Below are 57,671 nucleotides of genomic sequence, written 5' to 3'. Positions count from 1 at the left end.
GCGGCTGTCCTTGAAGCCGGTGCCCTCGGTGGCCTTCATGTAGGCGAAGTCGATGCCCGCGGCCTTCACCGAGCCCCAGTTGATCGCCCCCTGCCAGTGGGAGACGTCGATGCCCTGGACGCCGCTGGTGTCCATCGGCGTCACGCCGCCCGCCGTCGCGGAGGCGGGGCCCTGCTCGATACGGGTGCCCGCCCCCATCCACGCGTGGCCCTGCCGGACCGGCTCGTCGGGCGCGGGCGGCGCGGCGGCGGCCGGGCCCGCGCCGGTCAGGACCAGCGCGGCGGCGGCGCCGAGGGCGCCGGCTGCGGTCAGGGCCCTCCTGGATCTCTTGAGTCGGCGGGACGGAGAACGGTACGCGGACATGGCCACCTCCGGGCACGTGGATGGGAGAGAGCCATGGCCATCCGATAATCGGATGGCCATGAACATGTCACGAGTAACGCACGGACCGGGAGAGGCGTAAAGAGGCCCTTCGGTCTAGACCTGTGCCGCCGCCCCCCACCTGCGAAAACATCCCGGAAGGGCGAGAATTTTCATTCCTGAAGGCCGACCTCCCCGCAGCCGCCGCCCTTCCGTTGACCACATTATTCAAACTTGACTAGACTGGGGACATGGCCGAGACGACGATCCCGATGCTTCCCTGCCGGTCCTCTCTGATCGAGTCCGTCCTCGACTTCTACACCGCCCTGGGTTTCGCGACGACGTACCTCCAGAAGAGCCCGTACGCGTACGCCGTGGTCGAACGGGGCGCGATCGAGCTCCAGTTCTACGGCATGAAGGGTTACGAACCCGCCTCCTCCCACTCCGGGTGCTACGTCCTCACCGATGACGTGGACGGTCTGCACGCGGCGTTCCGGGCGGGGCTCAAGGCGGCCCGCGGGCGGGTTCCGACGCGGGGGCTGCCGCGCATCGGGCCGCTCAAGGACATGACGTACGGCGTGCGGCAATTCCTGATCACCGACCCGACCGGGAACACGATCCGGATCGGGCAGCCGGTCGGCGAGGACCACAGCCACCGGCCCGCCCCTAAGGAGACGTTCGCCCGCGCGCTGCACATGGCGGACCTCTTCGCGGACTCCAAGCAGGACCTGCCGGGCGCCGCGAAGATCATCGACCGGGCGCTGGGGCTCACGGACGAGTCCCCCACCCCCGCGCAGAAGTTGCGGCTGCTCGTCCTGCGCGGGGACATCGCCCAGCGGATGGGCGAGGTGGAGCGGGCGGCAGGGCTGCTGGAAGCGGCGGCACGGGTCGACCTCGACGCGGAGGGGCGAGAGGCGGCGAACGACGCGCTGGCCCGGCTGGCGGAGCTGCGGGGCTGAGGCGGCGCCCCGGGGCCGGGGCGGGGGCCGGACCCGGCGGCCTGCCCGCGCGGAGCCTCAGACCGACGGCGTCAGCTTCTTCGCCGTACTGCAGTGCTCGGTCCGCTCGTGCCGCCGCAGTTGCACGGCCGTCAGGACGAACAGCGCCGTGAACGCCAGCAGGAAGATCCCCGCGATCTCGGCCTGCCGACCGCCCGCGTCCCGGTCCGCCTGGAGGACGAGAACCAGCAGGGAGATGAGCATCCCGCCGAGGTAGACCGGCCGGATCCGCCGCAACTGCCGTACGGCACGGGGTGCGAGAGCTACACGCTTCGAGGTGGCCATGTGCGCCGGGTACCCCGGGTGCGGCCGACCACTCACCCGGCCGGGGACCGCCGGCGACCCGCCTGCCGGGGCCCTCGGACCCCCGTGGGCGCCGTTCGCCCTGCCCCCCCGGCCCCCGTGGTCACCGTCCGCCGCGCCCCCAGGCCCCCGTGGTCACCGTCCGCCGTCGTCGCCGGTCGTCCAGGCCGTCCGGTCCCGGTCGCCCCGGCCGTCGTCCGCCCCCGCCGCCCCGCGCGTAATTCGGTGGCCGGTCGCGCGGCGCCCTTGTTACGGTGCTCGCTCCCGGCTGCGGGCCCGACCGCGGGCGACGTCTGGGCGTGAGCCCTGGAAAGCAGTTGATGTATGCCCCGGCCAGTGATTCCGAGCCTCCCTCGTCGCGCCTGTGGCGCCGGGGCGACCGGGCCTGACCGTCCGCGGCCGCCGTACGCGACCGACTGCTGACACCTCACGACCGGCTGACATCGCGCAGCCGTCCGGCCCCGCTCCACGCACACCGCTGACGCGAGGGGCGCTCGGTACTTCCCTGCTGCTTCGTTCCCCACCTTCGGCAAGGAGTATCCGGGTGTCACACGACAACCCCCAGCACCGCTCAGCCCTGCCCTCCCCGTCCCCCATCTCCTCCCTGTCCACCTTCACCTGCGTCCGCTGCGGACTCACCGTCGCCGCGTACGCGCCCGACGGCGGCCGGCGCAACCACTGCCCCAGCTGCCTGCACTCCCAGCACCTCGTCGACCACGTCGAGGGCGGCCGCTCCGACTGCGAGGGCCGGATGGCCCCGATCTCGATCGCGGTGCTGCGGACCGGCGACTGGATGGTCGTCCACCGCTGCACCCGGTGCGACGAGCTGACCTCGAACCCGGTCTGCGGGGACGACAACCAGCTGATCCTGATGCGGATGGCCGTACGCCCGCTGGCCCAGCCGCCGTTTCCGCTCGAAGCCTTCGGTGACCTGTGAACCGGGCGGGCGGAACCGGGAACGGGCCCCTCGGCGCCACCGGGACGGGCGGACGCACTCCGGCCGGGAGGTCCCGATGACGCGGCGCAGACCCCGGCGGTCCTCGGAGCGCCGTCCGCAGCGGCCCAAGGACGTGCTGCACGGCCCCGAGGGCGCGCGCGGCGACGCGTTCCGGTGCGTCGGGTGCCGGCTCGACGTGCCGCTCGCGGCCCCGGGCACCGCCCACCGCAACCACTGCCCGTCCTGCCTGGTCAGTCTGCACGTGGACGGCCGGGTGCCCGGCGACCGGGCGGCGGGGTGCCGGGGGCGGATGGCGGCGTTGAGCCTGTCCGTGCGGCAGGACGGCGAGTGGATGCTCATCCACCACTGCCTCGCGTGCGGACGGCTCAGCGCCAACCGCATCGCGGGCGACGACAACGCGCTGGCGCTCATCCGCCTGGCGCTGCGGCCGCTCGCGGACGCGGGCGTCCCCGCGCGGGCGATGCTCGCGCTGTGACGCGGGGGCCGTCCGGCGACCACCGGACGGCCCTCGGCACGGAGGGCCAGGGCTCCCCGCGACCGCCGGCACGGAAGTACCAGGGCTCCCCGCGACCGCCGGGCGGCGTCCGGTGCGGAGGTCCAGGTCCACCGGCGGTCGCCGGGCGGCGGCGAGCGCGGAGCAGAGGGCCGCCCGGCGGCTTCGGGGCGGACAGGGCGGACAGGGCGGACAGGGCGGACAGCGGAATGGGGCCCGGCCTCGCGGCCGGACCCCCCTCGCGTTCCCCTCCCGTCGGGCCTTCCCGTTCCCCCCGGACCCCTCCCCGGAAGTCCCGACGCCCTGTGTGACCCGGGGGGGTACCCAAAGGTTGCAGCCCTTTGCGATCTCTTTACCTTCAGGTGGGGGCGGGGCTCTCAGCAGGCATGTCGCGCATAGCGGTCCGCCACTTCCGCGAGGACTTCCGCCCCGTCGCGGGCCCACAGCGCCTCGTTGAAGATCTCCACCTCGATCGGGCCGTCGAAGCCCGCGGCCTCCACCGCCCGCCGGAACGCACGGAAGTCCACGCATCCATCGCCCAGTTGGCCGCGCCCCAGCAGAACGCCCGCCGGGAGCGGGGTGATCCAGTCGGCCAACTGGAAGGAGTGGATGCGGCCGCCCGCCCCCGCCCGGGCGATCTCGGCCGGGGCCCGGTCGTCCCACCACAGGTGGTAGGTGTCCACCACCACACCGACCTGCTCGGCCGGGAAGCGCTCAGCCAGGTCCAGCGCCTGGCCGAGGGTGGAGACCACGCAGCGGTCGGACGCGTACATCGGGTGCAGGGGTTCGATCGCCAGGCGCACACCGCGCTCGGCGGCGTACGGGGCCAGCTCCCCCAGGGCGTCGGCCACCCGCTCGCGGGCCCCGTGCAGATCGCGGCTGCCGGGCGGGAGGCCGCCGGAGACCAGGACCAGGGTGTCGGTGGACAGGGCCGCCGCCTCGTCGATCGCCGCCCGGTTGTCGTCCAGCGCGCGGGCGCGTTCGGCGGGGTCGAGAGCGGTGAGGAAACCGCCCCGGCAGAGGCTGGTGACGGTGAGCCCGGCGGCCGACAGGAGCCGTGCCGCGCGCTCGACGCCGTACGCCTGCACGGGGGCGCGCCACAGGCCCACCCGGCCGACGCCCGCCTTGACGCAGCCCTCGGCCAGCTCCTCCAACGACCACTGCTTGATGGTTTCCTGGTTGATGCTCAGGCGCGTGAGGTCGTGGGTCATCGGGTGCCTCCGTGGACCGCGAGCAGGGCGCGCATGCGGTGCGCCGCCAGCTCCGGGTCGGGGAACAGGCCGAGTCCGTCGGCCAGTTCGTACGCCTTCGCCAGGTGCGGCAGCGAGCGGGCCGACTGGAGCCCGCCCACCATCGTGAAGTGGTCCTGGTGCCCGGCGAGCCAGGCCAGGAACACCACGCCCGTCTTGTAGAAGCGGGTGGGGCGCTGGAAGAGGTGGCGGGACAGTTCGACCGTGGGGTCCAGCAGGGCCCGGAAGCCCTCGGCGTCCCCCGTGTCCAGCACCCGTACCGCGTGGGCGGCCAGCGGGCCCAGCGGGTCGAAGATGCCCAGCAGGGCGTGGCTGAAGCCGCGTTGGTCACCCCCGATCAGCTCGGGGTAGTGGAAGTCGTCGCCCGTGTAGCAGCGCACCCCGCCCGGCAGGCGGCGGCGGACGTCGATCTCGCGGGCCGCGTCCAGAAGGGAGATCTTGACGCCGTCGACCTTGTCCGGGTGTTCGGCGATCACCTTGAGGAAGGTGTCGGTGGCCTCGTCGAGGTCGGCGCTTCCCCAGTAGCCCTCCAGGGCCGGGTCGAACATCGGGCCCAGCCAGTGCAGGATCACCGGTTCGGACGTCTGGCGCAGGAGACGGGCGTACGTCGCGAGGTAGTCCTCCGGGCCCTGTGCGGCGCGGGCCAGGGCGCGCGAGGCCATGAGGATCGGCTGGACGCCGTGCTCCTCGGCCAGCGCCAACTGCTCCTCGTACGCGGCGGTGACCTCCGCGAGGGTGGCCGCGCCGCCCTCGGGCAGCTGGTCGGTGCCGACGCCGCAGGCGATCCGGCCGCCCACCGCCTTCGCCTCGGCGGCGGAGCGGCGGATCAGTTCGGCCGCGCCCGCCCAGTCCAGGCCCATGCCGCGCTGGGCGGTGTCCATGGCCTCCGCGACGCCCAGCCCGTGGGCCCACAGGTGGCGGCGGAAGGCGAGTGTGGACTCCCAGTCGACGGCGGCGGGGTCGCCCGGGGCGGTGTCCGCGTAAGGGTCGGCGACCACGTGTGCGGCCGAGAAGACGGTACGGGAGGTGGGCGCGGACGCCCCCGGGGCCAGGTCGAGCGGGGTGGTGCGGGGCGTGTAGGGGCCCTGCGGGAGGTGGAGGGTGGTCGTCGTCACGGCAGCGGCTCCCCGTCGGGGCGCCACGCGCTCGGGCAGTACGTCACAGGGTCAGCTCCGGGAGGTCGAAGCGGCGGCCCTCGGCGGAGGACTTCAGCCCCAGTTCGGCCAGTTGGACGCCCCGGGCGCCGGCCAGCAGGTCCCAGGTGTACGGCTCGTCCAGGACCACGTGGCGCAGGAACAGCTCCCACTGCGCCTTGAAGCCGTTGTCGAACTCCTGGTTGTCCGGGACCTCCTGCCACTGGTCGCGGAAGGACTCGGTGACCGGGAGGTCCGGGTTCCAGACGGGCTTGGGGGTCGCCGAGCGGTGCTGGACACGGCAGTTGCGCAGCCCGGCGACCGCCGAGCCGTGGACGCCGTCGACCTGGAACTCGACCAGCTCGTCGCGGTTGACCCGTACCGCCCAGGAGGAGTTGATCTGGGCGACGGCCCCGCTCGCCAGCTGGAAGATGCCGTACGCGGCGTCGTCGGCGGTCGCCTCGTACGGCTCGCCCCGCTCGTCCCAGCGCCGCGGAACGTGCGTCCGCACGTGGGCGGTGACGGAGGCGACCGGGCCGAACAGCTCGTGCAGCACGTACTCCCAGTGCGGGAACATGTCCACGACGATGCCGCCGCCGTCCTCCGCGCGGTAGTTCCAGGAGGGGCGCTGGGCTTCCTGCCAGTCGCCCTCGAAGACCCAGTAGCCGAACTCCCCGCGCACGGACAGGATCTCGCCGAAGAAGCCGCCGTCGATGAGGCGCTTGAGCTTGCGCAGGCCCGGCAGGAAGATCTTGTCCTGGACCACGCCGTTCTTGACGCCGGCGTCCCGGGCGAGCCGGGCCAGGTCGAGCGCCCCCTCCAGGTCCGTGGCGGTCGGCTTCTCGGTGTAGACGTGCTTGCCCGCCGCGATCGCCTTCTTGACCGCCTCCACCCGGGCCGACGTGACCTGGGCGTCGAAGTAGATCTCGACCGTGTCGTCCGCCAGGACCGCGTCCAGGTCGGTGGACCACTCCGTCAGGCCGTGGCGCCCGGCCAGCTCCTCCAGGGCGTGGGCCCTGCGGCCGACGAGCACGGGCTCGGGCCACACCACCTCGCCGCCGCCGAGATCGAGGCCGCCCTGTTCGCGGATGGCGAGGATCGAGCGCACCAGGTGCTGCCGGTATCCCATGCGTCCCGTGACGCCGTTCATGGCGATGCGCACTGTCCTGCGTGTCACGAAAGTCCTTCCCTACAGCCGTAGCAAGCGCTTTCTATCGGGGGTGACGCTAGCCTGCCGCAAGCGGCCGGACAAGAGGGGGCCGCACGGCATCTCCACGGAGGACAGCGATGACAGTCACCCTGGCGGATGTGGCGGCGCGCGCCCGGGTGTCGCCCGCCACCGTCTCCCGCGTACTGAACGGCAACTACCCGGTGGCGGCCTCGACGCGGGAGCGGGTCCTGCGCGCGGTGGACGACCTCGACTACGTGCTCAACGGGCCCGCCAGCTCCCTCGCGGCGGCCACCTCGGACCTGGTCGGCATCCTGGTCAACGACATCGCCGACCCGTTCTTCGGGATCATGGCGGGGGCGGCGCAGACGCAGATCGGCAGGCCCGGGGACGGTTCGGGGCGGGCGGGCGGCGAGAAGCTGGCCGTCATCTGCAACACCGGGGGCTCCCCGGAGCGCGAACTCACCTATCTCACCCTCCTCCAGCGCCAGCGCGCCGCCGCCGTCGTCCTCACCGGGGGCGCGGTCGAGGACCCGGGGCACCAGGCGGCGATCGCCGCGAAGCTGGCGAAGCTGGCGGACGCGGGCACCCGGATCGTCTTCTGCGGGCGGCCCCCGCTGCCCGAGGGGGACGCGCTCGTCGCCGCGCTCGTCTTCGACAACCGGGGCGGGGGCCGACGGCTCACCGAGCACCTGCTCTCGCTCGGCCACCGCAGGATCGGCTACGTCGCCGGGCCCCCGGAGCGGACCACCACCCGGCACCGCCTGGAGGGCCACCGGGAGGCACTGCGCGCCGCCGGGCCGGCGGAGGGCGGCGAGAAGGGCGAGGGGGCCGGTGGCCAGGGGCACGGCGGCACGGGGGCCGGTGACGACGACCGGCTCATCGTGCACGGCCCTTACGACCGGCGCTCCGGCTACGAGGCCACCCTCGAACTCCTGCGCAGGGCCCCGGACGTGACGGCGATCGTGGCCGCCAACGACACCGTGGCGCTGGGCGCGTGCGCGGCCGTACGGGACCAGGGGATGCGCATCCCGCAGGACATCTCGGTCGCGGGCTTCGACGACCTGCCGTTCTCGGTGGACGCGGTGCCCGCCCTCACGACGGTCCGGCTGCCCCTCTTCGAGGCGGGGGCCCGGGCCGGGCGGCTCGCGATGGGCAAGGAGAACCCTCCGCCGGGCGGCATCGCCGCCATCGCCGCCGAGCTGATGATCCGGGGGTCCACGGCGGCGCCGAGGGGATGAGCCGGGCCGGGAGCGGCGCTCGGGACGGGCGGCTCCCGGGGCGCGGACCGTCCCGCCGGTCGAGCCCGCCGCTCCTGGTGCGCGCCGCCGCCGTACCAGGCGGCCCCGGACGACCACCGGGGTCCGGCCACGGCTCGCTGCGCCCTGCGCACCCGCCCGCCCGCCCATCTGCCTGCCTGTCTGCCTGCCTGTGGAGAGGAGTGCGCACCCCCTCTGACCTCGGCGATTACCCCGGAGGTAATCGACCCCCGCCCCGCCGGACAGGCATGTTGTCCCCACGAGCGGCGACGGGCCGCATCGGACGGAACGAGACGAGGTACGGAATGTTCGCGTGTCGGCGGGGTGTGGTGGGAGCCGTGGTGCTCGCGGTCGTCACGGGGGTGGCGACCTCGGCGACGGCGCTTCCGGGCGGGGAGAAGGCCGCCGCACACGGCGGTTGCCCGGACGTGCACGCCCAGGTCGAACTACTGGAAGGCCGGATCACCCCGAACGCCTGCGCGTTCATGCGGCGGCAGATCGCCTTCGGCGTACTGCCGACCGCCACCCCTCCGGCTGTCGGGGACCTGAACCACCCCCGCGTGAGGGCCTACCTCGACATCTTCGACGAGGACGCCACCCTCTGGGAGGCGGGCAGCGCCCCGCAGCACGGCCGCACCGTGATCGGCACCTCGATCACCGGCTCCCTGAGGCTGGTCCCCGACCTGCGGTACCGGGGCACGAACGTGGTGGCCGACGGGGCCGTCGCGATGTTCGGCCAGTGGAACGAGGCCACGGTGAAGGGCCACAAGGTGGCCTACCCGCAGATCGCGCGCAATGTCCTCGGGGACGACGGCAAGTCGCTCCAGGCCCGCCGCTACTACGACCGCTACGTCCTGTTCCGGGACACGGTCCCGGAGCTGGCGCCCGAGGGGCTGTTCGACGGGATCGCGGACTTCGGCCCGGCTCCCTCCCGGGGCCCGGCGCCCGGGCGGCTGAGGGCCGCGGAGATACCGGACCGCCTCGCGGCGTGGAACGGGGAGGACACGGACGCCCTGCTCGGCCGCATGGGCAACGCACGGCTGTCGGGGCCGGGGCTGGACGCTCCGCTGAGGACGGAAGCCGGCAAGCGGGCCTACCTCCAGCGGTTCTTCGGCACGGCGGACGTCCGCTTCCAGGCCGGCCAAGCCGCCTTCGGCAGGACCACGACCTACGTGGAGTGGCACGGCACGGTTTCCGGAGCGAAGGGCGAGGACATCCCGTTCGGGATCGTGGAGCGCTTCGGCCCGGACGGTGAGTGGGAGCTGGCCTTCGACACCCTCCCGCTGGTCGCCGACCGGGGGGAGATCGACGCGCTCTTCCGGAAGCTGGCCCAGCCCTGAGGTCTCTCGTCGAGCTGCCGCCGTCGCCCGGCAGGCGGCGGCAGCTCGACGGAAGCCCCTACCCCAGCAGACCGAGCACCCGCCCGAGTGCGTCCGCCACGGGCTGGGCCACCGGTCCCAGGCTGTTCGCGATCTGGCTGAGCCGGGCCAGGGTGAGACAGCGTTCGGTCATGGCCTCGCGGTCCAGGGCGAGCACGGGCAGGGTCTCCTCGACCGTGCGGGCCTGGTCCGGAGTGAGGTGGCTGGTGAGCGCGTTGAGTCGCGCGGTCAACTCTGCTACGGCGGCACGGAGTTCCGGGTCCTGGACGGTGCCGACGAAACCGTGGTTGATACCGATGTTCTGCGCGCCGTTCTGGTGGAAGACCGGCCCGTTGTAGGTCGAGTGGTGCGTCGGTTCGCTCACAGTCTGATCCCCGTGTTCTGGGCGCCGTTCTGATGGAAGACGGGGCCGTTGTAGTTGTTCAACTCGTTCACGTACGCGGTGAATTCGGCCTCCGGGTGATTGATCGCGTGGACGATCTGTCCGGCGATCGTCCGCAGCTCCTCCACGCTCGGCAGCGTCACCACCGCCAGGGAGCCGCCTGCCGTCTCGACCGCCAGGATCGGCTTCGCCGGTTCCACCAGCTCTTTCACGAAGTAGCCGATCAGACCGACCAGGAAGACGACGAACACCGGATTCGCGCTCTCCGCGGCCTCCGCCTCGTTCTCGGTGGCCGCCATGACCACCACGTAGGCGACCGCGGTGAACGCCAGCCACTTGAGGGAGCGGAGAAAGGTCGCACCCCGGTCCGGCTTGAGCTTGGTGGCCTCGACCCGGGTGAGGTTGTTCAGGGGGAAGGCCGCCGGGCCGATCCAGAGCATCCGGCGGTTGACCGAGACTTCCAGGACCCCTCCGGGGCGCGGAGGTCTCGGCATCGGCGGCTCCTGCTGCGGATGCCCGGCCGGAGCGTTCGGTGGGGGTGAGGTCGGCGGTGGTGGTGGCGAGGCCGGCGGCCCAGCCAGTCGGCCGGACGGCGGCTTGGGTCTCTGTTGCCCGGAACTGTCCGTTGCGGTCATACGGCTCCCCCGTACGCTCTCGCGCTCGCCCCGCACGCGCGGGAGCCCCATTAAGCAGCAATCCGACGGCGCACGGCAGGGGAGAAACGGCCATTCCTCGCAACCCCCGGCGGGCGGCCGGCATCGGCGGCCGGGGCGCCGCCCCGGGTCGAGGGGCGAAAGGGCAGAGGGGCGAAAGATGGGGGTGACGCCCCCATGCGCCCGTAGCCTCTCCCCCGCCACGATGGACGCGGGCCGCCCGACCGGGGCGGCCGGGGACGGGGAGGTGCTGAGCGGTGGCGGAGAAGGACCTGATCGACAGAGGCACAAGCCGTCGTCCCGCCGTCCCGTCCCCCGCGGCCCCGCCCGCCCGGCCTTCCCTCCCGGCCCTCTCCCCCTTCGAGGACCGGGCCGGAGCGCCCTGGTGGCTGCCCGGCGTCGTCGGGGGCCGGTCCTCCGGCGAGCCCGCCTGGGCGGCCTTCGTCCGCGAGGCCGTCGCCGCCGCTCCACGCGACGTGGTGGTCGCCGACCGCCCCTACCCCGGCCTGAGCGGCTTCGGACCGATCGTCGCACCGTTCGTCGAGGCGGCGGCGGACCGGCTCCGGGCCGCATTCACGGCCTCCGGGCCCCTGGCGGCCGACTCCGGGACGGCCGGACCCGTGACGGCCGGGGCGCCGGCGTGCGGAGCTTCCTCGGACGGAGCGGCTGCGGACGGCCCCGGGAACGGCGGGCGCGCCGCCCGGGGGACCGCCCGGGGCGGACTTTCCGCGAACGGCTCCGCGGTGGACGCGTCCTCGCTCGTACTCGCCGACTTCAGGCGGCAGTTGACGCGGCGGCTCTCCCGGATCGCGGCGCGCACGCTGGTCACCGAGCTGCACGAGGCGCGGCGGCGGGGGCGGTTGAGCGGCGAGGGGCCCGAGGAGCGCTTCCGGGACTTCGTCCGGCTGACCGCCCGCCGCGACGGCCTCCGTCCGCTCGTCACCGCCTACCCCGTGCTGGCCCGCCTCCTGGCCACGGCCTGCCTCAACACCGGGGACGCCTTCGCGGAGATGGTCGCCCGGCTCGCCGCCGACCGCCATCTCCTCGGCCCGGCAGGGGTGTTCGGGGACCGCGGCGGCTCTCCCGGCGGTGCGCTCGGCGCGGACGCCGGGCCCGGGGCGCTCATCGGCGTCGAGGCGGGGGCGGGCGACAGCCACCGCGGGGGCCGGACGGTGATGCTGCTGCGGTTCGCCGGTGGCGGGCGGCTGGTCTACAAGCCGCGACCGCTCGCGGCGCACCGGCACTTCAACACCCTGGCCGGCTGGTTCGGTTCGCTGGACGGCGCCCCGGACCTGCGGGTGCCGCGCGTGCTGGACCGGGGGGAGTACGGCTGGGCCGAGTTCGTCGAGGAGCGGCCCTGCGCCTCGGCCGCGGAGACCCGGCAGTTCTACTGGCGCCAGGGCGCTCTGCTGGCCCTGCTGCACGCGCTGGACGGTACGGACCTGCACCACGAGAACCTGATCGCCTGCGGCCCGCACCCGGTCCTGGTCGATGTGGAGACCCTGTTCCACCCGCCTCTCGGGTCCGCACGCTCCCCCGACCCGGCCGCCCGCGCCCTGCACGACTCGGTCCACCGGGTGGGGCTGCTGCCGCAGCTGCTGGTCGGGGAGACGACCGCGCTCGACATGTCGGCCATCGGCGGGGGCGGCGCCGCCTCGTCGCCCATCGCGACCGCCGACTGGGCCGACGCCGGGACCGACCGGATGCGGCTGGTGCGGCGGGCGGGCCGTTTCGCGGAGTCCGCCAACCGGCCCCGGCTGGGCGGCGTGGCCGCCGACCCGTCCGCGTACACCGACGCCCTCTGCGGCGGCTTCAGCGCCGGGTACACCGCGATCGGCGAGCACCGCGAAGAACTCCTCGGCGCGGAGGGGCTGCTGACCCTGTTTGCCCGGGACGAGGTGCGGGTCGTGCCCCGGCCGACCTGGACGTACACGACGCTGCTGGACGAGTCGACCCACCCCGACCTGATGCGGGACGCGGCCGAACGGCACCAGGTGCTGTCGCTGCTGCGCACCCCTCTCCTGGGCACGCCCGGCCTGCCCGGCGTGGAGGACGAGGAGATCGCGGAGCTGTGGTGCGGCGACGTACCGGTGTTCGCCACCCGGCCCGGCGGTACGGAGCTGTGGAGCGGCACCGGTCGTACGGTTCCGCTCCCCGCCGGCTCCGACGGCTCCTCCGGGCTCGCGCGGGTCGAGGCGAAGGTGCGCGCGATGGACACCGTGGACCGGCAGGACCAGGAGCGGATCATCCGGGCCGCCATGGTCAGCACCTCGCCCGAGCCCGCGCACCGGGCGGGGGCGGGCGGCCGGAAGCGGAGCGCGGAGCGGGCGCCGGAGCCCGAGCAACTGCTGTCCGCCGCACGGTCGGTGGGCGACCAGCTGGTCTCCCTCGCCTACCGGCACGGGAGCCGCACCAACTGGATCGGGCTGGAACTGCTCGGGGAACGCTACTGGCGGCTCACGCCGATGGCGGCGGACCTGGCGGCCGGCTACACCGGGCCCGCGCTCTTCCTGGCCCAACTCGCCGCGCTCACCGGCGTGTCCCGGTACGCGGAGGCCGCCCGTGAGGCGCTGGACCCGGTCCCGGGCCTGCTGGACGCCCTCCACGGGCGGGACGACGAACTCGGCCCCCTGGGGACCGGCGCCTTCGCGGGCCTCGGCGGCATCGCGTACGCGCTGACCGAGGTGGGCACGCTGCTGGGCGACCGGGGGGTGCTGGACCTGGTCGGCCCCGCCGTACGGCTGTGCTGTGCGGCGGGCGCGGCGGAGAGCGGGTACGGGGTGCGCGGCGGTGCGGCGGGCGGGCTGGCCGCGATGCTGGCGGTGCACCGTGCGACCGGCCGCCCGGAGGCGTGGCGGGGCGCCGTGCGGTGCGCCGACCGGCTCGTCGCCGCCCCGCCCGCGGAAACCGGGGGCTTCGCGGACGGGGCGGCGGGCATCGGCTGGGCGCTGCTGCGTTTCGCCGGGGCCGGCGGCGAGGCCCGCTTCCGGGCGGCCGGGCTCCGGGCCCTGCACGGGGCGACCGGCTCGGCGACCGCCGAACCGGTCCACGGACCCGCCTGGTGCGACGGGGCGGCCGGGATCGCGCTGGCGATCGCGGACAGTCCGCACGCCCTGGAGGACCCCGCCCTGTCCGGCTGGCTGGCGGACCGCGCCCACGCCTCGGCGGACCTCGGCCCGCTCGCCGACGACAGCCTGTGCCACGGCGAGTCGGGGCTCCTCGAACTCCTCGGCCACCGGGCCGCGCCCACCGGGCGCTCCGCGTGGATGCGCCGGGCCGGAGCGCTGCTGGCCTCGGCGGACCGGGCGGGCCCGCAGTGCGGGACGCCCGGTCGCGTACCGCACCCGGGGCTGCTCACCGGGCTCTCGGGGGTCGGCCACGGGCTGTTGCGGGCCGGGTTCCCCGACCGGATCGGCTCCGCCCTGCTCCTGCGCCCCTCCCGGGCCCCCTGAACCGCGGCCCCCGCCCACCGGGGCCCCGGCGTACGGCGGTTTCCGCACGCCGCCACCCCACCGAAGCAGACCACGCTCCAGCGTCCGACGACCACCCACCACCAGAAGATGAGGCAGAGATGAAGCACTTCGGCGAAGCGGCCCTGCAGGCGTCCGGCGACATCGCGCACGAGGGCTCCCCCGAGCACCCGGCCGGCCAGATCTCCTTGGGCGCCACCGGGGGCCTCGGTGCGCGCAGCAGACTCCTCAGCGCTTCGGAGGGCGAGAGCGGGTACAGCCACGACCTGCCCTGGACCACCATGACCGCCCCGTGGTGAACGAATCCGGCCAACTCGACGGCAATTGAGCCGGATTGGCACGCTGCCGTGGGAGTTGTCGCTCCAGTAGCCTGCGGCCATGCGAGCCACTTCGCCGGTCATCGTCGGGCGGGACGAGGAGATCGGACTCCTGAGCAGCGCCCTGGACGCCGTGCAACGGCGTTCGGGGCGCGCGCTGTTCCTCCTCGGGGACGCGGGAATCGGCAAGTCCCGGCTGGCGGGCGAGTGCGCCTACCGGGCCTACGGGTTCGGGATGCCGGTGCTGCGCGGCCGGGCCACCTCCACCGGCCTCGTCGTCCCCTTCCGCCCGCTGGCCGAGGCGCTGGCGTCCCGGTTCCGGGCGGCCGGCACCCCGACCGATCCCGAGTTGGCGCCGTACCATCCGGCGCTGGCGAGGCTGGTCCCGGAGTGGCGGCGGGACGGCGCCCCCGGCTATCCGGAGACGGTCGTGGAGCTGGCCGAGGCGCTGCTGCGGCTGCTGTCCGTCCTGGGCAGGGAGGCGGGCTGCGCGATCCTGCTGGAGGACCTGCACGACTGCGACACGGAGACCATCGCGGTCGTCGAGTACGTCATCGACAACCTGGCGGAGCTGCCGATCCTGCTCCTGGGCACCCTGCGTCCCGAACCGGGCGCCGCCCTGGACCTCGTACGCTCCGCCGAGCGCCGACAGGCCGCGACGGTACGGGAGATGGGGCCGCTGCGGGACGCGCAGACGCGGGTGCTGACCGGCGCGTGCCTGGAGGCGCGGCCCGAGGAGATCCCCGAGCAGGTCCACCGCAGACTGGCCGAACGCGCCGGGGGCAACCCGTACTTGCTGGAGGTGCTGCTCGCGGACCTGCTCGACACCGGCCGGCTCCGGCGGACCGGCGAGGGGTGGACGGCGGTGGAGCAGGAGGGCGGTTCGGTCCCCTCGGACATCGTGCGCAGCTGGGCCCGCAGGCTGGAGCGGCTGGACGAACCGGTGCGGGACCTCTTGCTGGCGTCGGCCACGCTGGGCAGCCAGTTCTCGGTGTCCGTGCTCCAGACCGTCACCGGGTTCGAGGACCGGGTCCTGTTCACGCATCTGCGGTCGGCGGTGGAGGCCGGCGTCATCGCCCCCGACGGCGCGGCCCCCGACCGCTACACCTTCCGGCACTCGCTCACCGCCGAGGCCCTGATCTCCTCGCTCGCCCCGGCCGAGCGCGCCTCCCTGGCCCGCCGCGCCGCCGAGGCCATCGAGCACTCCGGGCAGCCGCTGGACGAGGACGGGCGGCAGCTCGTCGCCGCCCTGCAACTGGCGGCCGGCAACCGGGCGGGGGCGGCCCGCCAGTTCGCGGAGGCGGGGAGACGGATGCTCGCTTCGGGGGCGCACGGCTCCGCCGTGGTGCTGCTGGAGCGGGCGCACCCGCTGGCCGCCGAGACCGACCGGGCCGCCGTCGCCGAGTCGCTGGCGGTCGCCCGTGCCGAGGGCGGCGACCTGGACGGCGCGCTGGCGCTGGCGGACGCGCTGCCGCCGGTTCCGGCGCGTTCCGAGGCCGCCGCCCGGCGCGGCCGCATCCATATCGAGCTGGCCTGGGCGGCGGTCATGGCCGAGCGCACCGCCGACGCCGCACGCCAGGCGGGGACGGCCCGCGACCTGCTCGGCCCCTCCCCCCTGCCCGGCCCGCAGGCGGCGCTCGCCGTGGTCGAGGGGCACCTGGCGCTGCTCCCGGGGCACGGGCGGCCGGACCGCGGGCCGGCGGAGGCCGGACGGGCCGTCCAGCGGGCCGCGGAGACCGCCGAGGCCGAAGGGCTGCCCCAGGTCGCCTGCCAGGGCTGGCAGTTGCTGGCGCTCCTGCGGCGCGAGGAGGGGTTCGACGCCGCCGACGCCGCGCTGGAGCACATGCTGTCGATCTCCACCGAACACGCCCTGCCGGTCTGGCGGGTGGAGGCGCTGGTGCGGTTGGGGGCGAACGCCTTCATGCGGACCGGAGACGCCTCGCGCCTGCTGTCCGCGCGGGCGGCGGCCACCGATCTGGGCGCGCTGCGGCTGACCCGCACGGTCGACGGGCTGCTCGCGATGAACGCGGTGATGTGCGCGCGGTGGGAGGAGGCGCAGGAGATCCTCGACCGTTCGACGGAGGCGAGCGCCCGGGTCGGCGATCTGTCCACCCACCGCTACCTGCTGCTGGCCGGGGCGACGATGGCCGCGCACCGGGGACGGCGGCGGGAGATGGACCGGGCGCTGGCCGCGTTCCGGCGGGCCGGGGGCGAGCGGTCGCTGCTGGTGCCGCTCCGCGCGGGGCTGTGCCGGGGGTTCGGGGCGCTTTTGGAGGAGGACCGGGAGCGGGCGGCGGCGAGCCTGGACGAGGTGCTGGCCTGGGAGGCGGACCACCCGAGCTACTACTACCTGAGCGGGCGGTACGGGCTGCGCCCGCTGCTGCGGGTGCTGGCGGGGACGGCGGACCGGGCGGAGCTGGAGGAGGCGCGGTCGGCGCCGGGGGGCTGTCTCGCCTGGAACCGGCAGTTCCTGGAGCTGGCCGACGCGGTGCTGCTGGGCCGGGAGGGCGACGCGGCGGGGGCGGCCCGGCTGATGGCGGCCTTCGACGCGCTCTCCGCGCCCTTCCCGGTCGCCCGCCATCTGGGCCTGCGGCTGGCGGCGGACCCGGCACGGGCGGACGGGTGGGGCGAGCCGGTGGCGTGGCTGCGGGTGGCCGAGGAGTTCTTCTACGGGGCCGGGGTGCAGCCGGTCGCCTCCGCCTGCCGGGCCGCGCTGCGGCAGGCCGGGGAGAGCGTGGGCCAGCACCGGGGCGGCTGGGACCGGATTCCCTCCCCGCTGCGGACCAGCGGGGTGACGCCGCGCGAGTACGAGGTGTTCGTGCTGCTGCCCGAACGGCCCGGCAACCAGCAGATCGCCCGGCGGCTGTCCATCTCACCCCGCACGGTGGAGAAGCACATGGCCAGCCTGCTGAACAAGACGGGGCGGGCGGACCGGGCGGCGCTGTGCGAGTTCGCCGCCGAGTGCGCGGTCGAACCGGCCTGAGCGGCGGCGGAGTCGAACAGGTCTGAGCGGCGGTGCGGTCGGACCGGCCTGAGCGGCGGCGGGGCCGGACGCGGGGGCGTGCGGGGCCCGAGGACCGTCGGCCGGGTTGGGGGCGGGCCGCCTCCGGGCACGGGGCGCCGGGGCCGGAGCGGGGCACGCGCGGGCGGCCGGTGCGGGGCCCGGGGCGGCGGTATGGGGGCGCCGGGCGGTTTCGGTCGGGTGTGCGGGCGGAAAATGCGGGTGGCGCCCCGATGTGCGGGGGCCGGGCCCCGCCGCACGATCGGGGCGTGCGTACGGCCCAGACCGCCGCCCGACCCCCACTCCGGAGGCCCGCCGATGTCCCGACCTCCCGTCCGTACCGCTCCCGCCGGTGCGGTGCACTTCTCCCTCCTCGGCCCGCTCACCGCTCGGCTCGACGGCCGTGAGCTGCCGCTCGGCCCGCGCAAGCAGCGGCTCGTCCTCGCCACGCTGCTGGCCCGCCCCAACACCCCCGTACCGGTGGACGTGTTGACCGACGTCGTATGGCCGGACGATCCGCCCCGCACCGCCCGGAAGAACCTCCAGGTGTACGTCAGCGCCGCCCGCACCCTCCTCGGCCCGGCCGGGGACGGGGGCCGGGAGCGGGTGGTGCACGGGTGCGGGGGCTACCTCCTGCGCATCGCGGAGGGCGAGTTGGACACCCTGCGCTTCGGGTCGCTGGCCCGGGCGGGGCGGGCGGCGGCCGAACGGGGCGATCTGCCGGGGGCGGCCCGGCTGCTGCGGGAGGCCCTCGACCTGTGGGAGGGCCCGCCGCTCAATGATCTGCGGGACTCGGCCGGGGTGGCCGAGGAGGCGGACCGGCTGGAGGCCCGCTGCCTGACCGTGTACGAGGACTGGGCGGAGGCCGAGATCGAGCTGGGCCGGGCGGCCGTCGCGGTGGACGGGTTACGGGACCTCGTGGAGCGCCATCCGCTGCGGGAGCGGCTGCGGGCCGCCTGGATGAACTCCCTGCACCAGTCGGGCCGGCAGGCCGAGGCGCTGGCGGTGTTCGACGACTACCGGCAGTTGATGGCGCGGGAGTTGGGCCTGGAGCCGAGTCCGGCGATGGCGGCGCTCTACCGCTCGATGCTCGGCCGCGGGCGGGAGCCCCGGCGGCCCGCCGCCGCCCGGGAGCAGGCGGGGCCGGTGGCGCTGCCCGCCGGGACCGGGGCGTTCGCGGGCCGCCGCGACGAACTGCGCGACCTGCTGGACGTCCTGGGCGGCGGCGAGGAGCGGGTGGTGGTCGTCTCGGGCCCCGCCGGGGCGGGCAAGTCGGCGCTGGCGGCCCGGGCGGCGCACCTGCTGGCCGACCGCTTCCCGGACGGCCGGGTCCAGGTCCGGGTGCGCCGGGAGGACGGTACGGCACGCAGCCGGGCGGAGGTCCTGGCGGAGCTGGGGCGGCTGTGCGGGGTGGCGGGGCCGGCCCCGGGGACGGAGCAGCCGTCCGGGGCCGCCGCCGGTGACGTGCTCGCGGACGCCTGGCAGAGGTGGCAGGCCCGCCGCCGTGCGCTGGTCGTCCTGGACGACGTCCCCGACGAGGCGTCCGTACGGGGGCTGCTGCCCCGGTCCGGGGCGTGTTCGGTCCTGGTCACCGCCCGGGGGCAGCTGCCCGGCCTCGCCCCGGTCCACCGGATCGCGCTGCCCGCGCTGGCGGACGGGGAGGCGCTGGAGCTGCTGGGGAAGCTGATCGGGGCCGGCCGGCTGCGGACGGACCCGGGGGCGGCGCTGCGGATCGTGCGGGCCTGCGGGGGGCTGCCGCTGGCGGTCGAGGTGAGCGGGATGAGGCTGGCGGTGCTGCGCCACCTGCCGCTGGCCGAGTACGCGGACCGGCTCGACGACCCCTCGGGCGCGCTGGACGAACTGGTCGCCGGGGACGTCTCCGTACGGCGGCGGATCGCGTCCGGGTGGCAGGACCTGTCGGAGGGCGACCGGCGGGTGCTGGCGCGGCTGGCGGGGCTCGTGGCGGACGGGGGCTTCACCCTCGACCGGGCCACGGCGGCGCTGGGCTGCGGGGAGCGGGCGGCGATCCGGGCCGTCGAGTCGCTGATCGATGCCGGGGCGGTGACCTCCCCCGCCGGTGAGGTCACCGCCCATGCCGCCTTGTACGAAGTTCCGCGTCTGCTGGGCCTGTTCGCCCGGGAGCAGGAGGGCCGGGAGGGATCAGGGGCGGCGGACCGCGCCGGCGCGGCGGAGGCCGCCGCCCCCGTGGCGGGCGCCGGCCCGGGCCGGGGTCCGGCTTCGGGGGCGGCCCTCATCCCAGGGTGAGCAGCGTCAGCAGATCGTCCGCCCGGCGGCCGTCGTCCCCCGGGGCGACGGCCGCCCCCGCCTCCGCCCCTGTGCGTCCGCCGCCGCCCGGCCCGCCGTCCGCGCCCGCCAGGAAGTGCAGGGCCAGGAGCAGCCCCGCCGCCCCCGTGGCCAGGTCGGCGGAGCAGCGGCGCAGTCGGGCGCCCGGGACCAGGAGGCGGTCCCCGTCGGCGACCAGGTGCCAGGACAGATTGCGTACCGAGGCGCGCACCTCGGGCCCGGCGGGCCGGCCGGCCTCCTCCAACTGCCGTGCGGTGGCGACGAGTCCGGCCCGCCCGGTGAAAAGGCCCGGCTCGCGCACGAATTCGTTGCCGCAGCCCCTGCGCACCCCGGGCAGCAGGGCGGCGAGTGCGGGCGCCTCCTCCCGGGCCAGGTAGGCGCGCGCGACGAGGGCGAGGCCGCCGCTGCCCTGGTCGAGGTAGAGGAGGTGGCGGCGGCCGTCCTTGACCTGGACGGTGCCGTCGTCCATCGTCACGCAGTGCCCGGAGTCCCGGTACAGGGCGGTGCGGGCGGCGCGCAACAACCACTCCTCGCCGGTCAGCGCGTGCAGGTCGAGGTGGAGCAGGGCGACGCCGCTGAGTCCGCGCAGCAGTCCGGCGGACGGCGGGACGGCCAATCCGCCCGGCACGGTTTCGCCGCGCACCAGGCAGTCGAGCTGCCAGGCGGTGCGCAGGGCGGTGTCCACCAGCTCCTGGTCCGGCGCCCCGGGCCCGGCCGCGGCCAGGCGGAGAGCGGCCAGTGCGGTGCCCGCGCGCCCGGTCAGCAGGTCGGCCGAGGGCGAGGGACGGCCGGCTTCGAGGGCCCGTGCGAACAGTTCGCGCCCCTCGTCGGGGCGGCCGAGCAGGGCCAGCGTCACGGCCGTGCCGGGCAGTCCGTCGTACAGGCCACCCGGGGAGGCGGGGTCGCGGCGGCGGGCGGCGGCGGCCAGCCAGTCGGTCCACCCCGCCGGGACAGGCGCCCCGACGCGGTGGAGGGCGTAGAGGACTCCGGCGGCCCCGTGCGCCAGGTCGCCGCCGCCGGTGGCGAAGCCGTTCGGGTCGCCGGGGAAGAGCCGGTCGCGGCGCTCCGGTGTGGCGCCCGCGTGGATGCCCGCGATCAGCCGGGTCCGCAGTGCGGCCCAGTCCGGGGCGGGTCCGCCGAGGAGGGCCGCGATCTCGCCCTCCCGGTCGGCGGCGCGCCCGGCGGTCCGCAGCAGGGCGGGCCGGGCCGGGCCGGCGTCGGGTGCCAGTCCGTAGCGCCCCCGGGCCCATGCCTCCAGCGACACCGCCTTGGCCCGGTCGTGGGAGGCCATCTCGGTCAGCGGCATCAGCATGGTGAGCCAGGTCGCCCACAGGGCGTAGGCGTCGGCCTCGGCGCCCGGCGTGCCGGGCGGCGCCTGGAGACCGGGCGCTCCCGCCAACGGGGTGCGTTCGTCGTCGAGTTCGGCGGCGTACTCGAAGTCGACGAGCGCGAGGCGCCCGTCCGGCCGCAGGATGATGTTGGAGGGGTGCAGGTCGCCGAAGCGCATCCCCCGGCCGTGGATCTCCCGCACCGCCTCCGAGAGTTGGGCGGTGACGTGGTCCACCCAGCGCACGTACGGGGCGAGTTCGTCCGCCGTACGGGCTCCGCGCACCAGGGCGAAGCGGGCCACGATCTCTTCGAGCAGCGTGGCGCCCTCCACGTACTCGGTCGCCAGGAACCGGTGCTCCCACACGGTCCGTACGCCGTACACCTCCGGTACGCAGTCGAGCCCGGCGAGCGCCGTCAGCGCCCGGTGCTCGCGCTCCAGCCGGGTCACGGCGTCGTCGCCCACGGCGTCGAGTCCGCAGTGCGGGCGGGCCTCGCGCAGCACCACCCGGTGGCCGGTCTCCCGGTGCCGGGCGAGGTAGATGCCGCCCGCGTTGGAGAACTGGAGGGCCTCGGTGACGGTGTACGGGAAGGAGTCGTCGCGGGCGGCGGCGCGGGCGGCGAGGTGGGGCCGCAGCAGCTCGGGCACCCGCACCCAGGCGGGCGTACGGAACACCACCCCGCGCTCGTCGGGCACGAGCTCGCCGGAGGGGTGGCGCAGGGCGGGCACGCGCTCGCCCCGGGCGTCCCGGCACCAGCGGTCGACGAAGGAGCCGTACCGTACGTAGACGGGGGCGTCGCCGATGCGCAGGTCGCTCAGGATGTACGGTCCCCGGCGGCCGGCCAGGACCCCGGTCAGCTCGTCGAGCAGGCGGGCCAGGGCCGCCTCGTCCGGCGGGTAGAGGGTGAGGAACTTCCCCGCGCTGCCCCGGGACATGTACTTCCCCGACATCAGCAGGAGCGCCTGCTCGCTGCGGAGGAACTTGAACGGCACCCGCTGCCGGAGGCAGATCCGCGCGGTGTCGCGGAGGGTGGCCGCCGCCTCACCGGGGACGGTGGAGACGTGGATCTTCCACCCCTGTTCGGCCGGTTCGCCGTCCTCGGGCAGCAGGGACGTCCACAGCCCCCCGGCCACGCGCCGCCATCCGGCGGGCGGTTCGGCCGTGTCGAGGGGGTAGCGGGTTTCCTGGTCGGGAAGGCGGGCCGGGGTGTCGTAGTACCGGCGGTCGGCGAGGCAGTAGAGCTGGGTCTCCTGGATACCGGGCACGGCGTTCCTCCTCAGGGTGCGACGCCGGGACCGGCGGCTTCGTGGGCGGGGCGGGCCGGGGCGTTCGCCAGGGGCGGGGACGTCGCCGGCGGCGCGCCGGGGGCCGCCGGGGCCACCCCGTACGGGCCGGGCGCGCCGAGCGGCTCCCGGGCCTCGTGGACCCTGTGGGCCCTGTGGACCCCCTCGGCCTCGTGGACCTCGTCGGCCTCGTGGGCCTCGTGGACCTCGGGAGCCTCCGGCGCCGCGGGCGGCGGGACCGCGCCCGTCCGGACGGAGGGGGCGAGCGTCATGACCGCCGCCGAGACGGCCAGCACCGCGCCGACCACGCCGAAGGCGTTGCGCGGGCCGAGCGCGGTCAGCAGCGCGCCGCCCGCGAGCGGGCCGAACGGCTGGACGATCGAGGACAGGAAGGAGGCCGCGCTCTGCACCCGGCCGACCCGGTCCTCGGGGGTGACGACGAGCAGGGTCGACAGGAAGCCGATGCTGGCGACCGTCGAGAGGCACATGCACACCGCGCACAGCAGCCCCGCCATCAGCGGGCTGCTGAGCCAGGCCAGCGCCCCGGCCGTCACCACGCAGCTCCAGCAGGTGACGACCAGCAGGGGCCGGATGCGGCGGTCCGGGGAGAGCCGGGGCGCCAGGAGCGCCCCGGCGAGCGCCCCGGCGGAGACGCAGGTGATGACGAAGCCGCCGCCGAGCCCCGACCGGCCGCCCTCGGAGAAGACGGCGAGCGCCGTGAAGGTGAGGGCGCCGAAGGCGAAGTTCATGCCGAGGCCGAAGACCAGCAGAACCGTCCGCAGGTAGGGAAGTCGCCAGAGGAAGCTGAGCCCCGCGGTGAGTTCGGCGCGGCTGAGGACCGAGCCCGCCTTCTTGCGGGCGGACGAGCGGGTACGGACGAGGGCCACGCAGACGGTCGACAGGAACAGCCCCAGGAACTGGGCGGCGAAGGGCAGCACGTCGTGGAGGCCGAAGAGCGCGCCGCCGACGAGCGGGCCGACCAGCCGGACCGTGGCGGTACGCGCCTGGAGCCGGGCGGTCGCCGTGCCCATCTGGTCCGGCGGCACGACCGCGCGCAGCAGCCCGAAGGCGGCGGGGGCGTAGACGCTGTTGAGGACGGCCCCGGCGGTGGCGACCAGCAGGACGAGCGCCATGGGGGCGTGGCCGTTCCACACCGCGACGGTCAGCGCGGTGACCGCGAGCAGGCTCCCCACGTCGCACAGCCGCATCAGCCGTCGGCGTTCGACCCGGTCGGCCATGACCCCGCCGGGCAGCATCGTGATCAGCACGGCGCAGATGGACACGGTCCCCACCGTGCCGGCCTGCACGGGGGAGCCGGTCTCCTTGAGGATGAGCAGGGGCAGCGCGAGGGCCCCCATCTGGCTGCCCAGAACGGCGAACAGGCCGCTCATCCAGAGCAGCCGGAAGTCCCGGTTGGAGCGGAGAGGCGTGGCCATCGGCAGGCTCCCTGAGGTGGGCGGGTGGGCGGGCGGGCGGCATGACGTGCGGCAGGTCGAGCGGGGGTTCGGCGGTACGGAGGGGGCGCGGCGGCCCGGCGGGGCCGGGCGGTTCGGCGGCGAGGCGGGCGCGGCGGGGTCCGCACGCGACGGGGCGGCAGGGGCGCGGAAGCGCGGCGGCCCGGACGGTGCGCGGAACCGCGGCCGGGGGGTGCGGTGCGCGGAAGCGCGGCGGGGCGGCCCCCGCCGGTCGCGGAGCCGCCCCGTACCGCCTGGCCGCCGGCCGGGCGCCGCGGGAGCGAGGTGTCGGCCTCGCCCGGCCGTGGCGCCCGGCCCGGAGGGTCAGCGCTGCGCTTGGACGACGCTCAGCACGCTGATGCAGTTGCCGTCGGTCTGCTCGCCGCCCTGCACGGACGTCTCCTGGAGGTCCAGGACGGAGTGCGCCTCGACCTCGGGGGTCTCCTCGCCGGTGGGCTGGGTGTTCTCGGACATGGTGGTCTCCATCCACTCGTCACTGCGGGAAGGCCGGAAATTGGCCGGCGTCGCGGGAGGACCGCAGGCTCGTCGCCCTCCGCGGCGGAACCGGGACCGGAGCCCCGGGGAACACGGCCCCGGGTCCGGTGTGCGAGGCCCGTCGCGCGGGACGGACCGGGGGAGGTCAGTTCTCGACGACGCTCAGCACGCTGATGCAGTTGCCGGGGGGCGCGATGATGTCGCGGTCGCCGTGGACGGACGTCTCCTGGAGGTCCAGGACGGAGTGCGCCTCGACCTCGGGGGTCTCGTTGGTCTCGTCGCCGGCCGGCTTCGTGTTCTCGGACATGGTGGTCTCCATCCACTCGTCACTGCGGGACCCGGGACCGCGGAGGGCGGAGCCCTCCGGTGCCCGGTGCGGCGGGCCTGGTGCCTGCCGTTGCGGAGAACGTTAGGAAGCCGGGCCTGGCGATCGCTTCGCCGCCGGTATGGCAGCGGTATCGGACCAGCTCCCGGTGGTGGGGGCCGGTCCGGCGCGGCCGGGCGGGGCGCCGGGAACCCGCCCCGACCTGGGCCCATACCGCTGCCGAAGCGCCGTCGGACCGTCCTCGAACCGGTGGCGCCCAGCCTGGGTACGCGCCCGACGCGCCCCGGCCCCGAAGGAGGCGGCCCGCATGGAACTCGCCGAACTCGTCGCACGGCGGCCCTTCCCGGCCGGCGGTCTGCTGATCGGCCTCACCCGGCGCTGCCCGCTGAGCTGCGGGCACTGCTCGACCGGGTCCGGCCCGCTCACCCGCCAGGAGCCGGACCCCGGTCAACTGGAGCGGTTCGTCTCCTCGTTCACCGGGGAGAACCGGCCGGACGTGGTCATGCTCACGGGCGGGGAGCCGCTGCTCCTGCCCGCGCTGGCGGAGCGGCTGAGCACGCTGGCCCGGCGCACCGGCTCCCGTACGGCGCTGCTCAGCGGCATGTTCTTCGCCCGCGACGGCGGCCCCCGGAGCGGGGCGGCCCCGCGCGGCGGTACGGCCGGGGGCGGCCCCCGCGGGCGGGGCGGGGCGGCGATTCCGCCCGCCATCCTGCGCGCGATCCGCTCCGTCGACCACTTCTCCGCCTCCCTCGACGTCCACCACGAACGCGAGGTGTCGCGCGCCGAGGTCTTCCGCGCCCTGCACCTCGTCCGGGAGGAGGGGGTGGCCGTGAGCCTCCACCTCACCGGGACGGGCGGCTCCGACCCGTATCTCGCCGGCCTCACCCGCGCCGTGCGGGAGGAGTTCGGGGGCGAGGTGCCGTGCCTGGTCAACGAGGTGCGGCCGTTCGGCCGGGCCGCCTCCTGGGCGCGCGCGGCCCGCACCGGGCCGGACCCCGCCGAGGCGTCCCCGTGCTCGATGGCCGCCTGGCCGGTGGTCGCCTTCGACGGCCGGGTGGTCGCCTGCTGCAACCAGGACACCGTCGACCGCAGGCCCGTACCGCCCCACCTGGACCTCGGCCACATCGCGGAGGACGACTGGGGGACGGTACGCCGCCGGGCCCTGGAGTCCCCGATGCTGCGCATGCTCCGCACGGTCGGGCCCGCGCATCTGGCCGCCCGGTACGGCTCCGGCCCCCGGCCGGGCTCCTACTGCGACGGCTGCCGGGCGCTCGGCGGCGACGGGGCCGCGGCGGCCGGGGCCCGTGCGGTGGCGAGCGGGGCGGCCGGGGCGCTGCTGGACCTGACGGCGGCGCTGCGCGGCTCCCGGGAGGGGGCGCGGGGCGTGGTCCGCCGCCACGGCTGCGCGGCGTACGCGCCCCTGGTCGTCGCGGGTCCGCCAGGTCCGCCGGGCACGGACGCCCCGGACGGCACGGGCACGGACGCCCCGGACGGCACAGGCACGGAGGCCGCCCGATGAGCGCCCCGGCCGGCGGCGGCGCGAGGACCACCGGCGCGCGCTCCGCCGCCCCGGGGGCCTCCGCCCGGCTGCGGACCAAACTCCTGCTGCTGGAACCGGAGTTCCGGGGGGCGACGGCCCACATGTGGCGCGCCGACGACCTCGCGGCGCGCTACCGGGCGTACCTGTGCGCCATGCACGCCGTCATCCGCGCCTCCGTCCCGCTGATGGGGCTGGCGCTCGACCGCGCCCGGTCCCGGGCCTTCTCGGGCGACCCGCTCGCGGGGCCGCTCGCCGCCTATCTGGAGGAGCACATCCGGGAGGAGGAGGGGCACGACGCGTGGCTGCTGGAGGACCTGCGGGCGGCGGGCGGCGCCCCTGAGGACGCGCTCGGCCCGTTGCCCTCCCCGCTGATCGCCTCGCTCGTCGGCTCCCAGTACTACTGGATCGAGCACCACCACCCGGTCGCCCTCCTCGGCTACATCGCGGTGCTGGAGGGGTACGCGCCCGCCCCGGGCCTGACCGCCCGGGTCGCCCGGTTCACCGGGCTGCCCGCCGCCGCCCTGCGGACGGTGCGGGAGCACGCGGCGCTCGACTCGGAGCACCTGGACGAGCTGTACGCGCTGCTGGACCGGCTGCCGCTCGGCCGGGACCGGGAAGCGGCCGTGGCCGTCAGCGCCCTGCACTCCCTCGACGCGCTCACCCGGCTGTTCGTCCGGCTCGGGCGCTCCGCGCCGACGCCGTCGCCGCGGGGAGCCGGACCCGTCCCACCGATGGGAGTCACACCATGACCGGACCACCCGAGAGCGGCGGACCTCCGCCGCTGCCCGCCGCGTTGTACGAGGCGGGGTTCCCCGTGGACCTGCTGACCGAGGAGCAGCGCGAGGTGCTGAGCGAGCTGACGCCGGATGAGCTGGCGCTGCTGCTGGACGTGAAGAGGAGGCTGGACGCCGTGGGACCGGAGGTTCAGGCGCACGGCGAGATCGCCGGCGGCGCCCTGTTCTGACCGGGGAAGGACGGCCGGTGGCCGGTGACCGGCCCACCGGCCACCGGCCCCGGCGCCCGGCCCGCGGATCAGCGGTACGGGTCCGGCGCGGGCGCCCCGGCTCGTACCGCTGCCGCCCGCCCCGCTGCGACGCGCGCCTCCGCGAGCCGCCCGCCACCCCTGACCGCACGGCCTCCGGGAGAGAAGGACCCGCCATGAACTGCCCCTCGTGCCAGCAGGACCTGCCGCCCACGGCCCGGTTCTGCTCGTCCTGCGGGACACCGTGCGCACCCGCCGGGGCCGCCGCGCCGACCGGGCCCGCCGGGACGCCCGTCGCGGGGCAGGCCCCCGTCGCGCCGCCTTCCGGGGACGAACGCAAGCCGGTGACCGTGCTGTTCTGCGATCTCGTCGGCTCCACCGCCCTGTCCGGGGTGCTCGACCCGGAGACGTTGCGAGCCGTGACCCTGCGGTACTTCGAAGCGATGAGCGCGGAGATCGTGGCGCGCGGCGGCACCCCGGAGAAGTTCATCGGGGACGCGGTGATGGCCGTGTTCGGCGTCCCCGTGGTCCGGGACGACGACGCCCGCCGGGCGCTGGCGGCGGCGCTCGGGATGCGGCGGGCGCTGGCCCGGCTGAACGAGGAGCTGGACGCCACCCTCGGGATCGAGCTGGCCACCCGGATCGGCGTCAACACCGGCCAGGTGGTGGCGGGTTCGGACCGGACCGCACGGCAGGCCCTGGTCTCGGGGGAGACCGTCAACATCGCCGCCCGGCTGGAGCAGAACGCGGGCCGGGGGGAGATCCTGATCGGGCCGGAGACCCTGCTCGCCGCCGGGCCGACGGTGAGCGCCGAGCCCACCGGGCCGCTGCGGCTGAAGGGCAAGCGGGACAGCGTGGAGGCGTACCGGCTGCTCGCCCTGGGCGCGGACGACCCCGAGCTGCTGCGCCGCTTCGACGTCCCCTTCATCGGGCGCACGCGCGAACGGCAGGCCCTGGACGCCGCGCTGGAGGCCGCCGTGCGCGAGGGCGCGGCCGGGCCGCTGCGGGTCGCCGGGGAGGCGGGCATCGGCAAGACCCGGCTGGTACGGGAGTGGCTGGCGGAGCGGTCGGCGGCCGGCGCACTGGCGTACGGCGCGGGACGGTGCCGCAGTTACGGGGACCACGGCACCCTCGCCCCGCTGGCCGACGCGGTGCGTTCGCTGATGGCGGCGACCGCCGCCGCCCCCTCCTGTGCCGCGGCCGCCCCCGGCGCGGCGGGGAACACGGCGGCCGACGCCGCGGAGGGGCTGGCGGTGGACGACGCGATGGCCCTGCTGTCCGGGGGCCTGCTGCGCGACGGCACGCCGAACGCGCCCTTCGAGGACATGTGCGCTGCCCTGGCCGCGGTCCTGGGCCGGGCGGCCCGCCACCGCCCGGTCGTGCTGGTGCTGGACGACTGGCACGCGGCGGCCCCGCTGCTGGTCCGCACGGTGCGCCGGTTGACGGACGGCACGGGGTGCGCCGGGGTGCTGGTGCTCTGCGCCGGACGCCCGGACGGGCCGGACGGGGACGACGGCCTCCCGGCCGGTGCGCGCCGGCTCCAGCTCACCGGGCTGGCGCACGGGGAGGCGGCCCGGCTCGCCGCCGCTCTCACCGGTCCGCAGGGCGGTCCGGGCCCGCTGGACGGCCGGCCCCCGGGGCGGGCCGGGGACCGGCCCCCGTATGACGAACGGCTCCTGGCGCGAGCCGGGGGCAACCCGCTCTATCTGGAACAGCTCCTGGTCGGCGACCGTACGGACCGGACGGGCGGGGCGGGAGAGGAGGACCTGCCGCCCACGCTCCAGGCGCTCCTGGGCGCGCGTATCGGGGCGCTGGCCCGGCCCGAGCGGGAAGTGGTGGACCTGGCGGCGGTGATCGGACGGGAGTTCACCGCTCGGGAGCTGGCCCGGCTGGAGCAGTCCGTACGGAGCGGGGAGGGCGGCCCGGCCGGTCCCGCCGGAGCGGCCGGAGCCGCCGGCCCGGCCGCCGATCGGCGTCGGCGCGTGGAGCGGGCGTTGGAGGTGCTGGGCGGCCGCCGGCTGGTCGAGTCGGGTCCTCGGGGGGACGGGGCGGAGGCCGTGTACCGGTTCAGCAGCGGTCTGGTGCACGAGGTCGCGTACGCCTCCCTCTCCAAACGGGCCAAGGCGGAACGCCACGCGTGGGCCGCCGAGTTGCCGAGTGTGCTGCGCAGCGGCGACGGCGCGGTCGGCGGCCACCTGGAGCGCGCCTACCGCTACCGCGCCGAGCTGGGCCTGCTGGACGACCGGGCGCGCGGGCTGCGCGACCGGGCCGCCGCCGCGCTGGGCCGGGCCGGGGCGCAGGCCGCCGCCCGGTCCGACCTGCACTGGGCCCACGGCCTGTTGGAGCGGGCGGTGGACCTGTGCCCGGCGGACCCGGCGGCGACACGGCGGCTGGGCGAGGTGCGGGTGGCGCTCGGCCGGACCGCCGAGGGGGCCGAACTGCTGCGGGCCGTACGGGACTCGGCGGCCGACGAGGTGGAGGCCGCGCACGCCCGGCTGGCGCTAGCGGTGCTGGACCCGGGCGGCCCGGGGCCGGGACCCGCCGCCGTGGCCCGTACCGTGCTCCCGGTGTTCGAGGCGGCCGGGGACTCGGTGGGCCGGGCCCGGGCCCACGTGCGGCTCGCCCAGCAGTTCCAGCGGTCCGGGCGGCACGAGGAGGCGGAGCGGGACCAGGCGCGGGCCCTGGAACACGCGGTGCTGGCCGGGGCGGAACCGGAGCGGGCCGGGGCGCTCGGCGCGATCGGCATCTCCCTGTGGCGCGGCCCGGTCCCGGTGCCCACCGCGGTGATCCGCTGCCGGACGCTGCTGGCGGCGCACGGCGCGGGCCGGCCCACGGTCCGGGTCACGCTCAACTGCCCGCTGGCGGTGCTGTACGCGCTCCAGGAGCGGACCGATGACGCGCACGGCTGCCTGGCCGAGGCGGAACGGCTCGCCGGGAAGCTGGGGTTCGCGGAGGCGGAGGTCTTCCTCCCGGTGTTCCGGGCGACGGTGGAGGCGCTGCGCGGCGACCACGCCACCGCGCTGGAGCTGCTCGACCGGGCGGACGCGGCGGCCCGGCGCACCGGGGCCGCCGGGATGCGGACGGCGGTGGCCCTGGACGCGGCCCGGCTGGAGCTGGACGAGGGCCGGGAGGGGAGGGCCGCGGCCCGGCTGGCGGAGGTCGGGGACACATCGGGATTGAGCCGTGCCGACGCGGTGGACCTGGCGGGCCTGCGGGCCCGGCTGGCCGTTCGGGAGAGGCCCGGGGAGGCGGCCCGCCACGCGGAGCAGGCGGTACGGGCCTCGCTGCTCACCGATTCCCCGCTGGTGCAGGCGGCGGCCGAGCTGGACCGGGCCCACACGCTCGCCGCCCTGGGGCGGCTGCCGGAGGCCGAGGCGTCCGCCCGGGCGGCCGAGGCGCACTACACCGGCAAGGGGCATCTGCCGGGGGCGCGCCGGGCCGCCGCGTTCCTCGCGCACCCGGCCGGACCGATGGCCACGACGAGGAGAGGAGCCGGCCGATGACGACCACGGAACCGGATCGGACACCGGCGGGACCGGGCCCGACGCGGACGGGCCCGGAGGGGGCTCCCACCGCTCCGGGCACTCCGGGCACTCCGGGCGCTCCGGGCGCGACCCGTACCGCCCCGGGACGGGGCCTGACCTGGAGTCTGCGCGGGCGGGGGCCGGAGGACGTACCGGTGCTGGCGGACGCCGGGCCGCCGCTCGGCCGCCCCGCCGGCCCCGCCACCGGACGCGGCGTCCGCGTCTGCGTGGTGGACTCGGGCGTGGAGCGGGACCATCCGCTGGTCGGCCCCCTGGCCGGGTCGTGGGTGGTCGTCAAGGACGGGGAGAGCGGTGCGATCACCGTCGAGCCGACCACCACCGGGGACACCTGCGGACACGGCACCGCGTGCGCGGGCATCGTCCGGCGGACCGCCCCGGAGTGCGAGATCCACAGTGTGCGGGTGCTCGGGGAGCGGTTCTCCGGCACCGGCGACGTCCTGATGGCCGGGCTGCGCTGGGCGGTGGAGCAGCGCTTCGACATCGTCAACCTCAGCCTGTCCACGACCCGCACCCGCTTCGCCCAGGAGCTGCACGACCTGGCCGACAGCGCCTACTTCGCCCGTACGGTGATCGTCGCCTCCGCCCACAACACCCCGGTGGAGAGCTTCCCGTGGCGGTTCGCCTCGGTGATCTCGGTGGGCAGCCACCAGGAGGACGACCCCGGCCTCCACCTGTACAACCCCGACCCGCCGGTGGAGTTCTTCGGGCCGGGCCAGAACGTGTCCGTGCCCTGGCTCGGCGGCCGGACGATCCGCACCACGGGGAACAGCTTCGCCACGCCGTATGTCGCCGGGCTGTGCGCCCGTGTCCTGTCCGCGTACCCGCGGATGACGGCCTTCCAGCTCAAGAACGCCCTCTACCTCTCCGCGGCCAATGTGCGCCACGCGCCGCGCCCCACCCCTGCGGCAGGAGATGTCCGTGATGACTCCGAGAACTGAATCCGCCTCCGCCTCCCCCCTCTCCCCCACCGCCCCGGTCGCGGACGCCCCGCGCAACGAGCTGCTCCAGTCGGTCGTCGACGTGGCCCGCGCCATCTTCGGGGCCGAGGCCAGCTCCGTCTTCCTGCTGGACGAGGAGGCGGACGAGCTGGTCTTCCAGGCCGTCTCCGGGCAGGGCGAGGAGTTCCTCGTGGGCCGCCGGTTCCCGGCGGGGCGCGGGATCGCCGGCTGGGTGGCGACATCGGGCGAGCCGATGGTGGTGGACGACCTGAGCGACGACCCGTCCTTCGATCGCTCGCTGGCGGAGTCGACCGCGTACGTACCGAACTCCCTGATGGCGGCCCCGCTCATCAGCGACGCCCGCGTCCTGGGGGTCCTGGAGGTGCTGGACCCCTCCCCGCAGGCCCGGTCGGGGGTGCGGGAGCTGGACCTGCTCGCGATGTTCGCCCGGCAGGCCGCCGCCGCGCTGCGGGTGCTCACCCCGCAGCGGGTGCGGGAGGCCGAGGAGCGCGCGGTGTTCGGCGGACCCGCGCTGGAGGGGGCGCGGCGGGAGGACGCGCTGCGGCTGCTGGGTAGCCTGGAGCGGCTGCTGCGCGGCGCCGGCTGAGCCGGTCCGCGTACGGCGTCGCGCGGACCGGGTCGCGCACGGGAGCCGCCGCTCGCGCGCCGGGCCGCGTCGCCCGCCCCCGGGAGTAGCCATCGGACCGGCGGGGCAGGAGCGGGGCGTCGGCACAAGGGAAGGACACGCACGATGAAGCTCGCTTTCTCCACGCTCGGGGTGCCGGGGACGCCGGTCGCCGAGGTCGCCCGGCTCGCCGCCGGGAACGGCTACCAGGGAGTGGAGTTGCGCGTCCACCCCGAGGACCCCGTCCACCTGGGGCTCTCCTCCCTGGAACGGGCCGACGTGGTGGAGACGTTCAAGGCCGCCGGAGTGGAGATCGTGGCCCTCGCCGGGTACGTCCAGGTGGCCGCCGAGGGGGACGACGAACCGGTCCTCGCGGAGTTGTCCGCCCTGCTGGAGCTCGCCCGGGACCTGGGCGCCTCCTCCGTCCGGGTCTTCCCCGGCGGCGGCGACCAGGACCGGGAGGAGGCCGACGCCACGGCCGCCCGACGGCTCGGCGCGGCCGCCCCGGCCGCCGCCGACATGGGCGTGAGCATCCTGCTGGAGACCCATGACACCCACCGCGGGGGCCTGGACGTCGCCCGGGTCGTCGCCCTGGTCGGGCATCCCCGGGTCGGCGCGATCTGGGACGTGCTGCACACCTGGCTGGCCGGTGAGGAGCCGGTCGCCAGCCACGCGGTGCTCGCCCCGCACCTGGGGTACGTCCAGGTGAAGGACGTGGCGTCGGCGGACGACCTCACTCCGCTGCCGCTCGGCGCCGGGGTGCTGCCGCTGAGGGAGTGCCTGGACGGGCTGGACCCGCAGACGTGGGTGTGCTGGGAGTACGAGAAGCGCTGGCACCCGGGGGCGGCGGAGCTGCCGGGGCTGCTGGGCGCGGGACGGGAGCACCTGCTGCGGATCGGGGCGCCGAAGCAGTAACGGCCGTCGGGCGTGCGGGGAAGGGCGCGGCGGGTTCGGGGACGGAGAGGTGCGGGGCGGGCACGCGCGGCGGGGCCGGCGACCGAGGAGCACAGGGCGGGGTCGGGGACGGAGAGGTGCGGGGCGGCCGGGCGCCGCTCCGGGCTCCGGGCCCCGGGCCCGCCCACTCTTTCGGCTGCGCGCCGCTTCGGTGTCGGCCCGCCCTCTTGACCGGTAGTTACTTTCCAGATAAGCGTACTTCTTTGAAAGTTTCTTTCACCCCGGGAAGGAGCTCACGTGCCCCACCGCACCTCAAGACGCACCCTCCTCACCGCCACCGCCGCCGTCACGGCCGCCGCGGCCACCGGCGGCCTCGCCGCCCCCGCCCTCGCCTCCGCGCACTCCGCCAACGCCTCCACCGACCGCCGGCTGCGACGGATCATCGCCGGGATGAGCCTGGAGGAGAAGGTCGGCCAGCTGTTCGTGATGCGGGTCTACGGGCACTCCGCCACCGAGCCCGACCAGGCCGACATCGACGCGAACCTCAAAGAGATCGGGGTCCGCACGGCCGCCGAACTGATCTCCACGTACCACGTCGGCGGCATCATCTACTTCACCTGGGCCCACAACACCCGCGACCCGCACCAGATCGCGGACCTCTCCAACGGCCTCCAGCGCGCCGCGCTCGCCGGGCCCTCCCGCGTCCCGCTGCTCGTCTCCACCGACCAGGAGCACGGCATCGTCTGCCGGGTCGGCGAACCCGCCACGCTGCTGCCGGGCGCGATGGCCCTCGGTGCGGGCGGCTCACGCTCCGACACCCGGCGGGCGGCCTGGATCGCGGGCGCGGAACTGGCCGCGCTCGGCATCAACCAGAACTACGCGCCCGACGCCGACGTCAACGTCAACCCGGCCAACCCGGTCATCGGCGTACGGTCCTTCGGCTCCGACCCCGACGCGGTGGCCGACCTGGTCGCGGCGCAGGTGAAGGGCTACCAGGGCGCGGGCGTCGCGGCGACCGCCAAGCACTTCCCCGGCCACGGCGACACCAGCACCGACAGCCACACCGGGCTGCCCGTCATCCACCACACCCGCGCCCAGTGGGAGGAGTTGGACGCCCCGCCGTTCCGCGCCGCGATCCGGGCCCGGATCGACTCGATCATGACCGCGCACATCGTGGTCCCCGCCCTCGACCCGTCCGGCGACCCGGCCACGCTCTCCCGGCCGATCCTCACCGGCATCCTCCGCGAGGAGCTGGGCTACGACGGGGTGGTGGTCACCGACTCCCTCGGCATGGAGGGGGTGCGCACGAAGTACGGCGACGACCGGGTGCCGGTCCTCGCGCTGCTGGCGGGCGTGGACCAGCTGCTGAACCCGCCGAAGCTCTCCGTCGCCTGGAACGCGGTGGTGGAGGCGGTCCGGAGCGGTGAGATCAGCGAGGCCCGGATTGACGAATCGGTCCTGCGCATCCTGCGGCTCAAGAGCGGGCTGGGCCTGTTCGGCGACCCGTTCGTCAGCCGCCGGGGCGTCGACCGCACGGTCGGCAGCCGCGCCCACCGGGCCGCCGCCGACCGGATCGCCGAGCGCACGACGACCCTGCTCGACAACCCCGGATCGCTGCTGCCGCTCTCCCGCCGCACCCACCGCGACCTGCTGGTGGTGGGGGCCGATCCGGCCTCCCCCTCCGGCACGACCGGCCCGCCGACCAGCACCCTGGCCACCGCGTTCACCGAACTGGGCTTCACCGCACGGGCGTTGTCCACCGGCACGGCTCCCAGCCAGGCGAAGATCGACGAGGCGGTGGCCGCCGCCCGGGGCCGGTCCGCGGTCATCGTGGCCACGTACAACGTCACGGCGGCGAGTTCGCAGCGCCGGCTGGTGACCGCGCTCGTGGCGACCGGCGTCCCGGTGGTCGCGGTCGCCGTCCGCAACCCGTACGACATCGCCCACCTCACCGGCGCCGGAGTCGCGGCGAGCCTCGCCGCCTACTCCTGGACCGACGTCGAACTGCGCGCCGCGGCCCGGGTGATCGCGGGCCGCGCCGAGCCGGAGGGCACCCTCCCGGTCCCGGTGCAACGCGCGGACGACCCGACGCAGGTGCTGTATCCGGTGGGCCACGGGCTGTCGTACTAGCCCTACGGCGAAGGAACGACCCCGGCGCCCGGCGGGTGGCGCAAAGCACCCCGCGCATCTGGCGTGGCCCCGCTCCGGCGGGCCGCGCCAGGTGTACGTCTGGAGAGACGTATCGGGGGTCACTTCATGGACGATCACGTTTCCCCGGGGTTCCGGAGCCCGTCGCCGGTTCCGGCCCTCCCGCAGGTCCGCCTGCCGGTCCTCCCTCAGCCTCTCCCGCCGGGTCCCCCGCGGGTCCTCCCGCACTCTCTCCCGCGGTTCCTCCTGCTGCCGGTCCTGCTGGTGGCCGCCCTGCTCCTGACGGCCTGCCAGGGTCCGGACGGCACGGCCGCCGACGACCGGGGACGGCCCTCCCCCGGCCCGCCCGGCCCCTCCCCGTACGGGGTGGTGTTCCTCGGGCCGGGCGACTGCAGCTCGCGCGGCCCGGAGATCCGGGAGGTGTTCTGCCGCAGCGAGAAGGCCGTGGCCACCGTGCTCGCCCGGCACCTCGGCACCCCGTCGTCGGGACCGCCCTGCCCGGACCCCACCGACTTCGTGCTGCACGTGTCCGAGACGGGGGCGGGGGCCCGTTCCCGGCTCACCACCGGTTACGCCTGCATGCGCCATCTGGAGCCGCCGCATCCGGGCGACCCGGGACGGGGCGGCGGCCCGCTCACCGTGGTCGGGGACTGCGTCACGGCCTCCGGCGGGGGCGAGGTCACGGAGACCGCCTGCGCGGACACGGGCGGACGCGCCCCGCGCTACCGGGTGGAGTCGGCGGTGGTGCGGCGGGCGCAGTGCCCGGACGAGACCGACCTGTACGTCTCCCTGCGCGGGCCGAAACCGGTGGGGTGCGCCCGCCGGTCCACCGCATGGTGACGGCGGGCCGGCGGGCCCGGCCCACGCGGTGCGGCCCACGGCGCACAGGGCGGCCCCGGTGGGCGGCCCGCCAGGGGCCACCCGCCGGGGCCGTCCACGCGGACGGGCCCGGATGCCGCGGACGCCCGCGGAAGCGCACGGGCGGTACGGGCGCTACGGGCGCTACGGGCGCAGCGTGGCCTCGTCGCGCTCGACCTCGCCGTTGCGCCGGTCCAGCCTGGTGTCGAACTTCGCCAGCGGCTTCGCCTTCGCCGGGTCCGCCTCGACGGCCGCCGGGGCGACGCCCGCCCACCGCAGGATCGCGGCGGTGGCCTTCGCCCGCTGGGCCTCGGGGAGGCCGGAGACCTTCGCGCCGTGGTTGCCGCCGGGGACGGTGTAGACCGCGCTGTCCCGCGCGCCGTGGCCGAGGCGGAACGGCTCCGCGCTCCACGGGTCGTTCTCGCCGTTGACGTACATCATCTGCCGGGCGTTGCGCTTGACCCAGCGGTCGATGTCCCGCATCGCGCCCCGGTCGAACGTCATCGGGATGGAGCGGGGCACGAAGTTGCGCGGCGGCTGGTAGCCGTAACGGCTCAGCTTGGCGAGCCAGGGCTGCTTGATGTCCGGCGACCCGAGCTGCGTACCGGCCTGGTAGTAGTACGGGGTGTACCTCTCCAGGGCCTGGTCGACGTAGGCGGAGAAGCCGGAGACGGCGTCGACGGAGTTCCAGATGTCGTCGTCCGTGGCCTTCTTCGCGTCCGCCGGGATGTCCGCGCAGTCGGCGAGCAGGCTGTACTGCCAGAACGCCCACCCGTAGTCCATGACCGTGGCCTCGTAGGCGCGGTCGAGGGAGCCGACGGTGTTGAAGGTCCAGCCCTGCTCCGCGACCAGCTCCTTGTACTTCTTCTGGAGCGGTTCCCGGCGGATCAGCGCCTCGCGCTGCACTCCGGCCAGCTTGTCGCGGCACTCCTGGGTGCCGACGTTGCGGAAGAACCGGTCGTACGCCGAGTCCTCGTTGTCGACGACGTCGTTGGGCGCGACGTAGGCGACGACGCCGTCCATGTCCTTCGGGTAGAAGCGCTCGAAGTACGTGGCGGTCATGCCGCCCTTGGATCCGCCGGTGGCCAGCCACTTCTTGTCGTAGATCTTCTTCAGCGCCGTGAACACCCGGTGCTGGTCGCTGGCGGCCTGCCAGATGTCCAGCTTGGTCCAGTCGGCCGGGGCCGGACGCGACGGGGTGAAGAAGCGGTACTCCAGGGAGACCTGGTTGCCGTCGACGATCTGCGTCGGCTCGCTGCGGCTGGGGTTGGTGGAGACGTTGTAGCCGCTGGTGAAGAAGACCGTCGGGCGGCTCACGTCCTTGTGCAGCAGGGTCAGGCGCTGCTGGAACGTGCCCTTGGACGGGCGCTTGTGGTCGACCGGCTGGGTGTACTCGAGGACGAAGTAGCGGTAGCCCGCGTAAGGCTTCTCCTCGATCAGGCTCATACCCGGGATCGCCAGGATGCGGTCCTTGATGTCCTCGTTGCTCGCTTCGCTGCCGGCGACAGCGCCGCTGCTCCGCTGCGCGGCCGGTTCCGCGGCGGTGGCCGCACCGGCCGAGGCCCCCGCGGCTCCGACCGTGCCTATGAGCACGGCGAGCGAGAGAACCCCTGTGAGCGACTTGCGCATGCACCCTCCCCTTGGTTCACAACATTCGCCGTGAACTTATCGGGGCAACACACGCCACGCCAGACCCGGTTGCCCGGGTCAGTGGAGAAGATCGACCGGGTGGCGGACGAATGGGGCGGATTCGGCTGAGCCTGCCGATCCGGCCGGTTCAGCAGAGGACCCACCCGGTGGAGGCGGACTTCTTGCCGATCGCACCGGTGGCCCGGACGCAGCGGTTCAGCGCGCTGACCGTGACGGGCCCGGCCATCCTCGTGTACGAGCCCTTGTCGGTGACGGGGTGTCCGCCGCGTGCCTGGAGGGTGACGCTCATCGTCCGCCGCTTGCCGGGCTTCTTCGCGACGGTCACCGCGCACGCCTGGGAGCGGCTCTTGTAGACGCGCAGCTCCCCGGTGGAGAACTCGACGGTCTTCGCGGGGCGGCCGGAGCAGCCGGCGGCGGCGTGCGCGGGGCCGGGGGCGGCGAGGAGGGGAACGAATCCGGCGAGGAGGGGGAGGACGAGGAGGCGGACGACCAGCCGCCGCTCCCGGAACGCGGCCGACGACCGTCCGGCGACCCTGCCCGAACCGGCGGCCGTCCCCGGTCCGTCCGGCCCGGACACGGCCGTTCCCGGTCCGCCCCGTCGTGCCGGCCCCGACGGTCCCGCAGCCCTGTCGAACACCTCTGCCCCCACCTGACGTCTGTACGCACTCGTGCGTCTCTGGCTACGACGCAGGAGACCGGTGGGAGGTTGCACGGCCGCACCGGACCGGGTCGGAGCGGGCCCGGACGGCCCGGCCGTCATCGGACGACGGCCGCCGGCTCGTCCTCCCCTATGAAGGTGCGCCACAGCCGGGCGTACCGTCCGCCCCGGGCCAACAGCTCCTCGTGCGTGCCGTCCTCCGCGACGCGGCCGCGGTCCATGACCACGACGCGGTCGGCGCGGGCGGCGGTGGTCAGCCGGTGGGCGACGACCAGCGTGGTGCGGCGGCCCGCGAGCCGGTCGGTGGCCTGGTTGACCAGGGCCTCGGTGGCGAGGTCCAGGGCGGCGGTGGCCTCGTCCAGGAGCAGGATGTCCGGGTCGACCAGTTCGGCGCGGGCCAGCGCGACGAGCTGGCGCTGACCGGCGGAGAGGTTGCGGCCGCGCTCGGCGACCTCGTGGAGGTAGCCGCCCTCCAGCGTGGCGATCATCTCGTGCGCGCCGACCGCGCGGGCCGCGGCCTCGACCTGGGCGTCGGTGGCGTCGGGCCGCCCGTAGGCGATGGCGTCGCGCACCGTGCCGGAGAAGAGGTACGCCTCCTGCGGGACGACCCCGAGGCGGTGGCGGTAGGCGGTCGTGTCGAGGGTGCGCAGATCGGCCCCGTCGACGGTGACCCGGCCGCTGGTGGGGTCGTAGTACCGGGCGACCAGCTTGACCAGGGTCGACTTCCCGGCGCCCGTCTCCCCCACGAACGCCACCGTCTGACCGGCCGGGATGCGCAGGTCCACACCGGTCAGGGCCTCCTCGTCGGAGCCGTACGCGAAGGACACGCCCTCGAACGCGATCTCGCCGCGCAGGGAGGGCACGGGGCGCGGCTCGTCCGGGTCGGCGGTCGAGGTGGGCTCGCGCAGCAGCTCCTGGATGCGGCCGAGCGAGACGGTCGCCTGCTGGTAGCCGTCGAAGACCTGGGAGAGCTGCTGGACGGGGGCGAAGAACAGGTCGATGTAGAGGAGGTAGGCGACCAGCGCGCCCGTGGTCAGCGTGCCCGCCTCGATCCGGCCCGCCCCGACGATCATGACGGCGGCAGCGGCGACGGAGGCCAGGAGCTGGACGAACGGGAAGTAGACGGAGATCAGCCACTGGCCGCGCACCCGCGCCTGGCGGTAGCTGTCGCTGCGCTCGGCGAAGCGGGCGGCCCCGTCGTGCTCGCGGCCGAACGCCTGGACGATACGGAGGCCGGCGACGGACTCCTGGAGGTCGGCGTTGACGGCGCTGATCCGGGTCCGGGCCAGCTCGTACGCCTGGACGCTGCTGCGCCGGAAGAAGACGGTGCCGACGATCAGTACGGGCAGGGTGGCGAAGACGACCAGGGCGAGCTGGACGTCCAGGACGAGCAGGGCGGCCATGATCCCGAAGAAGGTGACCACGGAGACGAACGCGGTGACGAGTCCGGTCTGGAGGAACGTGGAGAGCGCGTCCACGTCCGTCGTCATCCGGGTCATGATCCGGCCGGTCAGCTCGCGCTCGTAGTAGTCGAGGCCGAGCCGCTGGAGCTGGGCGAAGATCTTGAGCCGGAGCGCGTAGAGCATGCGCTCGCCGGTCCGGCCGGTCATCCGGATCTCGCCGGTCTGGGCCGCCCACTGGACGAGCACGACGACGAGCGCGATCGCGGAGGCCGCCCACACCGCGCCGAGCGAGAGCTGGGTGACGCCCTCGTCGATGCCGTGCCGGATGAGGACCGGCAGCAGCAGTCCCATGCCCGCGTCCACGGCGACCAGTCCGAAGCTGAGGAGCAGGGCCGCCCCGAAGCCGTGCAGCAGCCGGCGCAGCCCGTACGACTCCTCCGGGCGCACGGCGGCGGCCTCGTCGACCTCGGGGGCGTCGGTGGCCGGGGGCAGCGCCTCGACCTGGGCGAGCAGTTCGGGCGTCGCGGGCATCCCGGCGACGGTGGTGTCCCGCTCCTCCTCCTCGCGGATCCACAGGTCGGGGGTGATGCCGCGCTCCGCGTCGAACTCCGCGTCCAGCTCCTCCTGGAGGGCGCGGTCGTCGTCGGGTTCCGGCGCGGTCCGCGGCGGCCGGTGGCCGGGCGAGGCGCCGCCCAGCTCGTCGGGGTCGGTGAGCAGCCGGCGGTAGAGGGGCGAGGTGCGCTCCAGCTCCTCGTGGGTGCCGAGCGCGGCGAGCTTCCCGCCGTCCAGGACGGCGATGCGGTCCGCGAGCTGGAGGGTGGAGCGGCGGTGGGCGATGAGCAGGGTGGTGCGGCCCGCCATCACCTGCTTGAGGGCCTCGTGGATCTCGTGCTCGACGCGGGCGTCGACGGCGGAGGTCGCGTCGTCGAGGAGGAGGAGCCGGGGGTCGGTGAGGATGGCGCGGGCGAGGGCGACGCGCTGGCGCTGGCCGCCGGAGAGGGTGAGGCCGTGCTCACCGACGGTGGTGTCGTACCCGGCGGGCAGGTCGGAGATGAAGCCGTGGGCCTGGGCGGCGCGGGCGGCCTGCTCGATCTGCTCCTGGGTGGCGTCGGGGACGCCGTAGGCGATGTTGGCGCGGACGGTGTCGGAGAAGAGGAAGCTGTCCTCCGGGACGAGTCCGATCGCGGAGCGCAGGGACGCCTGGGTCAGCTCGCGGACGTCGTGGCCGCCGACGAGGACGGCGCCGTGGGACACGTCGTAGAAGCGGGGCACCAGGAGGGAGAGGGTGGACTTGCCGCTGCCGGACGCGCCGACGACGGCGACGGTCTCGCCGGGTTCGACGGTGAGCGAGAACCCGTCGAGGACGGGGCGTTCGGAGGCTTCGCCTCCGAGGTCCGTGCCGGCGGCGTCGTCGGAGCGGGGCGGAGCGTAGCCGAAGCGGACGTCGTCGAACTCGATCCCGGCCGGGGCGTCGGCGGGCAGCTCCTTCGTGCCGTCCGCCATGGAGGGCTCGGTGTCGATCAGCTCCAGGACGCGTTCCACACCGGCGCGGGCCTGCTGGCCGACGGTGAGGACCATGGCGAGCATCCGGACCGGGCCGACCAGCTGGGCGAGGTAGGTGGAGAAGGCGACGAACGTGCCGAGGGTGATCTCGCCCCGGGTGGCCAGCCAGCCGCCGAGGGCGAGCATGGCGACCTGGCCGAGCGCGGGCACGGCCTGGAGGGCGGGCGTGTAGCGGGAGTTCAGCCGGATGGTGCGCAGCCGCCCCGCGAAGAGGCGGCGGCCGACCTCGCGGAGCTTGCCGGTCTCCTGGTCCTCCTGACCGAAGCCCTTGACCACCCGGACCCCGGAGACGGCCCCGTCGACGACTCCGGCGACGGCGGCGGCCTGGCTCTGGGCGTACCAGGTGGCGGGGAAGAGGCGGGTGCGGGAGCGGCGGGCGATGTACCAGAGGGCGGGGGCGACGGCGAGGGCGACGAGGGTCAGCGGGAGGGAGAGCCACGCCATGATCACCAGGGAGATCAGGAAGAGCAGCACGTTCCCGATGGTCATCGGGAGCATGAACAGCAGCCCCTGGATCAGCTGGAGGTCGCTGGTGGCGCGGCCGACGACCTGCCCGGTGGACAGTTCGTCCTGGCGCTTCCCGTCGAGCCGGGTGATCGTCGCGTACATGTCCGTACGCAGGTCGTGCTGGACGTCCAGGGCGAGCCGGCCGCCGTAGTACCGGCGGATGTAGGTGGCCGCGTAGACGAGGACGGCCGCCCCGACGAGCAGTCCGGTCCAGAGGGCGAGGGAGCGGGTGCGGTCGGTGACCACGTCGTCGATGATCACCTTGGTGATGAGCGGGACGAGGGCCATGACGGCCATGCCGGCGAGCGACGAGCCGAGGGCGAGCACGACGTTGCGCCGGTACCGCCACGCGTACCCGGTCAGCCGCCGGCCCCACCCCTGTCGCTCTGCGTCCGTCACGCGTTGCCTCCTGTCCGGCCTGCTCCGCGGCCTGTCCGCTGGTCCGGCGGGCCCGGTTGGTCCCACCCGGCCCGCCGGAAGGCACCAACACCCCCCGCCCGGGATTTCATCCCGCCGTAACAAACGGGACGGTGCACGGGGCCGGCGACCGGTGGTGGGCACGGGGCGCGCGGAGCCGGGCGCCCGGGTCCGGTTCGCGTTCCCGGCGGGGTGGGTAGTGATGCGCGACGGCACCGGTGCCTCCTCGTCGGAGGGCACCCGAAGGGGGCAGGAACCATGGCGAACGACCGGCTCACCGAGGCTTACCGCTGCGGACAGCTCTTCGCGGCACTCGCCGCGCTGGAGCGCCTCAGCGAGGGCGCTCACCACTCCCTGGGGAGGCCGGGGACGAGGCGGCAGCTGTCCACCGAACCGCGCAAGCACCTCACCGTGCACCTGTGGCAGGCCGGCCGGTACTTGCTCGGAGCCGCCAACCGGGGCGAGGGGCGGGCCGCCGGGGTGATCTTCCGGCAGCTGCCGGACCTGCTGCCGCTCCGCCGGGAGCTGCCCGGGGAGATCCGGGACGCGGCGGAGCGGGCCCGGTTCCAGGAGGGCGTCACCGCGCAGGAGGCCGCGATCGGGAAGGCGCTCGCGGACGTGTGAGCGGGCGGGCCCGGGGCGCCCCGGGCCCGCCCGTCCCGCCTACAGGTGCGTCGGCTCGAACATCCGCAGCAGCGCCGGCAGCACGACGACGGACGGCCCCGGGGCCGCCAGGGCCCTGCCGAGGTCGGCGGCGAGCGACTCGGGGGCGGTCCGGACGGCCGGGACGCCGAAGGACTCGGCGAGCGCGACGAAGTCCGGGCGGATCAGCTCGGTGCCGGTGGTCTCGCCGAAGGCGTCCGTCATGTACTCGCGCAGGATGCCGTAGCCGCCGTCGTCGACGATCAGCCAGGTCAGCGGCAGATCGTACTGGCGGGCGGTGGCGAGCTCCGCGAAGGAGTACATCGCGCCGCCGTCGCCGGAGACCGCGAGCACGGGCTGCGTGGGGTCGGCGACCGCGGCTCCCACGGCCGCCGGGAAGGCGTAGCCGAGGCCCCCCGCCCCCTGGGCGGAGTGCATGGTGTTGGGGCGGCGGGCGTCGAACGCGGACCAGGCCCAGTACGCCAGGATCGTCATGTCCCAGAAGCTGGGCGCGGTGTCGGGCAGCGCCTCGCGGACGGCGGCGAGGACCTGCTGCTCCAGGGCGAGGTCCTGCGCGTCGATCCGGGCCCGTACCTTCTCCAGCACCGTGCGCACCCGCTCGGCGGCCTCCGGGTCCTCGCGCCGCTCGACGGCGTCCAGGAGGTCGGCCAGCGCCTCGCGGGCGTCGGAGTGGATGCCGAGCGCGGGGTGGTTGGACTCCAGCTTCCCGGCGTCCGCCTCGATCTGGATCACCCGGCCGCGCGGGCGGAAGGTGTGGTAGTTCGAGGAGAGTTCGCCGAGGCCCGAGCCGACGACGAGCAGGACGTCCGCGTCCTCCAGGAAGTCGGTGGTGTGCCGGTCCTCCAGCCAGGAGCGCAGCGACAGCGGGTGCTCCCAGGGGAAGGCGCCCTTGCCGCCGAAGGTGGTGACGACGGGGGCGTCGATCTTCTCGGCCAGGGCGCGCAGCTTGCCGGCGGCGTCGGAGCGGACGACGCCGCCGCCCGCCATGATCACCGGTCGTTCGGCGTTCGACAGCAGGTGCGCGGCGGCGATCGTCAGCTCGGGGCGCGGGTAGAGCTCGCGCGGGGTGGCGTCCATGGCGCTGACGACCGGCAGGACCGTCCCGGCCAGCAGCACGTCCTGCGGGATCTCCACCCAGACCGGCCCGTGCGGGGCGGTCAGGGCGGACTCCCAGGCGGCGGCGATCGCGGACGGGATCTGGGACGCGGTCCGCACGGTGTGGACGGACTTCACGATGTCGCGGACGGACGCCTGCTGGTCGCGCAGCTCGTGGAGGTGGCCGTGCCGCCCGCCGCCGAGCCCGGCGACGGGGATCTGGCTCGTGATCGCGAGGACGGGGGCGGAGGCGGCGGCCGCCTCCTGGAGCGCGGCGAGCGACGTGAGCGCGCCGGGCCCGGTGGAGAGCAGGAGCGGGGCGACCTCGCCGGTGATCCGGCCGTACGCGTCGGCGGCGAAGCCCGCGTTGTTCTCGACGCGGAGCCCGACGTACCGGAGGGAGGAGCGGCGCACCGCGTCGAACACGCCGAGCGCGTGCTGCCCGGGCAGCCCGAAGACGGTGGTCGCGCCGAGCCCCTGGAGGGACTCGACGACGAGGTCGCCGCCGTTGCGTCCCTCCGGCGGGCTCAGTACGGCGGCGGCCTGGGCGGCGGTGAGCCGCGGCCGGTCGTCGTGGTCGTGGCTCACTCGGCGTCCTGCGCCGTCTTCTCCGCCTTCTCCGCCTTCTCCGCGGCGATCTGGCGGGACATGATCGTCGTCAGCTCGTACGCGGCGTGCGAGGCGGCCACGGAGGTGATCTCGGCGTGGTCGTACGCGGGGGCGACCTCGACCAGGTCGGCGGAGACCAGGTGGCAGGAGGCGAGCCCGCGCAGGATCTCCAGCAGTTCGCGGGAGGTGAGGCCGCCGGCCTCGGGGGTGCCGGTGCCGGGGGCGTGCGCCGGGTCGAGGACGTCGATGTCGATGGAGATGTACAGCGGCCGGTCCCCGATGCGCTGCCGCAGCTGGTCGGCGATCTCGTCGACGCCGCGCCGCATGACGTCGGCGGAGGTGACGATGCCGAAGCCCATCTTCTCGTCGTCGGTCAGGTCCTGCTTGCCGTAGAGCGGGCCGCGGGTGCCGACGTGGGAGAGGGCGGAGGTGTCGAGGATGCCCTCCTCCACGGCCCGGCGGAACGGGGTGCCGTGGGTGTACTCGGCGCCGAAGTAGGTGTCCCAGGTGTCCAGGTGCGCGTCGAAGTGGAGCAGGGCGACGGGCCCGTGCTTCTTGGCGACGGAGCGCAGGAGGGGCAGGGCGATGGTGTGGTCGCCGCCGAGGGTCATCAGGCGTGCGCCGGTGGACAGCAGGTCGTCGGCCGCGCCCTCGACGGTCTCGACGGCCTCGTTGATGTTGAACGGGTTGGCGGCGATGTCCCCGGCGTCGGCGACCTGGGCGAGGGCGAACGGGGAGGCGTCCTGGGCCGGGTTGTACGGACGCAGCAGCCGGGACGCCTCGCGGATCGCGTTGCCGCCGAAGCGGGCGCCGGGCCGGTAGGAGACGCCGGTGTCGAAGGGCACGCCGACCACGGCGACGTCGGTGCGGCCGACCTCGTCGAGCCGGGGCAGCCGGGCGAACGTCGCGGGCCCGGCGTACCGCGGGACGCGGGAGGAGTCGATGGGGCCGCGCGGCGACTCGGTGCTGCTCATGGGGTGTGCCCTTCCTTCGGTTGCGTACGGGGTCGAGTGTGCGGGTGGTCTGCGGTGGTGTGCTGCGCGACCCGGGGGGCCGGGGCCGTCCGGGCGGACGGAGGGGGCGCGAGGAAGACGGTAGGCGGCCGAAAGCCCACACTGAAGTGTACGTTTGCTCCACTTTCCTCGCCCTGAATGGATGAACCGTCCATGCCGTACACGCCGCCCCCGGCCACGGACGCCACCGCGCCGACCGCCCCTCCGACCCCGCCCGTCCCCCTGGCGGAACTCCTGGCCCGCGAGGAGCTGGGTCTGCGCCGGATCGCGGGCCCGGTCGAGGCCGACCTGCTGTGGGTGCACACCTCGGAGATGGCCGACCCGTACCCGTACCTCCTCGGCGGGGAGCTGCTGCTGACGGCCGGGGTGCTGCTCGCCGACCCGGACCACTACGTCTCCCGGCTGGTGGAGGCGGGGGCGGCGGCGCTGGGCTTCGGGGTGCGGCCGGTGCACGAGGCGGTGCCCCGTGGGCTGGTCGAGGCGTGCGACCGGTACGGGCTGCCGCTGCTGGAGGTGCCGCCCCGCACCCCGTTCACCGCGATCGCCCGGGCGGTGTGGCGGCTGATGGCCGAGGCCCGCCACCGCGAGCTGCGCCGGGTGGCCCGCGCCCAGCAGGCGCTGGCGACGGCGGCGGCCCGCCCCCACCCCGTACCGGCGGTGCTCCAGCAGCTCGCGTCGCAGCTCGGCGGCCGGGCCGTCCTGGTGACGGCGCGGGGCGAGGAGGTGCACGCGGCGGGAGGCGACGTGGGCCCGGAGGCGGCGGCCGCCCTGACCCGCCTGGCCCGCGTGGTGGCCGGCGGCCGCCCCGGCGCCCCCGCCTCGGCCACGGACGCGCACGACGGCCTCCGCCTGTCCGCCTACGCGCTGGGCGGCGGCGAGGGCCTGGCCCTGGCGCTGGCCGCCCGGCAGCGGGGCCCGGGTGACCACACGGTGGCAGGCATCGCGGTGGTCCTGCTGTCGCTGCTGGCGGCGCCCCACCAGGGGGCGGACGCGGCGGTCCGTTCGGCGGCCCTGGTACGGATGCTGCTGGGCGCCTCCCCCTCCGAGGTGGCCCCGCTCCTGCGCGGCAGCGGCTCCGCCCCCGGTTCTCCCTTCGGCCGCGGCCCCGGTCCAGGTTCCGCCCCCGGCCCCGACTCCGGTTCCGGCTCCGGCTCCGACCTCTGGACGGTGGTCCACGCCCGCCGCACGGACGGCGCCCCGGCGGACGCCCTGACGGCCGGGGCGCTGGGCGCGTCGCTGGGCACGGCCCTGATCGACGTGGGAGGCGGAAGAGGCGGGGGAGGCGGAAGAGGCGTGGAAGGCGGGGCCGACGTCCCGGTCCGCCTGCTGCTGCCGGAGGGGGGCGGGGTCGCCCCGCGGCCCGGCTGGACCCTCGGCGCGTCCGCGCCCACCCCCGTCACCGGTCTCGACGCCGCCGACTCCCTGGCCGCCCGCGCCCTGGCCCGCGCCCGGGCGACCCGCGCCCCGCTGGTGGTGGACGCCCCCGTGAGCGGCCTGGCCGCCCTGGTCCCGCCCGAGCAGGCGGCCGCCCACGCCCGCGCCCTGCTCGCCCCGCTCACCGCGCCTCTGGCCGACACCCTGCGCTGCTGGCTCTCCCTGCACGGCAACTGGGACCGTACGGCGGTGGCCCTCGCCGTCCACCGCAACACCGTCCGCCAACGCATCGGGCGGTGCGGCGAGTTGCTGGGGATGGACCTGGACGACATGGACGTACGGGCGGAGCTGTGGTTCGCGCTGCGGCAGGGGTGAGGCCCCGGGGCAAGCGCGCCGGGCCCGAGCGGCGTCCGGCCCACCGATGACTTTTCCCGCCCGCACCGGTCTCCCCTGTGACCACCGCGACGAGCCCCGTCGCGCACTCCCGGACAGGCGGCACCCACCATGGACGAGCAATTCACGGCGACCCTGCGGAAGAGCCCGGACAAGGGCGGCTGGACCTACGTGGTGTGGCCCGAGTCGGCCGCGTTCTTCGGCACCCGCGGCCTGGTGAAGGTCCGGGGCACCGTGGACGGCCATCCGTTCCGGAGCTCGTTCATGGCTCTGGGCGACGGCACGCACAAGCTGCCGGTGAAGGCGGATGTGCGCAAGGCGATCGGCAAGGAGGAGGGAGACACCGTGACCGTGCGCCTGGAGGAGCGGATCTCCGACTGACCGGGCCGGGGCGCGGACCCCTCCCCTTTTCCCCTCGTGCCCACCCTGCCGTGTACTCCACGGCCTTCTCTCGGTATGTTGCAGTGGCAAAGGGGGTCGCATGGCACGGGATTACGACAGCCAGCTGCTGGAATCGGTGGGGGTACGGCGCCGCAGGATGCGCGACGCCCTGCTCTTCGGTGCGGCACGCGCCCGGCGCACGGCCGACGAACGGCTCGGGAAAGTATTCGCGGGCATCGCCGTCACCGCCGTGCTCTGCGCCGGATGTGTCGGCTGGTCCTTCCTCCAGCACACCCTGGACAAACAGAAGGCGGAGCAGGAGAAGCAGCAGCGGCAGGCCCAGCCGTACGCGTCGCCGGGGCGTTCTTCCGGCGCCGGGGAGAGCCGCTGACCGGCTCCGCCGCACAGCGACGGAACGGATGAGATTCAGCGGCGGGCACTGTGGGTGACTTTTCGCCGAACCGGGCAATACCCCAGCCACCCAAAACCTTTTGCCCAATTGGCCCGAATTTTCGGAATATCACGATGATAGGTTCCCGTAAGTGGTGAGCACAGCAATGACGTCCCGCTCGGAACTGAGCCGGGTGACCCTGGTCGGCGAACGGCGCCGGGCCGACATCGTGCTGCCCTCGGACACCCCCATCGGCCAACTCCTGCCGGACATACTCCAGCTGCTGGACGACCGGGCGGCATCGCGACCGCTGACACGGCAGTTGATCACCTCCGACGGTTCGGCCCTGCCGCACGACAGCACGCTCGCGTCGGCCGGGGTCGGCGACGGCGCCGTACTGCGTCTGGTCAGGACCCATGCGGCGCCGCCCGCCCCCGTGGTCCACGACGTCACGGACCAGGTGGCCGACGATCTCGACGTGCAGGCGTGGCGCTGGCGGCCGGCCGTGCGCCGGGTCGCGGCCGGTGCGTCGACCGTGGCGTTCGCGGTGATCGCCGCACTCCTGGCCCGGCGTGAGGTCCCGCTCGACACGCTGGCGGTGGTGCTGGCGGGCGTCACCGCCGGACTCCTGGTCGGCGGTGCGCTGTGCGCCCGGATCGGGGAGGGCCGTCGCGGGCTGGCGACCGCCCTGCTGTTCGTCTCGGGCGGCCTCGGCGTCCTCACGGCCTGGACCGCGGCCGACGCGTACGGCTGGTCGGGCCCGGCGCGGCTCGCCGTGGTGGCGGCGGCGGTGACCCTCACCCTGGCGCTGCTCGGCCTCTTCTCGCCTCTCGGCCGCGGGGGCCTGGTCGGTGCGGGCGCCACAGCGGTGGTCGCCGCGGTGTGGGAGGCGGTGGCGGCCGTGGAGCCGGAGCCGGCCCGGCTGGGCGCCGCGATGGCGGTGTTCTCCGTAGTGCTGCTCGGCATGCTGCCCCGGCTCACCCTGATGGCTTCCGGCCTCACCGCGCTCGACGACCGCCGGTCGGGCGGAGTGTCGGTCAGCCGCCACGACGTCGCCGACGCGCTGGCCGCCACGCACCGCGGGCTCGCCCTCGCGACCGTGGTCACCGCGGTCTCGGCGACCGCTGCCGGCTGGCTCCTCACGCTCGGCGGAAGGCCGACGGTGTGGACCGTGCTCCTGCCCTCGTTGGTGGCGGTGGTGCTGCTGTCGCGGGCGCGTGCGTTCCCGTTGGTCGCCGAGGTGGTGGCGCTGTTCGCGGCGGCGGCCGTCCTGCTCGTACGCCTGGTGATGCTGTGGATGGAGCAGTCGTCCGGCGGCGTGGGCCCCGTCCTCGTGCTCGGTGTGACGGCACTGCTGCCCCTGCTCGCGCTGTCGATGGAACCCCCGGAGCACGTACGGGTACGGCTGCGGCGCACCGCCGACCTGGTCGAGTCCATCGGCATGGTGGGGTTGTTCCCGCTCGCCGTCGGTGTGTTCGGGGTGTACGGCCAGTTGCTCGGCAAGTTCTGACATCCATGCGGGAGGGCTCCGGTGGGACATCGGAGCGGAGGAGGAAGGCAGCCATGCCCAACGGGGACAACTGGCAGCGCGATGTGCTGCGCGACCTGAGGGGTACGCCTCAGCCTCCGCAGCCCCGGCCGCAGACACAGGCGCGGACACACCCGCACCCGCAGGAACGTCCCGGCAGCACCCCGGCGCAGACACCGCCCCATCCGCCCTCCTCCGGTCGGGCGCCGGCCCCGAGCGCCTCCGCCGCACCCGCCACCCCGTGGCCCGCGCAACAGGCGGCGTCGCCGCCCGCCGCCGCTCCCCCCGCCCGTACGCGACGGCCGGTCCCCTCCCCCGACTCACGGCCCGTCGTGGACGGCGCGCTGGCCGGAACGGCCCGGCGCCCGCTGAGGGGTGAGCCCGCAGCCGCCCGGGCCTCGCGGGCGATACGCCGGATCGTCTCCTCGTCGGCGGCGCGCGAGGTCGCCGAGCTGACCCGCACCGCCGAATGCATCCAGCAACCGGTGACCACCGGTCGGCAGATCTCCGTCACCTCCATCCGGGGCGGAGCCGGCAAGACGACGGTGGCCGCCCTGCTCGGCACGGCGTACGCGCACTACCGCCAGGACCCGGTCCTCCTGGTGGAGGCCGACCCGGCGCTCGGCTCGCTGCCCCTGCGTCTCGGCGCGGAGGCGCTGCGCTGGACCACGGCAGACCTGGCGGACATCGTGGAGCCGCAGATGTCGCTGCTCGACGTCACCGGCTACCTCGTCCAGCTCCCCGACAACGCCTGGCTGCTGCCCGGCAGTCAGGGCCGGATCGGGGCGATGCTGGACACCTCGGCGTACGAGCGGGTCATGGTCGCGCTCCGCCGCTACTTCGGAGTGACCGTGGTCGACTGCGAGACCCTGCCCGCCGAGGTCGCCCGCGTCGCGCTCTCCGCCTCCCAGGCCCGGGTGCTGGCCGCCCCCGCCACGCTGGACGGCATCACCAGCACGTACGCGGTCCTCCAGTGGATGCAGGGGATGCCCCGCCACATGATCGCCGGCACCGTGGTGGCCCTCACCAGCATGGCGGCCCGTCCCGGCATCGACGTGGAGGCCGCCGCCGAGAAGCTGCGGTCCACCGGCGCGGCCGTCCAGGTGCTGCCCTACGACCGGCACCTCGCGGCGGGCGGGACGCTCCGCACCGAACTCCTCGCCCGGCCGACGCGGCTGGCGGCCACCCGGCTGGCCGCCGAGGTCTTCCAGCTCTCCCAGAAGCGCAGGTGACCCCGATGCACGCCACCGCCGCCGTCGCTTCCCCCGACCCCGCCCTCCCCGCCGGACCACGCCGATGAGCACCCGACTGATCCACCGCCCCGCACGGACCACCCGTCCGCCCGCCGCACCCGCGCCCCGCACCATCGAGGCGCCGCCCAACCTCCCCGAGGGGAAGGCGGGCAACATCGCGATGTCGCTGCTGCCGGTCGCCGGGGTCATGTCGTCCGTCGTGATGATGACGGTGGTCCGCAACAGCCAGTTCGCCGCCCTCGGCGCGATCATCCTCGTGGTCACCGTCATCGGCTCCGTGGCGCTGCTCTTCTCCCAGCGCGGCAAGGCCCAGCGCACCCGCCGCACCCAGCGCGAGGCGTACCTCGCCTATGTGGAGGACCTGCGCGAAGAGTTCTCCTCCGAGGAGCGCGAGCGGCGCGAACGCGCGGACGTGCTGAACCCGCCCCCGTACGCCCTGTACGACATCGTGCGGAACCCGGCGCGCCTCTGGGAGCGGCGCAGGGCCGACGACGACTTCCTGCGGGTGCGGATCGGTACCGGCGAGATGCCGGTACGCGAGCTGGGGATCGCCGAGCCGGGTTCGACGGTGCTCACACCGCCCGACCTGTTCATGCTCAACGAGGCGTCCGCGCTGGTGAACCGGTTCCGCAACGGCACCGAACTGCCGCTGACCGTCCCGCTGGACCGGATCGGCGACGTCAGCGTGGTCGGGCCCCGCGAGGACTGCCTGCGGGTGGCCCGTGCGTTGCTGGTCCAGGCCGCCGCCCTGCACGCACCCGACGACGTGGCGATCGCGCTCGCCGCGCCGGGCGACCGGATGGCCGACTGGGAGTGGGCCAAGTGGCTTCCGCACCTGCTGGACACCGAGCAGTTCGACGGCCCGGTGGCCGCCCGCCGCATCGCCCCGTCCGCACCGCAGCTCGCACGGCGGCTCGGCCCCGAGCTGCGCCGCCGCGCCTCGTACGCGGCCGAGGTCAGGCGCGGGCTGGCCGGCAAGGACGCTCTGTCCATGAACTCCCGGCTGCTCGTCGTGATCGACGGGCACGGTGAGGACGCCGTCGATCTGCCGCGTCCGGACGACGCCGTCGGCCTGCGGGAGATGGGCGTCACCGTCCTGCACCTGGTGGAGCGGCGGGTGCAGGAGCCGGGACAGGTCAGCGTACGGATCACCGTCGACGGCACGGACGTGACCGTCGAGGACCTGCGCACGCCGGAGCCCGTGGAGGCGCACGGCACGGTGGACGAGGCCGGCGTCCCGTTCGCCGAGGGCCTGGCCCGGATGCTCGCGCCGCTGCGTCTGTCCGCCGAGTCGCTGGTCGACGCTCCGCTGTCCGGGCCGGTGGAGTTCGCGGCGATGCTCGGCATCGACGACGTGGCCCGGCTCGACCTGGACCGGCTGTGGGCGCCCCGGGGCGAACGCGCGTTCCTGCGCGTCCCGATCGGCATCAGCGACTCCCACGAGCCGGTGCTGCTGGACCTCAAGGAGTCCTCGGAGCTGGGAATGGGCCCGCACGGCCTGTGCGTGGGCGCGACGGGGTCGGGAAAGTCCGAACTGCTGCGCACCCTGGTCCTCGCCCTGGTGGCCACGCATCCGCCGGAGGACCTGGCACTGGTACTGGTCGACTACAAGGGCGGGGCGACCTTCGCGCCGTTCGCGGAGCTGCCGCACGTGGCGGGCGTCATCACCAACCTAGAGAACCAGGCGGGGCTCGTCGAGCGCGTCCACTACTCGCTCGCCGGCGAGGTCAAGCGCCGCCAGCAGGCCCTGAAGGACGCGGGGAACGTCGCGGACATCGGGGACTACGCGGCGCTGCGCGCCGAGAAGCGGCCGGACCTGGATCCGCTGCCGCACCTGTTCGTGGTGATCGACGAGTTCGGCGAACTGCTCACCGCCAAACCGGACTTCATCGACCTTTTCCTCTCCATCGGGCGGATCGGCCGCTCCATCGGCGTCCATCTGCTGCTCTCCAGCCAGCGCATCGAAGGCGGCAAGCTCAAGGGGTTGGACACCTATCTCTCCTACCGGCTCGGGTTGCGGACGTTCTCCGCCGACGAGTCGCGGACCGTCCTGGACACCACGGACGCCTTCCACCTGCCGCCGCTGCCCGGTTTCGGCTACCTGAAGGTCGACACCAGCCACTACACGCGGTTCAAGGCCGGGTATGTGTCCGGGGGTTACCGCGGCCCGGTCCGTCGTCAGGACGAAGCGGAGACCGGCCCGCTGGCGCTGCCGTACGAGGCGTTCAACACCCTGGCCGGACCGGACGAAACCCGGACGTCCCCGGAGCCGACGTCCCGCCGCCGCGAGACCGGGCCGACCGAACTGGGCGTCATGGTCGAGCAGTTGACCGGCGTCGCCGATCCGGTACGGAGCATCTGGCTGCCTCCGCTGCCCGCCGCCACCGCGCTGGACACCGTCGCCGGCCCGCTGGACATCGGCCCGAACGGAATGCGGCTGACCCGTACGGACGCGGCAGGCCGCCGCCCCCTCCGCGTCCCCGTCGGACTGCTCGACGACCCGGCCCGGCAGTGGCAGGGGCAGTGGTTCCTGGACCTGACGGTGGCGGGCGGTCATGTGGCGGTGATCGGCGGACCGCAGTCGGGCAAGACGACGCTGCTGCGCACCCTCGTCCTCTCCCTCGCGCTCACCCACACCCCGCGCGAGATCGGCGTGTACGGACTCGATCTCGTCGGCGGCGGTCTCCAGGCGCTGGCGGGGCTGCCGCACGTCGGAGGCGTCGCGGGCCGCGCCGACCGGGAGCGGGCGGCGCGCACCGTCGAGGAGGTCCGCGCGATGCTCGCGCTGCGCGAGGACCTCTTCCGCGAGCACGGCATCGACTCGGTCGAGCAGCTGCGCACGCTGCACGCGACCGGGCGGCTGCCCGAGCTCGCATCGGCGGAGATCCTCCTGGTCATCGACGGTTTCGGCGCGCTGCGCGACGACTTCGACGAGCTGGACGACGCGATCGCCGACGTCCTCAAGCGCGGCGGCGGGTACGGCATCCACGTCGTCGCGGGCATGCTGCGCTGGAACGACGTACGCATCGCCGTCCAGTCCAACTTCGGCACCCGCGTCGAGCTGCGCCTCAACGACCCCGGTGAGTCCAGCATCGACCGCAAGCTCGCCGAGACCCTGTCGCCGGACGAGCCGGGCCGGGTCCTCACCGACGCCAAGCTCTTCGCCCAGGTGGCGCTCCCCCGCACGGACGGTGTCGCCGACACGGTGGACCTCGGGGCCGTCCTGGAACGCACGGCCCGTACGGTCCGAGCCACCTGGGGTGGCGAAGTCGCCCAACCCGTACGGGTGTTGCCCCACATCCTTGAACCGCACTCGCTGCCGGGCCCGGCGGCCGAGCCCACTCGCGTACCGATCGGGCTCGACCAGTCGGCGCTCGCGCCCGTCCTGCTCGACCTGTTCCAGCACGACCAGCACCTGCTGGTGCTGGGGGACAGCGAATGCGGCAAGACGAACCTGCTGCGGACGGTCGCGCACGGCCTCATCGACCGGTACGGCGAGGACGAGCTGGTGTTCGCCGTGATGGACCCGCGGCGCTCGCTGCGAGGCGCGGTTCCGGAGGAGTTCAACGGCGGATACGCCTACAACGCGAAGCTCTGCGCCGGCCTTTCGGCGGGCATCGCCACCGAACTGGAGAAGCGCCTGCCCGACGAGAACGCCCGCCTGGAGGACCTGGAGCCGGGCAACTGGGGGAAGGGGCCGCGCATCGTGGTCCTCGTCGACGACTACGACGTGCTCACGACCGCCGGGCAGTCCCCGTTGTCGCCGTTCCTCCCGTACATCCCGTCGGCGGTCGACATCGGCCTCCACTTCGTCCTGACGCGCCGGGTCGCCGGTGCGTCGCGCGGCATGTACGAACCGCTGGTGCAGGGGCTGCGGGAGTCGGGGGCGTCTGCCCTGGTGATGGCGGGCGACCGGAGCGAGGGCCAGCTCTTCCCCGGCGTGTACGCCTCACAACAGGCGGCCGGACGAGGCGTGTTCATCCGCCGGGGCCGGCCGAACCGCTTGATCCAGACGGTGTACGCGCCGACCTGATCCGCCGGGACGGAACAGCACCCGGCACATGCCCGCCGCCGAACGACGACGAAGGACCGGACGACCCCTCCATGACCAAGGACGTCATCGCCCTCACCCCCCGCATGCCCGACCCCTGGGCCGTCCTGGCGGGCCTGCTCGCAGGCGGCCCCGACAAGCTCGTCGACACACGGGGAGAGGGGGCGGTCGTACAGCTCTGCGATCCGGAGGGCCGCCCGCTCGTCTCCGTGGAAGCGCCGCTCCTGGTCTCCGTCGAGGGCGAGGCCGAGCGGCTGCTCGGGACGGTGCCGCCGCCGGTGCCGTACTGGTGGACGGAGGCCCGCGCCACGACGGGCGTCGCCGAGGCGGAACAGCTGGCGGGCACGTTCGCGGCCCGGCTGGCCACCCTGGTGGGCGGTTCCGCCTGGCCGCCGGACTCGGTCGGCTCGGTCGCCGTGGTGAAGACCGAGGGCGTGAGCGTCGCACCCGAACCCGCGGCCGCCCAGCCCGCCGTCGACGTCCTCACCGAGAAGGTCGCGGTCGTCATCCAGGACCGCCCGGTGGTGGCGATGACGGCCTGGCTGTCCGACGCCTTCCGGGCAGCGGCTGCCGCGGGCCTCGGCCTCCAGATCGTCTCCCCGGCGGGCACCACGCTCTCCCCCGCCGTACGGGACGCGCTGGGCGGGTGGCCGTCCCGCTGGATCGTCCAGGACGAGGAGGACGGCTACTACGACGGTCTGACGGGAGCCGTACTGCGCTGGCAGGACGGCGCGTTCGACCCGGTGCTCTCCCCCGACGCCGTGGAGGACGAACCGCGCACCCCGGTGGCGGCCGCCTACCAGCGGGTCCAGGACACCGGCGAACGCCAACTCGGCCTGACCTTCCGCATGGTGCACCCGGCGGACGAGCGGCTGGTGCTGGGCGGCGGCCTGGAGACCGTGTGGCGTGAGCTGACGGGTGAGCCGCCGGCCGGCTGGGGAACCTCGGAACCGGCCAACCTCCCCTGGTCCCCGGCCCGGTTGACCGATGTCGCCCACGGCCGGGCGCCGGAGCCGACCTGGTTCGTCGTGGTCGGCCACCGCTCGCGACCGGGGATCGCCACCGTACGGGTCACGCGTACGACGGCCGGTGTGGAGGAAGAGGTCACGCTGGCGTTCGGCTACGGCGCGGACGAGGAGCCGCCGCTGGACGCTCTGCCCGTGGCCGCGGAGGCGCTCGCCACGCGCCACCATCTCCAGTCGATGCTCGTACAACTTCGCAAAGCACGCCGCGACATCGCCGTGCCCCCGCGCTTCGAGGGCCCCGGAGTCCCGCTGGCCTTCGTGCTGGGCGCGGAGGAGGTCCGCGCGATGCCGGGAGACCGGGCACGCCGCACCCCGCTGGACGGACGGCCGGTGCCGCTCGGCCCGAGAACCAGGCAAGCCCTGTACTACCCGCTGCCGGGGGATCCTTCGGATCTGTCCGGGTGGCAGGAGTTCGAGCGGCTGATGCGGCATCTCAAGGGGGCGTAGTTCCGCATCGGCCGCGATCTGGCCGATTGCAGATTGCAGTAGCGATGCCGAGGTTGATAGACAAGGGTGTACGCGTACGTTCGTTCGATGTGTTCGGTGGAACGGGGGGTTGTTGATGAAGTTCGACATGGGGGCGTCGGTCCTGTCGAGGCTGTTGTCGGATTCGCAGGGTGCGAGTACGGATCTGGGGACGCTGATCCAGCAGTTGATCACTGCGGCGGAGCCGTTGGAGGGGAAGTTCAACGGGGCCGGGAAGGTCGCGTTCGACGACTTCAAGACGCGTTCGGACGAGATCACGAAGGCGTTGAACGCGTCGTTGTCGGGGATCCTGGGCGGTCAGTCGGGGATGGACGCGGCGTTCGGTTCGGGTGATCAGGAGCAGGGCGAGAACGCGCGGACGCAGATGGCGTCGGCGAATTTCGACGCGGCCCGGTTCTCGGGTCGCTGACACCGCTCGTGGTGAGCGGTCAGTCCGGGTTTTGGGTCTGACGGGGAGTGGGGAACTGATGGCGGGCAGCACGGATCGGCGTTCGTACGACACCGGGGCTTCGACGGAGGTGCAGGCGTCGCTGCAGGTGGTGATCGGCCGCCTGGAGCAGGTGATGACGGCGCGGGACGCGCAGGTGAAGGCGGCGATGAACGATTTCGCGGCCGACGGGGTGGCGGAGGAGTACCACGGCAAGGAGCAGCGGTGGTACGCGACGTCGCAGGAGGTGCGCAACATCATCCGGCTGCTGCGTTCGACGCTGGAGAAGAACGACGCGACGGCCGCGCAGACGTTGTCGCGGGCGAAGGCGGCGGTGGACGGCATCGGCTGACCGGCCGACGACGGTCGATGGTTTTCACCCACCCGGTGGGGTGGATCGGTTTTGTGGTGCGTACGGGGGCGTGGGATGACCGGGTGGGACATCAGGCCGCAGGGTGTGCAGGGCCAGTTGAAGGTGGTCGGTGGGCACGCCGGTGAGCTGGAGAAGGCGCTGACTGCGTGGCTGAAGGACCTGGGGGAAGCGGCGCAGGCGGCGGGGACCGCGGTTCCGGGGTCGGCGGCGAGTACGGCGTTGCATGGTCCGGTGGCACCGGGGCAGGCGCCGTTGTCGCGGGCGGCGTCGGGCCCGGTGGCGGCGGCGCTGGGTGAGTACGTGACGGCGCGGCAGCCGCAGTTGAGGTCGATGTCGGAGCGGGTGCAGGCGGCGGTGCTGGGTGCGGCCACGGCGGTGAACGAGTACCTGGAGGGTGACCTCGAGGCGGCGAAGCAGGCGCAGGACGCGGCGAGGTCGGTGCGTCTGGACGTGCTGAGGGATCTGCGGGGTGCGAAGTGAGCGACTCGCAGCCGGTGGTTCTGGAGGGCATACCGGTCTTCACGGGTGATCTCGCCCTGCTGGACACCAAGGTGAGGGAGCTGGTCGG

At 74.9% G+C, this 57,671-nt stretch carries 45 protein-coding genes (1 of these 45 running past the window's edge); 29 read left to right on the top strand and 16 right to left on the bottom strand.

Annotation, left to right across the window (positions count from 1 at the left end):
- Nucleotides 1-363 carry the 5' end (the start) of a lysozyme gene (locus ACH4K1_RS27500; RefSeq protein WP_398092264.1) on the bottom strand. It extends 522 nt beyond the left edge of the window, so 363 of the gene's 885 nt are visible here — the first part of the coding sequence; the start codon lies at nt 361-363; its stop codon lies off the left edge, out of view.
- A gap of 248 nt (nt 364-611) precedes the next feature.
- Here ACH4K1_RS27500 and ACH4K1_RS27495 point away from each other — a divergent pair, with 248 nt between their 5' ends.
- Entirely contained in the window at nt 612-1,319 is a 708-nt protein-coding gene (locus ACH4K1_RS27495) for a bleomycin resistance protein (RefSeq protein WP_398092263.1), read from the top strand.
- 57 nt (nt 1,320-1,376) lie between these two features.
- Here ACH4K1_RS27495 and ACH4K1_RS27490 read toward each other — a convergent pair whose 3' ends face one another.
- Nucleotides 1,377-1,643, bottom strand: a complete 267-nt coding sequence (locus tag ACH4K1_RS27490; protein ID WP_228991288.1) for a hypothetical protein — start codon at nt 1,641-1,643, stop codon at nt 1,377-1,379.
- Between the two features lie 562 nt (nt 1,644-2,205).
- On the opposite strand from ACH4K1_RS27490, the gene ACH4K1_RS27485 reads away from it, so the two are divergent.
- Complete coding sequence (locus ACH4K1_RS27485) at nt 2,206-2,598, top strand: RNHCP domain-containing protein (protein WP_398092262.1); 393 nt, start codon at nt 2,206-2,208, stop codon at nt 2,596-2,598.
- Between the two features lie 76 nt (nt 2,599-2,674).
- Nucleotides 2,675-3,094, top strand: a complete 420-nt coding sequence (locus ACH4K1_RS27480) for an RNHCP domain-containing protein (RefSeq protein WP_398092261.1) — start codon at nt 2,675-2,677, stop codon at nt 3,092-3,094.
- Nucleotides 3,095-3,489: 395 nt separating this feature from the next.
- Here ACH4K1_RS27480 and ACH4K1_RS27475 read toward each other — a convergent pair whose 3' ends face one another.
- Genes ACH4K1_RS27475 through ACH4K1_RS27465 form a run of 3 tightly spaced genes read right to left on the bottom strand, consistent with a single transcriptional unit; the run spans nt 3,490 to nt 6,672 of the window.
- The gene (locus tag ACH4K1_RS27475) at nt 3,490-4,323 is read right to left on the bottom strand and encodes a sugar phosphate isomerase/epimerase family protein (protein ID WP_398092260.1); all 834 of its coding nucleotides are present in this window, start codon (nt 4,321-4,323) and stop codon (nt 3,490-3,492) included.
- Entirely contained in the window at nt 4,320-5,477 is a 1,158-nt protein-coding gene (locus ACH4K1_RS27470; protein ID WP_398092259.1) for a dihydrodipicolinate synthase family protein, read from the bottom strand. Before ACH4K1_RS27470 ends, ACH4K1_RS27475 begins: the two co-directional genes overlap by 4 nt.
- 43 nt (nt 5,478-5,520) lie before the next feature.
- A complete protein-coding gene (locus ACH4K1_RS27465) occupies nt 5,521-6,672 on the bottom strand; it encodes a Gfo/Idh/MocA family protein (RefSeq protein ID WP_398092258.1) in 1,152 nt (383 codons plus the stop codon).
- A gap of 110 nt (nt 6,673-6,782) precedes the next feature.
- On the opposite strand from ACH4K1_RS27465, the gene ACH4K1_RS27460 reads away from it, so the two are divergent.
- Nucleotides 6,783-7,904, top strand: a complete 1,122-nt coding sequence (locus ACH4K1_RS27460; protein WP_398092257.1) for a LacI family DNA-binding transcriptional regulator — start codon at nt 6,783-6,785, stop codon at nt 7,902-7,904.
- A gap of 356 nt (nt 7,905-8,260) precedes the next feature.
- Entirely contained in the window at nt 8,261-9,262 is a 1,002-nt protein-coding gene (locus ACH4K1_RS27455; RefSeq protein ID WP_398092256.1) for a hypothetical protein, read from the top strand.
- A gap of 58 nt (nt 9,263-9,320) precedes the next feature.
- Here the strand turns inward: ACH4K1_RS27455 and ACH4K1_RS27450 are convergent, their stop codons facing one another.
- Nucleotides 9,321-9,665 (bottom strand): hypothetical protein, encoded by a 345-nt coding sequence (locus tag ACH4K1_RS27450; protein ID WP_398092255.1) that lies wholly within the window; start codon nt 9,663-9,665, stop codon nt 9,321-9,323.
- On the bottom strand, nt 9,662-10,177 hold the full coding sequence (locus ACH4K1_RS27445) for a DUF6232 family protein (RefSeq protein WP_398092254.1): 516 nt from the start codon (nt 10,175-10,177) through the stop codon (nt 9,662-9,664). The genes ACH4K1_RS27450 and ACH4K1_RS27445 overlap by 4 nt, the downstream gene beginning before the upstream one ends.
- Before the next feature lie 416 nt (nt 10,178-10,593).
- Here ACH4K1_RS27445 and ACH4K1_RS27440 point away from each other — a divergent pair, with 416 nt between their 5' ends.
- The 4 genes from ACH4K1_RS27440 to ACH4K1_RS27425 all read left to right on the top strand — a co-directional run bounded on the left by ACH4K1_RS27440 (nt 10,594) and on the right by ACH4K1_RS27425 (nt 19,389).
- Nucleotides 10,594-13,788, top strand: coding sequence for a type 2 lanthipeptide synthetase LanM family protein (locus ACH4K1_RS27440; RefSeq protein WP_398092253.1), 3,195 nt, complete (start codon nt 10,594-10,596; stop codon nt 13,786-13,788).
- A 119-nt stretch (nt 13,789-13,907) separates the two neighbouring features.
- The gene (locus tag ACH4K1_RS27435) at nt 13,908-14,105 is read left to right on the top strand and encodes a hypothetical protein (RefSeq protein ID WP_398092252.1); all 198 of its coding nucleotides are present in this window, start codon (nt 13,908-13,910) and stop codon (nt 14,103-14,105) included.
- 79 nt (nt 14,106-14,184) lie between these two features.
- The gene (locus ACH4K1_RS27430; protein ID WP_398092251.1) at nt 14,185-17,106 is read left to right on the top strand and encodes an AAA family ATPase; all 2,922 of its coding nucleotides are present in this window, start codon (nt 14,185-14,187) and stop codon (nt 17,104-17,106) included.
- 336 nt (nt 17,107-17,442) lie between these two features.
- Nucleotides 17,443-19,389, top strand: coding sequence for a BTAD domain-containing putative transcriptional regulator (locus ACH4K1_RS27425; RefSeq protein ID WP_398092250.1), 1,947 nt, complete (start codon nt 17,443-17,445; stop codon nt 19,387-19,389).
- Here ACH4K1_RS27425 and lanKC read toward each other — a convergent pair.
- From lanKC to ACH4K1_RS27405, 4 genes are all read right to left on the bottom strand, one after another.
- Nucleotides 19,376-22,021: a class III lanthionine synthetase LanKC gene (lanKC, locus tag ACH4K1_RS27420; RefSeq protein ID WP_398092249.1), complete on the bottom strand. Its 2,646-nt coding sequence runs from the start codon at nt 22,019-22,021 to the stop codon at nt 19,376-19,378. The two genes, ACH4K1_RS27425 and lanKC, sit on opposite strands and share 14 nt — an antisense overlap.
- 11 nt (nt 22,022-22,032) lie before the next feature.
- Nucleotides 22,033-23,475: an MFS transporter gene (locus ACH4K1_RS27415; RefSeq protein ID WP_398092248.1), complete on the bottom strand. Its 1,443-nt coding sequence runs from the start codon at nt 23,473-23,475 to the stop codon at nt 22,033-22,035.
- Between the two features lie 342 nt (nt 23,476-23,817).
- The gene (locus ACH4K1_RS27410) at nt 23,818-23,967 is read right to left on the bottom strand and encodes a hypothetical protein (RefSeq protein WP_398092247.1); all 150 of its coding nucleotides are present in this window, start codon (nt 23,965-23,967) and stop codon (nt 23,818-23,820) included.
- A gap of 166 nt (nt 23,968-24,133) precedes the next feature.
- Nucleotides 24,134-24,295 (bottom strand): hypothetical protein, encoded by a 162-nt coding sequence (locus ACH4K1_RS27405; RefSeq protein WP_199876400.1) that lies wholly within the window; start codon nt 24,293-24,295, stop codon nt 24,134-24,136.
- 325 nt (nt 24,296-24,620) lie between these two features.
- Here ACH4K1_RS27405 and ACH4K1_RS27400 point away from each other — a divergent pair, with 325 nt between their 5' ends.
- The 9 genes from ACH4K1_RS27400 to ACH4K1_RS27360 all read left to right on the top strand — a co-directional run bounded on the left by ACH4K1_RS27400 (nt 24,621) and on the right by ACH4K1_RS27360 (nt 35,825).
- Nucleotides 24,621-25,832, top strand: a complete 1,212-nt coding sequence (locus ACH4K1_RS27400) for a radical SAM protein (RefSeq protein WP_398092246.1) — start codon at nt 24,621-24,623, stop codon at nt 25,830-25,832.
- Nucleotides 25,829-26,602: an iron-containing redox enzyme family protein gene (locus ACH4K1_RS27395; protein WP_398092245.1), complete on the top strand. Its 774-nt coding sequence runs from the start codon at nt 25,829-25,831 to the stop codon at nt 26,600-26,602. The genes ACH4K1_RS27400 and ACH4K1_RS27395 overlap by 4 nt, the downstream gene beginning before the upstream one ends.
- A complete protein-coding gene (locus tag ACH4K1_RS27390) occupies nt 26,599-26,817 on the top strand; it encodes an aroma-sacti cluster domain-containing protein (protein ID WP_398092244.1) in 219 nt (72 codons plus the stop codon). The genes ACH4K1_RS27395 and ACH4K1_RS27390 overlap by 4 nt, the downstream gene beginning before the upstream one ends.
- Before the next feature lie 194 nt (nt 26,818-27,011).
- Nucleotides 27,012-30,338, top strand: a complete 3,327-nt coding sequence (locus ACH4K1_RS27385) for an adenylate/guanylate cyclase domain-containing protein (protein ID WP_398092243.1) — start codon at nt 27,012-27,014, stop codon at nt 30,336-30,338.
- Entirely contained in the window at nt 30,335-31,318 is a 984-nt protein-coding gene (locus ACH4K1_RS27380) for a S8 family peptidase (protein ID WP_398092242.1), read from the top strand. Before ACH4K1_RS27385 ends, ACH4K1_RS27380 begins: the two co-directional genes overlap by 4 nt.
- A complete protein-coding gene (locus ACH4K1_RS27375; protein ID WP_398092241.1) occupies nt 31,302-31,925 on the top strand; it encodes a GAF domain-containing protein in 624 nt (207 codons plus the stop codon). Before ACH4K1_RS27380 ends, ACH4K1_RS27375 begins: the two co-directional genes overlap by 17 nt.
- Nucleotides 31,926-32,069: 144 nt before the next feature.
- Nucleotides 32,070-32,858 carry a sugar phosphate isomerase/epimerase family protein gene (locus ACH4K1_RS27370; protein WP_398092240.1) on the top strand — a complete coding sequence of 263 codons (789 nt, stop codon included), beginning with the start codon at nt 32,070-32,072 and terminating at the stop codon, nt 32,856-32,858.
- A 276-nt stretch (nt 32,859-33,134) separates the two neighbouring features.
- Entirely contained in the window at nt 33,135-34,967 is a 1,833-nt protein-coding gene (locus ACH4K1_RS27365; RefSeq protein WP_398092239.1) for a glycoside hydrolase family 3 protein, read from the top strand.
- A gap of 264 nt (nt 34,968-35,231) precedes the next feature.
- Nucleotides 35,232-35,825, top strand: coding sequence for a hypothetical protein (locus tag ACH4K1_RS27360; protein WP_398092304.1), 594 nt, complete (start codon nt 35,232-35,234; stop codon nt 35,823-35,825).
- A gap of 162 nt (nt 35,826-35,987) precedes the next feature.
- Here ACH4K1_RS27360 and ACH4K1_RS27355 read toward each other — a convergent pair whose 3' ends face one another.
- The 3 genes from ACH4K1_RS27355 to ACH4K1_RS27345 form a co-directional block, all read right to left on the bottom strand.
- Entirely contained in the window at nt 35,988-37,472 is a 1,485-nt protein-coding gene (locus tag ACH4K1_RS27355) for a S28 family serine protease (RefSeq protein ID WP_398092238.1), read from the bottom strand.
- 148 nt (nt 37,473-37,620) lie between these two features.
- Entirely contained in the window at nt 37,621-38,070 is a 450-nt protein-coding gene (locus ACH4K1_RS27350; RefSeq protein ID WP_398092237.1) for a hypothetical protein, read from the bottom strand.
- A 179-nt stretch (nt 38,071-38,249) separates the two neighbouring features.
- Nucleotides 38,250-42,023, bottom strand: a complete 3,774-nt coding sequence (locus ACH4K1_RS27345; RefSeq protein WP_398092236.1) for an ABC transporter ATP-binding protein — start codon at nt 42,021-42,023, stop codon at nt 38,250-38,252.
- Nucleotides 42,024-42,299: 276 nt separating this feature from the next.
- On the opposite strand from ACH4K1_RS27345, the gene ACH4K1_RS27340 reads away from it, so the two are divergent.
- On the top strand, nt 42,300-42,665 hold the full coding sequence (locus ACH4K1_RS27340; RefSeq protein ID WP_398092235.1) for a hypothetical protein: 366 nt from the start codon (nt 42,300-42,302) through the stop codon (nt 42,663-42,665).
- Between the two features lie 39 nt (nt 42,666-42,704).
- On the opposite strand, the gene ACH4K1_RS27335 is transcribed toward ACH4K1_RS27340, so the two are convergent.
- Together ACH4K1_RS27335 and speB are read right to left on the bottom strand one after the other, a co-directional pair.
- Nucleotides 42,705-44,387 carry a thiamine pyrophosphate-binding protein gene (locus tag ACH4K1_RS27335; protein WP_398092234.1) on the bottom strand — a complete coding sequence of 561 codons (1,683 nt, stop codon included), beginning with the start codon at nt 44,385-44,387 and terminating at the stop codon, nt 42,705-42,707.
- Nucleotides 44,384-45,382, bottom strand: coding sequence for an agmatinase (gene speB / locus ACH4K1_RS27330; protein ID WP_398092233.1), 999 nt, complete (start codon nt 45,380-45,382; stop codon nt 44,384-44,386). Before speB ends, ACH4K1_RS27335 begins: the two co-directional genes overlap by 4 nt.
- Nucleotides 45,383-45,559: 177 nt before the next feature.
- Here speB and ACH4K1_RS27325 point away from each other — a divergent pair, with 177 nt between their 5' ends.
- From ACH4K1_RS27325 to ACH4K1_RS27280, 10 genes are all read left to right on the top strand, one after another.
- A complete protein-coding gene (locus ACH4K1_RS27325) occupies nt 45,560-47,170 on the top strand; it encodes a PucR family transcriptional regulator (protein WP_398092232.1) in 1,611 nt (536 codons plus the stop codon).
- 129 nt (nt 47,171-47,299) lie between these two features.
- The gene (locus ACH4K1_RS27320) at nt 47,300-47,569 is read left to right on the top strand and encodes a DUF1905 domain-containing protein (RefSeq protein WP_398092231.1); all 270 of its coding nucleotides are present in this window, start codon (nt 47,300-47,302) and stop codon (nt 47,567-47,569) included.
- 100 nt (nt 47,570-47,669) lie between these two features.
- On the top strand, nt 47,670-47,960 hold the full coding sequence (locus ACH4K1_RS27315; RefSeq protein ID WP_398092230.1) for a hypothetical protein: 291 nt from the start codon (nt 47,670-47,672) through the stop codon (nt 47,958-47,960).
- Nucleotides 47,961-48,126: 166 nt separating this feature from the next.
- Complete coding sequence (gene eccD / locus ACH4K1_RS27310; protein ID WP_398092303.1) at nt 48,127-49,470, top strand: type VII secretion integral membrane protein EccD; 1,344 nt, start codon at nt 48,127-48,129, stop codon at nt 49,468-49,470.
- 53 nt (nt 49,471-49,523) lie between these two features.
- Complete coding sequence (locus ACH4K1_RS27305; RefSeq protein WP_398092229.1) at nt 49,524-50,720, top strand: MinD/ParA family protein; 1,197 nt, start codon at nt 49,524-49,526, stop codon at nt 50,718-50,720.
- A gap of 64 nt (nt 50,721-50,784) precedes the next feature.
- Nucleotides 50,785-54,774 (top strand): type VII secretion protein EccCa, encoded by a 3,990-nt coding sequence (gene eccCa / locus ACH4K1_RS27300; RefSeq protein WP_398092228.1) that lies wholly within the window; start codon nt 50,785-50,787, stop codon nt 54,772-54,774.
- 71 nt (nt 54,775-54,845) lie between these two features.
- A complete protein-coding gene (locus tag ACH4K1_RS27295) occupies nt 54,846-56,264 on the top strand; it encodes a DUF6177 family protein (RefSeq protein ID WP_398092227.1) in 1,419 nt (472 codons plus the stop codon).
- A 115-nt stretch (nt 56,265-56,379) separates the two neighbouring features.
- Complete coding sequence (locus ACH4K1_RS27290) at nt 56,380-56,712, top strand: hypothetical protein (protein ID WP_398092226.1); 333 nt, start codon at nt 56,380-56,382, stop codon at nt 56,710-56,712.
- Nucleotides 56,713-56,770: 58 nt separating this feature from the next.
- Nucleotides 56,771-57,082 (top strand): pore-forming ESAT-6 family protein, encoded by a 312-nt coding sequence (locus tag ACH4K1_RS27285; protein WP_228991320.1) that lies wholly within the window; start codon nt 56,771-56,773, stop codon nt 57,080-57,082.
- 75 nt (nt 57,083-57,157) lie between these two features.
- Complete coding sequence (locus tag ACH4K1_RS27280; protein ID WP_398092225.1) at nt 57,158-57,583, top strand: DUF6507 family protein; 426 nt, start codon at nt 57,158-57,160, stop codon at nt 57,581-57,583.
- The last annotated feature ends 88 nt before the right edge of the window (nt 57,584-57,671 follow it).

This window comes from Streptomyces sp. NPDC017448 (assembly GCF_044330565.1).
In the GTDB taxonomy this organism is placed as follows: Bacteria; Actinomycetota; Actinomycetes; order Streptomycetales; family Streptomycetaceae; genus Streptomyces.
Note: the sequence above shows the minus strand (reverse complement) of the source record. Positions and strands in the feature narration are given on the sequence as shown.

Coding starts and splice junctions, on each gene's coding strand:
- ACH4K1_RS27280 (WP_398092225.1), top strand. CDS start 57,158: ATGACCGGGTGGGACATCAGGCCGCAGGGTGTGCAGGGCCAGTTGAAG.
- ACH4K1_RS27395 (WP_398092245.1), top strand. CDS start 25,829: ATGAGCGCCCCGGCCGGCGGCGGCGCGAGGACCACCGGCGCGCGCTCC.
- ACH4K1_RS27435 (WP_398092252.1), top strand. CDS start 13,908: ATGAAGCACTTCGGCGAAGCGGCCCTGCAGGCGTCCGGCGACATCGCG.
- speB (WP_398092233.1), bottom strand. CDS start 45,382: ATGAGCAGCACCGAGTCGCCGCGCGGCCCCATCGACTCCTCCCGCGTC.
- ACH4K1_RS27445 (WP_398092254.1), bottom strand. CDS start 10,177: ATGCCGAGACCTCCGCGCCCCGGAGGGGTCCTGGAAGTCTCGGTCAAC.
- ACH4K1_RS27460 (WP_398092257.1), top strand. CDS start 6,783: ATGACAGTCACCCTGGCGGATGTGGCGGCGCGCGCCCGGGTGTCGCCC.
- ACH4K1_RS27320 (WP_398092231.1), top strand. CDS start 47,300: ATGGACGAGCAATTCACGGCGACCCTGCGGAAGAGCCCGGACAAGGGC.
- ACH4K1_RS27375 (WP_398092241.1), top strand. CDS start 31,302: ATGACTCCGAGAACTGAATCCGCCTCCGCCTCCCCCCTCTCCCCCACC.
- eccCa (WP_398092228.1), top strand. CDS start 50,785: ATGAGCACCCGACTGATCCACCGCCCCGCACGGACCACCCGTCCGCCC.
- ACH4K1_RS27390 (WP_398092244.1), top strand. CDS start 26,599: ATGACCGGACCACCCGAGAGCGGCGGACCTCCGCCGCTGCCCGCCGCG.
- ACH4K1_RS27370 (WP_398092240.1), top strand. CDS start 32,070: ATGAAGCTCGCTTTCTCCACGCTCGGGGTGCCGGGGACGCCGGTCGCC.
- ACH4K1_RS27355 (WP_398092238.1), bottom strand. CDS start 37,472: ATGCGCAAGTCGCTCACAGGGGTTCTCTCGCTCGCCGTGCTCATAGGC.
- ACH4K1_RS27490 (WP_228991288.1), bottom strand. CDS start 1,643: ATGGCCACCTCGAAGCGTGTAGCTCTCGCACCCCGTGCCGTACGGCAG.
- ACH4K1_RS27285 (WP_228991320.1), top strand. CDS start 56,771: ATGGCGGGCAGCACGGATCGGCGTTCGTACGACACCGGGGCTTCGACG.
- ACH4K1_RS27290 (WP_398092226.1), top strand. CDS start 56,380: ATGAAGTTCGACATGGGGGCGTCGGTCCTGTCGAGGCTGTTGTCGGAT.
- ACH4K1_RS27410 (WP_398092247.1), bottom strand. CDS start 23,967: ATGTCCGAGAACACCCAGCCCACCGGCGAGGAGACCCCCGAGGTCGAG.
- ACH4K1_RS27305 (WP_398092229.1), top strand. CDS start 49,524: ATGCCCAACGGGGACAACTGGCAGCGCGATGTGCTGCGCGACCTGAGG.
- ACH4K1_RS27480 (WP_398092261.1), top strand. CDS start 2,675: ATGACGCGGCGCAGACCCCGGCGGTCCTCGGAGCGCCGTCCGCAGCGG.
- ACH4K1_RS27385 (WP_398092243.1), top strand. CDS start 27,012: ATGAACTGCCCCTCGTGCCAGCAGGACCTGCCGCCCACGGCCCGGTTC.
- ACH4K1_RS27340 (WP_398092235.1), top strand. CDS start 42,300: ATGGCGAACGACCGGCTCACCGAGGCTTACCGCTGCGGACAGCTCTTC.
- ACH4K1_RS27315 (WP_398092230.1), top strand. CDS start 47,670: ATGGCACGGGATTACGACAGCCAGCTGCTGGAATCGGTGGGGGTACGG.
- ACH4K1_RS27400 (WP_398092246.1), top strand. CDS start 24,621: ATGGAACTCGCCGAACTCGTCGCACGGCGGCCCTTCCCGGCCGGCGGT.
- ACH4K1_RS27495 (WP_398092263.1), top strand. CDS start 612: ATGGCCGAGACGACGATCCCGATGCTTCCCTGCCGGTCCTCTCTGATC.
- ACH4K1_RS27325 (WP_398092232.1), top strand. CDS start 45,560: ATGGATGAACCGTCCATGCCGTACACGCCGCCCCCGGCCACGGACGCC.
- ACH4K1_RS27425 (WP_398092250.1), top strand. CDS start 17,443: ATGTCCCGACCTCCCGTCCGTACCGCTCCCGCCGGTGCGGTGCACTTC.
- ACH4K1_RS27475 (WP_398092260.1), bottom strand. CDS start 4,323: ATGACCCACGACCTCACGCGCCTGAGCATCAACCAGGAAACCATCAAG.
- ACH4K1_RS27430 (WP_398092251.1), top strand. CDS start 14,185: ATGCGAGCCACTTCGCCGGTCATCGTCGGGCGGGACGAGGAGATCGGA.
- ACH4K1_RS27380 (WP_398092242.1), top strand. CDS start 30,335: ATGACGACCACGGAACCGGATCGGACACCGGCGGGACCGGGCCCGACG.
- ACH4K1_RS27415 (WP_398092248.1), bottom strand. CDS start 23,475: ATGGCCACGCCTCTCCGCTCCAACCGGGACTTCCGGCTGCTCTGGATG.
- ACH4K1_RS27295 (WP_398092227.1), top strand. CDS start 54,846: ATGACCAAGGACGTCATCGCCCTCACCCCCCGCATGCCCGACCCCTGG.
- ACH4K1_RS27405 (WP_199876400.1), bottom strand. CDS start 24,295: ATGTCCGAGAACACGAAGCCGGCCGGCGACGAGACCAACGAGACCCCC.
- eccD (WP_398092303.1), top strand. CDS start 48,127: ATGACGTCCCGCTCGGAACTGAGCCGGGTGACCCTGGTCGGCGAACGG.